The organism is Halodesulfovibrio spirochaetisodalis (genome assembly GCF_001672295.1).
Classification (GTDB): domain Bacteria; phylum Desulfobacterota; class Desulfovibrionia; order Desulfovibrionales; family Desulfovibrionaceae; genus Halodesulfovibrio; species Halodesulfovibrio spirochaetisodalis.
Genome location: NZ_JXMS01000018.1, coordinates 1 through 57671, shown reverse-complemented (window position 1 = coordinate 57671; position 57671 = coordinate 1). Strand labels below are relative to the sequence as shown.

Sequence of the window (57671 nt, the reverse complement as noted above, 5' to 3'; positions counted from 1 at the left end):
GTCAGATTTTTTCAAAAAATTGTAGATGGCCTCGGTTACTGCAACAGAGCGATGCTTCCCACCAGTACAGCCGAAGCCGATGGTGATGCGGTACCGCCCTTCTTTTTCCATTTGCAACAGCGTGAAATGCAACAGGTCTTCAAGCTTTTTCAAATAGGTCTGCCCCATGCTGTGGTTGAGCACAAAATTGACGACAGGCTCGTCCTGACCGCTGAAAGGGCGTAGTTCAGGATTATGATACGGGTTCGGTAAAAAGCGTAAGTCAAAAATCATGTCTGCTTCAGAAGGAGTACTATGCTTAAAGCCAAAACTCATAATATGCACTTTCAGCCCCTTTGCATCACTTTCTTCTGATTGCCAGCGGCGTTGCAGTACGCGGCGAAGGTCATGAATTGAATACTCTGAGGTATCAAAAATAAAATCAGCTTCAGCTCGCGCCGGTGCCATGAGTTCCCGCTCGCGGGTCATGGCTTGCTCAAGACCGGTGCCACAGCCTTCAAACGGATGCGGACGTCTTGTCTCTTTATATCTGCGCAAAATAACATCTGCACGTGATTCAAGGAAAATAACCGTAGGCGAATACCCTGCTGTTGCCAGCTGTTGTATTGTCGCGGCCCACTCATCCCTGAATGTACTCTGGCGTACGTCTACCCCTAATACGATTCCTTTATAGCTTTCCAGTGCACAACCCGTAAGAACCTCGATAAACTGTGATGTCATTGAGACAGGAAGCCCATCGATTGTGTAGTACGCCATATCTTCAAAGACTTTTAACGCACTACTTTTACCGGCACCCGAAAGGCCGGCAACGATAATAACAGGGATTGAACGCTTGGAGGCGGAGATCATAGAGTCTTTACGCTATGCAGCAGATAAAAGGTTCCAGAGGGCTTCTTGTGTATCCGATTCCATAAAGACACGTTTAAAATCTTCATCTTTAAGCAGTCGGGAAATTTGGGCAAGGATGCGTAAGTGTGTTCCTGCTACATTTTCCGGCGCAAGCACCATAAAGAAGATCTTACATGGCTCTTGGTCCAGTGCTTCAAAATCAAGTCCGTCAACACTGCGGCCTGCAACAACGACTATCTTATCCAAAGATGGAAGCTTTCCATGAGGAATAGCAATACCGTTACCAATACCGGTAGTCCCCAGAGCTTCTCGTTCCATGAGCACGTTAAATACTTCATCCGCATTTAGTGACGGATTTTTATCAACAACAGGAGCCAGAAGCTCCGCCAGCGCCTCTTTTTTGGTGCTGGCGGTAAGCTCCGGCAATACAAGTTCTTTTTCCAGGTATTCACCCAGTTTCATTACGTTTCCTAGAGAACAGGGTCGATCAATCCGAAATTGTTATCTTTTCTTCGGTAGATCACGTTTACCCGTTCGGTTTCGGCATTAAGAAAAACAAGGAAGCCATACTCAAGTGCGTCTAGTTGCATAGCAGCTTCATCAAGATCCATAGGTTTTGGAACAAATTTATCCATACCTATAATAGTGCGTTCTGATTCTGCAGCTTCTTCTGGAGGCATGGAGCCTTCAAGAACAAACTTTTCTGCACCGTTTCGTTTAGCTTGCGATTTTTCAGTACGGCGTATGATCTGTGCTTTAAGCTTGTCGCGCACAAGATCAACAGTTGCATACATATCTTCAGACTGTTCGGTTGCAGACAAGTTTAAGTTGTCTGATACCAGAGAAATCTCTGCTTTGTGGCGGAAATTGTCAACAGAAAGTGATACTTGCATTTCCAAGTGTTCAGGGTTCGGTAAGAATCTGCCTAGCTTGCTAAAGCGTCGTTCGGCATAAGCTTTCAGGTGATTGGAAGGCTCAAAGTTCTTGAAAGTGAATGCGATGTTCATAGTGCCTCCTAATTTGGATACTTTTGAAACCCTGTGAGTCAGCTGGTTTCGCTTCTAGAATACCACCTTTCTCTTGGATGATGAAGGGATATTCATTGCAGTGCGGTATTTAGCTACAGTTCTTCGTGCAATGTTAACCTGAAGTTTTTCTTTGAGAATTTCTCCGATTTTTTCATCACTTAACGGTTTTTTAGTATTTTCTTCAGCAATAAGTTTTTTAATAAGCGCCTTAACGCTCTCGGATCCGACCTGACTACCATCATCAAGGCCAATCGCACTGTTGAAGAAGAACTTCAGTTCAAAAATACCGTGTGGGGTCGAAATATACTTATTAGTAGTGATACGGCTAACCGTTGATTCGTGCATGCCAATATCATCTGCAATATCTTTAAGAATAAGCGGCTTTAATGAGGTTACGCCATTCTGGAAGAATTCTTTCTGATACTTAACAATGCTCTCAACTACTTTATATAAAGTTCGTTGACGTTGGTACAGACTTTTTATCAGCCAGGAAGCAGAACGCATCTTGTCTTGATAGTAGTCTTTTTCTTCACTTGAAACTGTTTTTGGGAGTTGCGCAGTTAATTCACTGAGTTGTAATTGAGGCAAGCCGTCTTCGTTGAGGACGATAACGAAGTCCCCTTCATATTCATAAATGTAGACGTCCGGCGCAACGTACTGCGCTTCGCCTCCTCCAAAGCGTGCTCCGGGCATAGGGTCAAGACTTTGAATGATGTCGAGGTATTCCTTGAGATCTTCAAGAGAAATTTTGTATTTACGGGCAAGAGGTTTGTAGCGACGCTTTTCCAAGTCTTCAAGATGATTAGTAATAATATCTACAAGAATAGGATCGCGATCGTAATTCAGAGCCTTGACCTGAACCAACAGGCATTCTTGAGGCGTGCGGGCCGCAACACCCACAGGGTCAAATTGTTGAATGCGCTGAATCATTAAATCGACAGTTTCAACATCGCTTTGCGCAATATTGGCCAGTTCTTCATCAGATACATGGAGGTATCCGTTAGAACTGATGTTGCCGATGATGACTTCCCCTACTCTAAGCTGTTCTTCACTTAAAGGGGAAAGCATTAATTGCCAGTTCAGATGACCATCCAGAGTGGGAGCAGGTGCAAGGCGAGCCTCGAAGGAACTCATTTCCTCCAGTGCTTCGGATTCCCGCATTGAAACCTGTTTGGTCGTACTTGAAAAATCGCCCAGATAGTCTTCCCAGTCAGCGTTGTTTGAAAGCTCTTTGTCATAAGCTTCCTGTTCATCTTTACGCTGTTCTGCAGCAGAAGTTTTATCTGGATTTACGCTTTCTTCCAAGGACTCTTCAAGAAAAGGGTTTTCCAGCAGTTCTTGCTGAACGGTTTCAGCAAGTTCCACGCGGGAAAGTTGCAACAGCTTGATTGCCTGTTGCAATTGAGGAGTCATGACAAGCTGCTGAGCAAGCTTTAATTGTTGGCGAAGTTCAAGAGCCATATATAAGAATGTCCTATGTGGTTCGACTAGCTAAAAAGCTGGAATATAAAGTATGAGTACTGCCTATCAAAAAACATTCCAAATCACATAACTAATCTCTTTTTTGCCACATAGGAACGATATATGCAACAAAGAAAAAAGCCCGTGGTACGGGCTTTTTTTAATTGCAATGCGCAAGTTATATTTTTTATCAGCAAACTAAAGTGTAAAACCTTCTCCAAGGTAGACACTACGGGCTTTCGGGTTTTCGACAATTTCTTGCGGCGTGCCGGAAAGAATTATCTGTCCCTCATAAACAAGGTTCGCCCTGTCACAGATAGTTAATGTTTCTCTAACGTTATGGTCGGAAATGAGTACGCCCATCCCCTTGTCACGCAACGCGCGGATAATATCCTGAATATCATCAACAGCCAGCGGGTCAATCCCTGCAAAAGGTTCATCAAGAAGAATGAATTTCGGGTCACGGATCAATGCGCGGGCAATCTCAAGGCGTCTGCGCTCACCACCGGAAATATGCATAGCGTGTGTATCGCGGATATGGGTAATACCGAACTCTTCCATTAATTCTTCTTCACGCCTTTTTTGATCAGCACGAGAAAGACTGGTCTGTTCCAAAATCAGCTGCAGATTTTGCGACACTGTTAATTTTTTGAAAACAGAACTTTCCTGAGGAAGGTAGCTGAGTCCGATTCTGGCTCTTTCGTGCAGCGGCCAGTCGGTGACCTGCATGTCATCTACACGTACAACACCCGCATTGGGCTTAACGATTCCGATGAGCATGTAGAAGGTTGTAGTCTTACCGGCACCGTTCGGGCCAAGAAGTCCCACAATTTCACCCTGCTCCATCTGGAGGTTGATATTGCGGACAACTTCGCGTTTGCCATAAATTTTACAGAGCCCTTCTGCTTGAATTACAGACATTACTTTTTATCCGCCTTACCAGGAGCTGAGAAAATCGCTTCAACAGGATTGCTTGAAGAACCAAGTACTTCGCTCCGGTTTTCTTTTACCCAGAACTTGATGACGTTACCTGTGATTGTGTTTTTACCTTCACTCAGTTTAGGTGAGCCTGTCATTGTGAGCAGTTCGTTATCCAAAGTATAGGTTGCAGTTTCACAGGTGCCTGTACGGTTTTTTTCCATTTTAATTCGTACATTGCCCTGTGCGACAATTTTTTCAAGCTTTCCAGCATCAACACCGGTGGCTGAATCAGACTTTGGAGCACTGCTGTCGCTTCGCAGATGTACAGTAACTTTATTTGCCCACATATCTGCTTGAGGATGCTTTACAACCACATTTCCCAGAAACACAACGGTCTGACCGTCTGCGCTGTAGGTCATCTTCTCAGAGGTTACTTTAACATCATCCATGGCTGGTGCAGCAAAGGCAGCACCGGTGATACTCACAAAGCATAAGGACAGTATCAGAACTCGAAAAAGAGTTTTCATTATTTTTCTCCACCAGTTACATCTTTCAATTTAGCTGCGCGAAAATTAACGGTTACATTTCCGGTTGCTGTAATCTGGTTATTTTTTAGGTTCCAGTTTGCGTCATCAGCAGAGCCATTAAATCCGTCACCGGAAAAGGTCACACTACCTGTCATGAACAGCATTTTCTTTTTGTCTTCAAAAGAAAGTTCACTGCTTTTGATGGTTCCCTTTTCGTTTGTCACTGTAACATCACCCCATAATCGGGCAATGCCTTCACGTTGGTTAATGGTTCCGTGCGGCGCAACAATGTGTACTCTGTCCCTTTTAGGTTGAACGAAGTACACAATGTCTGGTTCTGCAAGGTCAATAATACTTTCGTCTTTCTGATACCAGCCATTGCTGGCTTTGAGTGTCCACAGCTCCTGGCCGTCTTCACCTTGTTTCAGTTCGATGCCTTGCAACGAGAGGTCTACATTTGTTTTAGCGTCGTTGCCAATGGCGTCGCTGACTTCTTCTGCAATCTGTTGTTCAACAGAAGTTTGCAGATAGTAGAGTCCGCCGCCAAGTAAGGCTAGTGACACACCCCAAATCAACCATTTTCTCATTTATCCACCTATGGAATTAGCAATTCCCTCAAGTTTTCCTTGAGCATTCATAATAAAGTTTAGCGCCTCGCGGACAGCACCATGGCCTCCGCTGGCTTCTGTATGTAGTACGGCAATCTTTTTAACTTCGGGCATGGCGTTTGCCACAGCTATTGGCAGCCCCACTTTGCGCATCGGAGGAATATCAATCCAATCATCACCGACATACGCAATTTGGTGCCAGTCTAGATTGTACTTCTCTTTGATTTCTTCGATGCACGCTACTTTTTTAAGATGCCCTGCGTAATAGTCAACAATGCCCAGATCATTCATTCTTGTTGCGACTGATTTTGCGTCGAGGCCTGTGATAACTCCGACAATAAGATCGCATGCCTGTGCGGCTTTGATGCCTAATCCGTCAAGCACATTAAAACGTTTGGTTACGTTTCCGTCGTGATCATAGTATAGCCCACCATCCGTGAGCACACCATCACAATCAAGGATAATAAGTTTAATGTCCTTGGCAAGAGCATCAGCTTTCATAGTTCATACTCCAGAGCGCGGAAAGATCACGAAGAAGATGTGGTAATTTGTCCAGAGGCCAGCTGTTAGGACCGTCGCAGAGGGCGTTGTCAGGATCTGGATGTGTTTCGATAAACACGCCGTTAACACCTGCGGCCACTGCGGCACGGGAAAGGCGTGGAACAAAGGAGCGGTCCCCGCCGGAACTGCCGCCCTGTCCTCCCGGAAGCTGAACAGAATGAGTAGCGTCAAAAATAACCGGTACGCCGTAAGACTGCATGATCGGGAACGAACGGAAGTCTACAACAAGGTTGTTGTATCCGAATGAAGCTCCGCGCTCAGTCAGCATGATATTTTTGTTTCCGGTTGAAAATAACTTGTCCAGTGCAGGTTTCATATCCCACGGAGCAACAAATTGACCCTTCTTAACATTAATAACGCGTCCGGTTGATGCTGCGGTGATAAGGAGACTGGTCTGGCGGCACAGGAACGCTGGAATCTGTAGAACGTCAGCCACTTCTGCTACTGGTTCAGCCTGCTCCGGCTCATGGATATCAGTAACAACTGGCAGTCCGGCTTCTTCTTTAATTCGAGCGAGCCATTCGATGCCTTTGGCTAATCCCGGGCCACGGAAGCTGGAAAGCGATGTACGGTTCGCTTTGTCGTACGAGCTTTTAAAAATAGCCTTCAGACCAGCTGCTTCTGCTGCTTCTTTTACCGCGTGGGCAGTGTCCAGAGCAAGTTCAAAGCTTTCAAGGGCACAAGGGCCTGCAAAAACGAAAGGTTTTGTTGTCAGTTCTGCATAGAGTGCAGAACCGTTTTCGATATGTTTCATGTTTCGGTAATCCTGTTTGGGAATGTAAAGCGTAAAATTACTCGAATCAAAGGGGGATTGAAAGAGAAAATCGGGACATGCGATGCGCATGCCCCGATTTTTTTAATACATACTAACGAGATACACCTTTGCCATGTCGAGGCTCAGATGGTTCAACGCTTATTTGCTGTTTGCTTTAGAAGCTTTGATAAACTCACGGAATAATGGATGCGGGTTCATCGGTGTGGATTTGAATTCCGGATGGAACTGACAAGCAAGGAACCACGGGTGATCTTTTACTTCGACAATTTCAACAAGAGTTTCATCCGGAGATACACCGGAGAAGTTCATACCGGCTTCTTCAAGTCGTTTGTAGTACGCGTTGTTGAATTCGTAGCGATGACGGTGACGTTCGGAAATCATCTCTTCACCGTATGCGGTAAATGCATTGGTTTTAGAACGAACTTTACATGGGTAGGCGCCAAGACGGAGTGTGCCGCCTTTGTCAGTGTCTTCATCACGCTTTTCAACAGCTTCTTTGCGGAAGTCATACCATTCAGTCATGAGGTAGATGATAGGCTCTTTGGCATTTTCATCAAACTCAACTGAGGTAGCATCTTTAATACCAAGTACGTTGCGGGCATATTCAATAACAGCCAACTGCATACCGAGGCAGATGCCGAAGAATGGAACTTTCTTTTCACGTGCATAGTTGATTGCAAGCATCTTGCCTTCAACACCACGATGGCCGAAGCCACCAGGTACGAGAATCCCGTCCAGACCTTTAAGTTTTGAAGAAACATTCTTAGTAGTAATTTCTTCGGAGTTTACGTACTCAAGCTCAACAGTAACACGGTTAGCCAGGCCGCCGTGTACGAGTGCTTCGTGTAAGCTTTTGTACGCTTCTTTCAGGTCAACGTATTTACCGACGATGCCGATTTTAACGTTGCCTTTAGGGTTATTAAAGTTGTGGAGCAGATTCTGCCAAGGAGCAAGATCCGCATTTTTTGCAGGGAGGCGAAGCATGATTGCAATCTTTTGGTCGAGACCTTCGTCGTAGAAAGCAAGTGGTACTTCGTAAATGTTTTTCACGTCTGCACAGGAGAAAACTGCGTCGCGGTCAACGTTACAGAACAGTGCAATTTTGTGCTTGAGGTGATCGTCGATCGGCTTTTCACAACGACAGATAATCATGTCCGGCTGGATACCGATAGAACGAAGTTCTTTAACACTGTGCTGTGTAGGCTTTGTTTTGTGTTCACCTGCTGCTTTAAGGTATGGAACCAAGGTCAGGTGAATGTACATGCACTGCTCGCGGCCAAGGTCAGTACGGAGCTGACGGATAGCTTCGAGGAATGGAAGACCTTCGATATCACCAACGGTGCCGCCGATCTCGATGATTGCTACGTCAAGGTCGTCACTTGCAAGACTGAGAACGCACTTTTTAATTTCATCAGTAATATGCGGGATAACCTGTACAGTGCCGCCAAGGTAATCGCCACGACGTTCTTTGGTAATTACTTTGTGGTAGATGGAGCCGGAAGTGTAGTTGTTTTTCTGAGAAAGAGGAACGTTGAGGTAACGCTCGTAGTGACCGAGGTCGAGGTCAGTTTCAGCGCCGTCATCCGTTACGTATACCTCACCGTGCTGAAACGGGTTCATGGTGCCCGGGTCAACGTTGATATAAGGGTCGAGTTTTTGGATGGTTACACTTAAACCTCTGGCTTTAAGGAGCACACCGATTGATGCTGCTGAAAGGCCCTTCCCTAAAGAAGATAAAACCCCACCAGTAACGAATATAAACTTAGTTTTCATTCTTTCTCGCCTACGACGTAATTATTAAAAATTAGTTAATGACACAGGTTACGTATATTTGTTTCGAACGTATCTCGTCCGTATACACTTTTTTTAGAGTTACGTCAGCCGTTGACTGTTCTCGATGACATAACTATAACTATCAGTCCCGAATTATTAAAACGGTGACTTTTTTTTTGCTTTCAAAAACCGTGAGTCACTACCCGAACTAAACGGGTAAGTAAAGCGACTTTTTGTAAAGCCCCGTGTTAATCTTTTTTTAGGAGAAACTTGAGCAATGACCCAGGTAAATACTCTGGTAATTACCGGCTATGGGACGAACTGCGAGGTTGAATGCGCACACGCTGCTAAAATTTCTGGAGCAGATCGCGTTGAGATTAAGCATTTTTCAGATCTTATTTCCGGTGACACCAGTTTAACAGATTTCAATTTTTTGATTCTGCCGGGTGGTTTTCTTGATGGTGATGATCTGGGTGCTGCTCAAGCTGCCGCAAACCGATGGCGGCACGCAAAAACAGAGCAAGGCGAACCTCTTCTTGACCAACTTAAAACCTTTTTTACCAATGGCGGCATTATTTTTGGCATTTGCAACGGTTTTCAGCTGCTTGTAAAGCTTGGATTATTGCCTGCAATTGACGAATTGTATTTTGAGCGTCAGGTTTCCTTATCTCATAACGATTCTGCCCGATATGAAGATAGATGGGTGCATCTTGCAGCAAATGCAAAAAGCCCGTGTGTTTTCACAAAAGGTGTTGAAACGTTGTACATTCCTGTGCGTCATGGCGAAGGAAAAATTATCGCCAAAGACGAAGCAACTCTTGCGGCTTTGCAGGAAAATAATTTGATTGCCCTGCAATATATTGATCCGGAATCCGGTGAAGTGACGCAGGAATACCCTATGAACCCGAATGGTTCTCCTTTGGGTATCGCAGGATTGACAGATCCTTCCGGACGTATCCTCGGCATGATGCCGCATCCGGAGGCATATAACCACCCTACTAACCATCCGAGCTGGACAGCCGGTAAGACTGCAGAGCTTGGAACTGTATTGATTAAAAACGGCATAGACTATTTGAAGAGTCTGTAGCAGCTGATTGATAGTATCTAGTTGGCTCCGGCTCTGGTCGGAGCCACTATTTTATTTTCAGGAGTGGATATGATTCCCTGTTTTATTTGTAAGAAAGATTCGATAGGCGGCTTTACCTATGGGCTTCCTACCACTCCGTTGACACAGCATGTGGGTCTGTGTCCTGAACATAACACGCTGGAAAATAAAAAAGCTGCCATCTTACACTGGATTGAAACTACGCAGGCTAGCGTGGCTGCGTTTAATGAATCCAACTTAGCCCGCTATGCAGAGCCAGTTGAATACTCGTTGACCGTGTACTATCAGGCAGGAGGCACAGCAAGCTTCCGCTGCATGAAGTGGAATGTCCCTGATCAGGCTACATTGCAGGTACTGGGCATCGATGGCCAAAGTACTTTTATTCCTTTAACGCATATTGAGCTTTTTGAAGTGATGCCTGTTAACGATCCTAATAAATACACTCCACATACGAACGTCAAAGAACGATACTCTATTGTTCAGGGTGTTCCCACCTTAGACACATAGTTTTTTTGTAACAACCTTCTGAAGGGTTGAATACCAGCAACCTGACTTCGCTGTTGCATCTAGCACTGCAATAATGATTTGTATCTTCTTTGATGATTCCTCCCATATTATTTTAGGTAGACAAAGAATACATTACATTCTCTTTTATGCGTAAGCATTATACCTAAAAACTATCTGCTTAACTTCCATAACAGTATGCACACTCCGTTGTAAATTTTTGGTTATGAATTTTTTTCTCCTAAAAATATTCATAATTCAAAGAACACAGTATGCATGCGCTTAACGCTACTGCGACAATGCGTTTACGTGCACGCATTGCATGCATGTGTGGTAAATGTTAATATTGAACTTCAAAGTAACTCGATTTTTCCGTTGACATAGAAACTCTATATGCTGAATTAGTATGTGTATTATTTAACATATAATTTGTTTATAGAGGTTGTTATGAGTAAGAAATGGCTTTTTCGAGTATGTGCATTATTTTTACTTCTCTTTGGTTTAATTTGCACCCCGAATTTTTCGTTTGCTCAGCCTTCTGGAAAATTAGTTATTTTCCATGCAGGTAGCCTTTCTGTTCCTTTTGCTGCAATGGAAAAAGCTTTTGAGGCAAAATATCCTGATGTTGACATTGAACGTCAGGCAGGTGGCTCCACTAAACTTGCCCGTCTTATTTCTGAACATGGCAAAAAAGCAGACATTATGGCATCTGCCGACTATGTAGTGATTAACAAGAACCTTGTTCCTCAATTCGCGTCATGGAATGTGCGTTTTGCATCTAACCAGATGGTGCTTTGTTATACTGATAAGTCTCGATATGCAGGAAAAATTACTGCTGGGAACTGGTATGACATTTTGCAGAAAAAAGACGTTGCATGGGGACACTCTGACCCTAACCTTGATCCTTGTGGGTACAGAGCGTGCATGGTTCTGCAGCTTGCAGAAAAGTTCTATAAGATTAATGGGCTGAATGCTAAGCTAGTGGCAAATCGTCCAGAAAAAAATGTTCGCCCTAAGGCTGTAGAGCTTATTGCCATGCTTAAATCAGGACAGCTCGATTACGCATGGGAGTATAGATCTGTTGCTGTGCAGCATGGCTTGAAGTTCATCACCCTTGACCCGCATTTGAACCTCGGCGACTACAAGCTTACTCCATTCTATAAAAATGCTGTGGTTGAGGTGACTGGAAAGAAGCCGGGGACGGTTATCAATCGTAAAGGTAAATCCATTACGTACGGCATCACAATGTTAGACGACGCTAAAAACAAAGAAGCTGCAGAATTATTCCTTGCTTTTTTGTTTTCCCCTGAAAATGGGTTAAAGACTCTTAAAGATATGGGGCAGCCACCATTTATTCCAGTTCGCACTACTGCGGACGGTATGAGCAAGCTCCCTCTCTCTTTAAAAAATGTTGTTGAAGTGCGCGAATAAGCTCTCGCATCTGCATGTTCAAGAAGGGGGAAGAACTACTAAACAGGTTCTTTCCCTTTTTTTTACGATTAATGCAGTCAATAATCAGAAGTAGCCAGACAGGATAAAGGTTGTATATTGCTTCCTGTGGTGAACTTTTGTATTTTGATAACAGGATGTTTTATTACGTGACGTAAGCGTTACCCTGAGTATTGAAGGAGATTTTTGAAATGAATATGAACAGCATCTACATTATGTTTATCGCTATTTGTATTGCTGGCGGGTTGTACCAGTTTTATCCTGTTTTTGTGATGCAATACATTGATACAATTGTTGTTGCCTTTGCTGCGTTGGCATATTTGTTATTTGTTAGACCATGGTTAAAAGCAAAATTAACTACGCCTAAAAACGACCAAACGATTCCCCCAAATAACCAATCGGATAATACTGAAAAAAAGGGATAGTGCTATGCACTATCCCTTTTTTATTTTACTAAAATATAAGTAAGTTTTTTTTACAAACAGCTTAGAAAAAAGTCCGTATGGAATAACATTACATTTTTTTCATCTTTCTGTTCGTTTTTTGTTTCGCTTACCTTTCTATCTTGCCCTCCAGCCTCCGCTCGTACAGCGAGGACATAAAATGGAGAATTGGATGGAAAAGAACACCCCGGCGTTTCGACGCTTCACGTATATCTTAGTCTTACTGCTTACCCTACTGCTTCTATATATTATTTGGGTAACGCCCAGACCTGACGTGCAAATAAAAGAAACTCGTTTCATCATTGCTGGCATACCAATCAAAGAGCGATGCATCAGTTGCCATAATCTCCAAAAACATTCTGCCGTATCCGGACATTCGATTACAGGTGAATCCTGCACTGCATGTCATGATGGAATCGGGATCGGAGTAACAAAAGAAATTGCGCATTCTCGTACTGCTCAAGTTTCTGTGCCTAAGACTGTTGCCGGTAAAAACTGGCGTGCGGTTCTACGTACAGGTGACACAGTTCCTGATTTACCGAAAGGTTTTACCGGAGAACATGCACAGCAACTTTTAGCAGGTGGAGATACATCTGCTGCGTGCATCCGATGCCATTCCCCGCTTTCGCTTAACCCAGACTTGCCTGTTGTAAAAGGTTTTACAGCGTTTAGCGAGGCAGGTTGCGCTCAATGCCATGCTATTTCAGGAACATCTTCAGGTGCTACCGGCCCTGCTCTCGACACAATCGGTGATGTTTTGTCGCTACCTACGTTGAAAAAAAGAATCAAAATCCCACAAGCCGTCTTATATAGCAGAATGCCTGTACTCCTGTTAACTGAAGAGAAAATCCACAATATTGCGCTGTTTTTAAAGGGACAATCTAAAAAGTATTTGCGTAAAACGGCATATATAATACCGCAAAAGAGCATGGATACTATTGAGGGAGCAAACTGCCTCAGTTGTCATACCGTAAACGAAACCGGAAATACTGTTGCTCCTGACTTGAGTTTCATTTCATTGCAACGAAGCAGTGAATGGGTGACAAAATTCATTGCCAGACCTTCTCAGATGCGTACAGGCGCTCGCATGCCATCCTTTTTGTTGAGTAATGCATCTCTCTTGCAAAACAATCTTTTTTCAAAAACAGGAACCCTTTCACTACCTTCGTCTCCAGCTCGTCAGTATGCACAATTATGTGCTCCTTGCCATGGAGAGAAAGGAAACGGTTTGGGTGAAGTTGCGCATAACCTTACTTCGTCACCTCGAAGGTTTGAGGGAAATGCTGAATATTTCCGGCTGCAAAAAACAAAAAAACTTCGTGTATCATTAGAACAGGGAATTCAAGGCACATCCATGCCGCCTTTCAACTCTGTTATTACAGAAACAAAGTTGGATGCCCTTCTGCAATACGTGCTGGATACAAAAGTCACTCCCCTGCCGTTTGTGGAAATTACAGATATGCATGTTCCTGTGAAGCAAAAAGCAAGTCGGATTTGGGGAGAAGTGCTTTACATACTGAACTGTAAAAAGTGTCACGGAAGCGATGGAGCAAAAAGCTCACGGTTGATCACAAGGAAGGAGTATCCACTTCCTCGGAATCTGGCTGATACAGAATATATGAAGCAGTTGAGTGATGCAGATCTATTCAAAGCTATTTCCAGAGGGATTCCGGGTACACGTATGAAAGCCTACGGGATTCATCTTGCAGGAACTTCTATCAGGGTAAAGCGTTCATTTTCACCAGTTTCAATATGGTCTCTTGTTGATAAAGTAAGGAATTTTTCAAATGTGCAACACTAAAGAATCCCGACGGAAATTTCTTAAAAAAGCTGTGCAAGTAGCTGGAGTCGCGACAGGGTTAGGGTTAACCGGTACTGTTGCAGGGCAATATATTGCTTTTCCAAATACTATTGTTCCAGTGTTAAAAAAATCGGTAGGAATGCTTGCGGAAATACCTCAGGGGATTTCTACGTATCGTAACTTTCAGGTAGCGATAATTCGCAATAATGATCACGTAACAGCAAAAAGTCTTGTCTGTACCCATTTGGGCTGTATTGTCTCTGCTTCAACCAAAGGCTTTACTTGTCCTTGTCACGGAAGCCGTTTTGATATGCAGGGTAATGTTGTCAGCGGCCCTGCTCCTAAAGCTTTGGTCAGCCTTCCTGTTGAAGTTTCTGCACAGGGAGAAGTTTTTGTCGATATTGGAACAATGTTGAGCTAGGCGGGAGATATTCATGGCAGTTCAATCAAGAGGGTTTTGGGCACATATTCATGCTCCCAAAGTATATTCCCGTTCATTATGTTTTACAGCTACGTTTGGTCTGGGAGTCGGGCTACTTTCCTGCATGCTGCTTCTGTTTTTTACAGGAGCTCTTTTGCTCTTTACGTACATTCCTTCAATGCAAGGCGCTTATAGTTCGCTTCAAGAAATCACTTGGAGTTATCCTTACGGCCATTTTATTCGCACCGTGCACAATATTTCAGGTACTGTGTTTGTTATTCTCCTTGCGCTTCATTTTTTCAGAGTCCTATGGGCAGGTGCATATGGAGGAACGCGATATAAGAACTATGTAATAGGGGTAAGCTTAATGGGGCTTGGGCTTTGTACTTTTGTGACAGGGTATATTTTACCTATGGATCAAGTTGCTTATTGGGCTCTGACCGTTGGACTTACCCTTCTGGAGTATTTTCCTGCCGGAAATTTCCTGAAGCACCTCGTGCTTGGTGGAGCTACCATCGATACTCCAACTGTTGTCAGGCTTTATTTTATGCATGTTGCGGTCTTCCCTTTGCTGCTTGTTCTACTTTCCTTTCTGCATTTGTGGCGTGTCAGGAAAGATAACGGCCTTTATGTTCAATCTAAAAAGCATTCTGTACAAAAGCTTACTGCTGACCCGCATGCGTATATACGTGAAGCAACGCTTTTTATAGTAACAGTCATAGCCATCCTGCTTATTGCTCATTTTTTTCCGGCCAGCTTGGAGCCACGAGCAGCTCCATTATACCCTCCCAACCCTGTTAAGGCCATCTGGCTACTAGTTGGTACACAGGAGTTATTAAGTTTTTCTGTTTTTTGGGGTGGTGTAATTCCAATTGTCCTTTGTAGTATCTTTTTTGTTTTTTACCCGCGCGTTGCCTGTGATCAATATGGACATCCAATCCAGTCACGCCGGTATTTTTTATTCAGCACTGCCATTAGTGTTACGGCTATCTATATTGGATGCACAATAGTTGCTATTTGGTTTAGAGGCCCTAATTGGCTCCTGCTTTATTAGGCATAAAAAAACCGCCATGATCAGGCGGTTTTTTTATGTAGTATCATATTATTCAGGATTCTATTGAGCTGTCTGGGTCACATCCTTATAATCCGGCTTGGTATCCCACATGGGGACTGTTTTTATCTTTTTATCCGGCTGAGTACTAAGGAATTTTTTCAGATCTACAATATTGAAATTTTGATTATTGTACGTTCTGAAGTAGCATTTGAGTGCCTTGAAATCGTAGACCATCGTCCACTGTGTATAGTCAGCTACTGCATCTGTTTTGGGAGCTACAGCCAGCCCTTTTGCTATCGAAATATTGTTGATGAGCATCATGGCCTGATTCACCGCTGCGTCTGCATCAGTCACTTTTTCTGCTGCGTTACTATAGAGAGCTGCGCGAATGAAGCGTGAGGGAGGTGTTAAGTCCCCTGGTAATCCAAGCATACCTGAACCTTCGCCAGTGCCTTCAACTGTGAGTCCATTTATTTTTTGTGATTCAACATTAACAGGGGTCAGGTTGACGTAAGTAGAAAGGTTTTGCAGATGCCATGTGAATTGAGGTGAATTAGTAAATACACCAACTTTATTTTTCATAACTTCAGGAGGGGCTTCTTTGCTTAATGGTTCAATGACGATTGCATTCCCTTTTTGATCGAGCACTATCCAGTGAAGTGGTAAGACCATTTTTAATGGCTTATACTCCACATTAACTATTTTAATTTCTTGTAACTTGTTACGGACATCTTCAATAGTAGCACATGTGCCTAGAATAAGTGCGCTTATCATTTCCGGTGCAACGGATTTGCTCGCCTCAGATTTTGTGAATTCAGGATATTTTGCATTTTCAGGGAACCAGAATGCACCAATATACAATCCTTTTTCATTCATCCCTTCTACAAACATGTTCTGGTCAAATGCATTGGGGCCCAAAAAGGCATAGTTGTTTTCCCATGCATATCCTGTGTCAGGAGTATTACCCGACCACTTTTGCCCTTTGGGAACTAAAAGAATGTTAGATTTCAATGGAGAGCCGAACTCCATTGTACGGGCGAATGTAACTGAACCGTCAGTAGCCTGTACTTTTATACCTGTGCAGGCTTGCACCTGGGCTGAATGAAAAAAGAAGACTGCGCAACATGCTATACTTACAAATAAATTTAATTTTCGCATTGAGCACCTCGTTAGTAAAGTGATAGCCAGTTTTAGCACAATACTGAGGCTAGATTCGATGATATCTGGAAATGGTGAAACTAAAAAAAGAGGAGCACACTGTGCTCCTCTTTTTTTATAGTGCTTCAGCGGGCTGCATTCTTCTTTGTAGTATATGGCACAAGATGTAAACAATTGGGGTGTCCAACAAGGCGATGACCATTTTTACCAACCATTGTCCGAGAATTATCTCGCCAACAGGTAATATTCCCCAGAAAGCAATGCTCACAAATATAGTTGAATCAAAAAGCTGGGAAATGACTGTAGAAAGGTTGTTGCGTAACCATAAGTGCTTCCCGCTTGTTTGTTTCTTGAGGAGATGAAAAAGCCAGATATCATGTTTTTGGCTGACGAGATATGCAATGAGCGAGGCTGTGACAATGCGTGGTGTGCTGCCAATAACCGCGGCAAAGCTATCCTGTCCGCTCCAGAACGGTGCAGAAGGCCATATGACAGCAAGCCAGGCTATGGCAGAAGTCATGACTAATGTGATGAAACCGCATTGAACAATTTCATTGGCACATTCTTTTCCCCATACTTCGCTTACAACGTCTGAGATGAGAAACGTGATTGAGTAAGCCAGAACACCGGCAGGTACGGGAAATCCAGCTACCATAATAATTTTGCTCGAAATGAGTGCCGCAACAACAAGTCCGCCTATAAACAGGCTTATCAGCAAAGCAAGTGCCTTGCGGTCAAAAGAATTCATACTAACTTTCCTTGGATAAACAGTCCAACAGATGGGCAATGCAGCCCTTCGCGATCGGGGAAACAGCCCCGGGCGAATTATTACCAGCGAATCACTTGCCATTTGCCTGCAGTGAAGTCAAACTAACGCCCCGAAATTATGCATAAAGGAGCAAGAGCATGACGATAACAAGAAGTCAGGATAAAACAGATCATTTAAAGGTGCTGGGAAAGGGAGGACAGACTGAGTACCAGCTTGATGGCCCGCATGCTGGAATTTTGGAAACATTTCCTAACAATTACCCGCAACGTCCGTACATCGTCAGCGTTGAGTTTCCGGAGTATACGTCACTTTGCCCTATGACAGGCCAGCCTGACTTCGGGACAATTGTAGTAGAATATATTCCAAAAGACCGTATCGTAGAGTCAAAAAGTATTAAGTTGTACTTTTTTGCGTACCGTAACCATCAGTCCTTTATGGAGACTATTGCGAACACGATGCTTGAGGATTTTGTAGAGGCGCTTGCGCCCCTCTGGTGTCGAGTGAAAGGCCTCTTCAGTCCGCGTGGCGCGACAACTCTCCATGTTTTTGCTGAACAGTTTGATACCAGTTCGGATAATATTGACGAAATTAAAGCTATTGTTTCCGAATGGAAGCAGGAGCAGAATAGGCATTCCTCATAACAGGGAACAGAAAAGGGAGCACGATGCTCCCTTTTTTGTTCCCTGTTTCTAGTAAGTTATTTTTTCTAGACAAAAACATGTAGTGCGCACAATGCATCAGTACGGTGCATTATGGTGACATTCACTGCTATTAATACGCTATCTTAAGGTAGTATTAAAAATACAAATAGTTACATTGTGTGATGAAATTTAATTATATGCTTAGACTTTACATTTTTGCTCTTATTTCATAGATAATTCTTGCTACTAGAATTAGATTCTTATGATTATAATTGCATTTAACTATGTGCAGGTAGTTTTGCGTTTTTGATTAGTTTTCTGTCTTGAAAGGCGTGTTTTCAAAAGATGCTGCCCTTTAGTTACAAAAATGATCAGAGTTCTACTGCCATGTAGACGTATTCGACATAACAAAAGGCACGTTGGGGTGTGTTGTGAAAACAGCAACTTCACTGCACCTGAGTCGTTTATGTAGGTACAAAAAGCATAGTTAAAAACTTGTTATCGTATGCTTTTATTTTGGATTTTTTACGGGGAAGGAGAATTATGAGTGATTCACGTCCAACTGCACTTGTAACAGGTGCTAGTAAAGGAATTGGAGCAGCTATCGCGGTACAGCTTGCACAGGACGGATTTGATATTTTTCTCAATTACCGAAGTGACCACAACCAAGCAGAAAGAGTCGCTGAACAGGTAAAAGCTGCTGGAGCTTCATGTGCCCTCCTTCCTTTTGATGTAACTGATGGTGAGGCTGTTGAAGCGCAATTAGCACCTCTGTTGGATACTCCTCCATTTGTTCTTGTGAATAATGCGGGTTTTGCCGCTGATTCTCTGTTCGGAATGATGGACGACACCAGTTGGACGAGTGTTATTGATGTGCACTTAAATGGTTTCTTCAATGTTACACGCACTCTCCTTCCGCGCATGATGCGTAAGCGCAAAGGCCGGATTATTAATATTGCCTCAACAGCAGGGCAAACAGGTAACCCGGGGCAGGCAAACTATTCTGCCGCTAAAGCTGGGCTTATCGGGGCCACAAAATCATTAGCTGTAGAAGTTGCAAAGCGAAATATTCTTGTAAATGCCGTTGCTCCAGGATTTATTGAGACGGAAATGCTTGAAGGACTTCCTGTAGACGAGATTAAAAAGCGTGTCCCGCTCGGCAGATTCGGCAAACCGGAAGAAGTTGCGTATATGGTTTCTTTTCTTTGCTCAGATAAAGCGCAATACATTACTGGTCAGACGTTCTCTGTTAACGGGGGCATTTTCACATCATGATGCATCGAGTAGCTGTTACAGGCATTGGCATAGTTTCTTGTCTCGGCCTTGATCTGGACACCGTTCAGGAGTCTCTTAAACAAGGGAAAAGCGGTATCCAGGTCGTCAAAGAAAGAGAAGAACTTGGTTTTTTCAGTCCGCTTTCTGGAGTGATTACAGATTTTGATTATGCCGGCTGCGGGTTGACCCGTCGGCAGAAAAAAACAATGCCTAACTTCACCATTCAGGCCTATTCCGCGGTTACTCAGGCACTACAGACTGCTGGACTTACCGCTGAGGATATCCAAAATTCACGAACCGGTTTGATTTTCGGTAACGACTCCACAGCACGCGCTCAGGTTGAGCAGGCTGCGATAACTGAGCAGGACGCCTCCACTTCAGGTATCAGTTCAGGGTATTGTTTTAAAGCCATGACATCGACAATAACACTGAACTTGAATGTATTGCTTGGTGTTCGTGGAGCATCATGGAGTATCAGTTCCGCCTGCTCCAGTGGTGGACACGCCATCGGGCAGGCAGCGGATTTAATCGCGCTGGGTAGACAGGATCGTGTGATCTGCGGTGGAGCTCAAGAGATAAACTGGCAGTCGTTATGCAGCTTTGATGCGCTTGAAGCTTTTTCAAGACGTATTGACGCACCCGAAAAAGCAAGCCGTCCTTTTGATGCAGGCCGAGATGGGCTCGTACCTTCCGGTGGTGCGGCAGCGGTTATTTTAGAAAGATATGATCTGGCCGTTGAACGAGGCGCAACTATTTTGGGTGAACTTGAGGCATATGGCTTTTCTTCAGACGGCTCTGACCTTTGTCGTCCAAATGGCGAAGGCTTGCAGTCTGCGATGGAAGACGCTCTAGAACGCGCTCAGCTTCAGCCGTCAGATATTGACCTTGTAAGCGCTCACGCCACTTCTACCCCTGTAGGCGATAAAGCTGAAGCTTTTGCAATCAGCAATCTCTTTGGCGATCAAGGTGTAAACGTTACCGCATTGAAATCAATGACTGGACATGAACTGTGGATGTCCGGTGCGTCACAGGTTGTCTATACAATCCTACAAGCTCAAGGCGGTTTTACTGCGCGGACAATAAATTTTGAAACATCTGATGAAATGAGCGAGAAGCTACGGTTAGTTGTAGAAAGCAATACGACGGCTCCGGGACGCGTCATGCTTAACTCGGCAGGATTTGGTGGTACAAACGCTTGCCTCATCCTCAATACAAGAGGCGAATAGCATGCGTTGCGTGGTTATCGGTTCAGGATGTGCGGGATTAACATCTGCTCTTATTATGGCGAAAAATGGCTATGACGTAACTGTTGTGGAAAAAAGCCATCGCCCTGCTCCGTTGCTGCAAGGATTCCAACGCAAAGGCTTTTATTTTGATACGGGACTTCATTGCCTGAGCGGATTAAATGACGGAGAGCCGTTGCGGGTGTTGCTGGACTACCTCGGTCTATCGTCATGGCTCACCTATGTTCCCTTCGCAGAAGACTCGAGCTTTACGGTGCATTTCCCAGATAATGTTGTGTGGCAGATGCCGCAAGGCTATGAGGAATTAGAGCGTTCTTTATGTACGCTGTTCCCTAATGAACAGGCAGGTATCAGGAACTTTTTGAAAAAGGTTCGCCCTATCAGTCTAGCGTTTCAATACACTGCAGACTTTCAGGCAATTGCTTCAGCCCCTTTGGCTAACCGGTCTCTTAAAGAGGTTCTTGATGAACATATTTCAGAGCCTAAGGTGAAAACATGTTTGGGAATCCTAAATAACTTATTTTGTGGATTACAAGACTACGAGACCCCGTTTGGCTTTTTTGCAAGCAGCATTGGTACATATTTCAATGGCAGTGGAACGTTTAAGGGTGGTGGCACGGCGTTGTTTGAAGCACTTCGCACCGAGCTTAACGCTGCTGGATGCGAAATAATCTACGACAATGGCGTAACGGAAGTGTTGGTTGATAACAACAGAACAGCCGTGGGCGTCCGATTAACAGACGGAACAGAACTTGCGAGCGATATGCTGATTGCAACCTGTCACCCTGCTTCCTTGCTTGAGATAGTCCCCCAAAATTGCCTGCGAAATATTAGACGTACTTATTATAAAGAACTGGAGTCCACCACGTCGTTGGTTGGGGTGTATGGCTATTCTTCTATTCCTGTAAAAGAATTACAGCACGGTAATGTTGCTCTTGCTACAGAATGCTATGACCCCGACAGCACTTCATCCACGCTGGAGCAGCGGCAGATGCTGGTGACTTCTAACCGGACGGAGTCTGGAGAAACAGGTATTTCTATCCTTGTTCCATCTTCCTACTCAGAATGGGCTCAATTTGAGGGAGAGAAACCTCATCAACGTCAGAAAGGGTACTCTGCTGAAAAAAAGAGTGTCGCCAAACGAATTGTTGCTGCAGCGTCACGGGCATTACCTCAATTAGCTGAAAATTTTACTGTGCTCAGTATTAGTACTCCTTTGACTATTAAGGACTACTGCTGTGCACCTGAGGGCACGGCATACGGAGTAAAGCGTTCTTTACAACAGCTTTCTCCGACAGCTGCGTTTCCTATAAAAAATATGGTGTTATCAGGACAAGCTATTGTTGGTCCGGGAATTTTAGGTGCAATGACCGCAGGATTTGTTTCGTGTGGAGAAATTTTGGGACACACCTATCTTCAAAATGAGATGAAAAAATGCAGTTAAACAGAGTCGTAGTAACAGGTATGGGCGCTGTTTCGCCGTTTGGTGAGGGCGTTGAGTCTCTGCATGATGGTATTGCAGACATGCGCAGTGCGATTACACATATGGAACGAGCACGGGAAGTGCAGGATATGCGTTCCAGTATTGCAGGGCTTGTTCCAGAACTGAATGTTAAAGCCATTCCACGTAAAGACCGTCGCACAATGACTGATATGGGCGTTTTTGCATTGCTTGCGGCTAAAGAAGCCCTCGGAATGGCCGATATTACTGATGAACAGCTGGAGTCTGGACGGTTAGGCATGGCTTTATCATGCACAACTAACTGCGGTGAACTAATTGAAGATTTTTTTGTCCAGTATCTTCCCGAAAAGACATTAGATCACTGCAAATCGACAACTTTTTTTAAGTTTATGGGACATGCTGCGGTTTCCTCAGTTGCTCAAGCACTTGGCATAACAGGCCGTATTCTGGCACCTGCCGCCGCCTGCGCTACCAGTAGTCAGTCCATTGGATTAGGGTATGAAGCTATCCTTCTTGGGCAACAAGACATGATGATTTGCGGTGGTACTGAGGAATTACATCCGTTAAGCATTGCATCTTTTGATTTCATTAATGCAGCTTCAACAGGATTTAATGACTCCCCCAAAGATTCTCCACGGCCATTTGATGCCCAGCGTGACGGCGTTGTTTGTGCCGAAGGTGCGGGATTACTTTTGCTTGAATCGTATGACCATGCGATGAGCCGTGGTGCAAATATCCTTGCAGAAGTTGTAGGGTTTTCAACGCTCTCTTCGCCTAAGAACCCTGCTAACCCTGACAGCCATGCAATTAAACTATGCATGGAAGAAGCTCTGGCACAAGCCGGTCTGTCTCCAGACGATATAGACTATATTAATGCCCATGCCACTGGGACAACTGCAGGAGATATTGCTGAGTCAAAAGCGATTGAAGATCTTTTTGGTTCAACCACTCCTGTATCCAGCTTCAAAGGGCACCTTGGTCATACCCTTGCTGCAAGTGGTGCTCTGGAAATTATTGCGACTATTTCCGGTCTGCAAGGAGGGGCAGTATACCCCACTAGAAACCTGACACATGTTGACCCTGAATGTGGTGCGGTTAATCTGCTAAAAGAAACCTCCAGAGAACCGGTGACATATTTTTTGAAAAACAGTTTTGCCCTTGGTGGCATTAATGCTTCTCTCATTTTAAGGAGACTGTAACGTGACGCTTGCGACGATGACTAAAGAAGAGATTATTGCAATTACCAATAAAGCGATAAGTGATGAATTTGAATTTGAACTGGAGGATATGGTTCCAACAGCCCATCTTTATGAAGATCTCGGGCTCGATAGTCTTGATGCGGTTGACCTTGTTCTTGTTCTAGAAAAAGCCTTTGGCGTGAAGCTGCGAAATCAGCCAGAAGTGAAAGAAGTAAGAACACTTGAAGATATCTATCAGTTGATTATGCAACTGCAACAGACGGCAGAATAACGTTACTGGGTATGCGTATGACTACAAGAAAGTGCTCTTCAAGAATGTACACTCTGTTGCTGCTGTGTTTTCTGTTGATACACACACTCTGTACTTCGTTAGCTGCACTTCTTGCATCACCATATTTCTTTTTTATCAAGAGAATGCCTCTGGATAAAATGATCCGCCATTTTATCTGGCTTTATGGAAAGGGGTATGTGCTCTGCACTCGGTTTTTGATCCCCTCTTCGTTACGTTGGGAGGGTGACTATCCGTTTCCACTTGCAGCTCCGGCGGTTGTTGTCATGAATCATTTTTCGATTCTTGATTTATACTACCTCGGGCTCTTGCATAACGATGGTGATATTGTGTTTGTGACACAACGAAGACCTTTTTTAATTAAGCTATATGCTCCCTTCATGTCACTGGCAAAATACATTGATATGCGCACTGGAGATTTTCCAAGTTGTCTGGAGCAATGCAAAAAACACTTTGAAAATGGTAGCCGGGTCTTATTTTTCCCAGAAGCAGGACGAAGTCGCGACGGATCGTTGCAGCCATTCAAAAGTGCTGCATTCAGGGTGGCGACCGAATGCAAGGTTCCTGTCATCCCTTTTTGTATATCAGGGACTGACATTCTGCTTCCAGCAGGAGCTAAAAATATTACCCCTGCTACAATTTCGCTACGTATTTTACCCCCGGTAAAGCCGGACAACATTACCGGGGATTTTCCTCACAGAGTGCTTAAAAAAATTGTACATACACAGATGAATGATGCGTTGTCAGCGCAAAAAAATTTATAAAGGCACACTGATGAAAGAACAGGCTTCACTCTACGTTCCGCATCAAGGGGCAATGTTACTCGTTGATACTATTGTCGCCCACCACGATGAAAGCGGGACGGTTGAGACAACATTTACACCTGACAGCATGTTTGCAGATGCTGATGGTATCATTCAGCCATTAGTTTTTGTGGAGTTGCTTGCTCAGGGATTTGCAGCCTTGAATGGATATACAAATGTTATTCAGGGTGCAGAAGAACAAAAAGGCTTTCTTGTGGGTGTAAAAGACATCCGCTTTTATGACACACATCCGGTTACCGTAGGCATGAAACTCACAGCAAAATTAAAGGTTGATGTAAGATTTGACGATTTTGCTATGGTACACGGCTCTCTTTCGCACGGCGTAACATTGCTCATGGATGGAACTCTTAAACTTTATATTCCGGACAGTATGTAATGCGAACACTGTTAATGAGTTTTTTGGTGCTAATGATGACAATTGCACCTGCGTCATCCTTTAGTAAAGAACTTACTCTTTTTGAACGAATTAAAATTGCAAATGAAGATGTGCACTCACTGAAAGCAACATTTACACAATCTTCAAAACTTGCATTATTTAATGACCCACTTGTGGTTTCCGGTGAGTTAACACTGCAAAAGCCTGAGTTTTTGCGTTGGGAATACACCAAGCCAAGCGTGTCAGGTTTTATTCTGAATGATGGAGATGGACTTCAATGGACAAGTACGGGCAGAAACTATTCTGTAGTACGCACTGAGCTTTCTACGTTTTTGCGAACCATGGCAAGCCAGATGCTTTTGTGGGTCAATATTGATGAAGAAGCTCTCTCTGAAGATTTTCGAGTTACCATTTTATCAACTGAGCCGCCGGTCATTAAACTTGAATCTAAAGACAAGGAAATGGCAAAGTTTATTAAAAGCATTGTCATTGAACTTCCAGTGTCGTTACGAGGTATCAGTCGGATTATTGTTACAGAAGGTAATGACAGTATTATTACTCTTACTTTCAGTAATATTGAAATTAACCCTGTGTTATCCGAAACAACGTTTGTAAAGCCATGATTCGAATTGTTTCCAATGCATATAGCTACTTTGCTCAGCGCAGATTGCTTTTGATACTTTGCATCTGCGGTATCGTGCTTTGTAGTGCTTTGTCATTATATACAATGACGTTGGAAGAAAATATCGGATATATGCTGCCCGACACTGAATCCAGATTAAATTCAGATCTTGATATCATTCAGTCTGCTCCTCTACAGCGCAAAGTCATTATTACGCTTAAGGCGGAAGATGATGATCTTTCAGGAAGCGTTCTGGCAAAGACAACGGCACTCATTGCCGAAGCCATGAATCCAGAGTTTTTTACGGATGTCATGTATAAGCCTGAGTCGTTGAATCCTAAGTTTTTTATTGCGTTGCGGGATATGTTGCCAAGTTTGTTCTCTAAAGAGATTGAGCAGCACGTTGGACAAATGATTACTGAAGAGGAAATTGCAACGACGCTTCGGAAGCAGAAGCAACGACTGGGGACTATGGAAGGCCTTGTCCTTTCGTCCACAATTGCAGCTGACCCGTTGAACTTGCATCAAAATGCTCTCAAAAACCTTGCGGCGCTTGCATACATGCGTAACATTCGTGTGCTGCATGGTGTCTATATGACGGAAGACGGCAAGCATAGCTTGATAATGGCTTCCACTCCGGTGAAAGTAACTGATTCAAAAGCAGCAGTAGCCTTAGAGGATGAGTTTCACAGACTGTTTAAAATGCTTCCGACCGGAATCACCCCGATTGCGATAAGTGCACAGCGGTATACAGCGGCTAATGTACTCACCATTAAAGATGATATTGAGATAACCTCAATTTTTGCATGTATCCTGCTCTTCCTCATAGCAATTATCTTTTTACGAACTAAGCAGCTGTTCTTTTTACTTTTACTTCCTTGCCTGTCTTATTGTGCTGGTGCCGCAGCTGTTGCCATTGGCTGGAGACCAGCTTCAGCAATGACATTTGGATTTGGGCCTGTTCTTGTCGGGATGACAATAGATTTCGGATTACATCTTTACTATATCCTTGGCTCAAATACAGAATCAAAATCAGAACTGCTTAAAAAGGCTTCAGTTCCGATTGTTATTAGTGGTGTCACGACAATTGCAGCTTTTGCACTTTTAATGCTCTCACCTGTCCCCGGGTTACGACAGCTTTCTGCCTTTATTACTGTTGGCCTCACCACAGCACTTATTCTTACCCTTTTTGTTTTCCCGCACTTTATTACTGGTTGCGAAAGGCCAGTTGCTTCGCGTCCCCTTTCGCCCTCTTCTCCACTTCGTCGAGTGGTTATTCTGGCTGTTGCTGTATGGTTTTTAGTAATTGGCTGTTTCGGCATTAGTGATTTGCACTTTCAAGATCATATCAGGTCACTGGGAGTACGTCCGGACTACTTGGTTGATGGTGAAAAAATGGTGCGGAAAATCTGGGGAACACCTGAAAATGAAGCATTGCTTTTTGCTTCAGGCGATTCTGTAGATACAGTTGTCCATAACACACATGAGAGTCTGGCATTGCTTCCCAAAGAAGATGCTACATCTGTTATTGGTCTTACTCCATTGCTTCCATGTTTAGATGTGCAGAAGGTAAACCAAGAAAATTGGATGAACTTCTGGGCGATGCATCCAGATGTTGCAACGCAAGTCCAAGAACAAGGGCGAACATTGGGCTTTGCCAAACATGCGTTTTCACCTTTTTATGATTTCTTGAAGACGCAACCGCACGATATTTCATTACAAAATTTACGAAAATTAGGTGTCGGATCATTAGTTGATACTCTCCTTGTTGAAAGGGTGCCGTCAAGAACAACAGTAACAGACGGTACTGATATTTCCCGGGCTGTAACGCTTATTTCCTATTTACCAGATACTATCACTGTAAATGCTGCTTTTTCCCCGAAAGTAGAAGAGGAATATGGTGTTCGTCTCATATCAGGGTCCCGATTAGGTAATGAGCTTGCAAAGGTGCTGACGAGTACATTTGCACAATTTATCATCTATGCCTTTTTCCTGATTATCGTCTGCATTGCAGTAATACATCGCTCGTTAAAACAATGTGTGAGTGCATTACTGCCTGCTTGTTTTGGGCTACTTATGATGGGCGGCGTGTTCGGGCTACTAGACAGACCGCTCAGCTTATTCAGCATTGCCGGAGCCTTGCTTGTTCTTGGGCATGGTGTGGATTATGGCGTATACGCTACGCATGCCATCAAGAATAATAGTCTTGGAACGTCGAAGGCTATTCTTGTTTCCGGTTTAACCAGCCTTGCAGGATTTGGCTCCCTACTCTTAGCAGATCACCCCGCTCTGTATGACATGGGACTCAGCGTTTTTTCCGGCTTGCTTGGAGCTATGCCGTGCGCGCTTTTTGTTCTTCCTGCTCTATTTACAAAGGACTCGATCAGCTCATGAAACATTTTCTGTGCATACTCATCATCCTTCTAGCGGGATGTGCGAAGCAATTACCCCCCCCGTTGCCAGCTATGCCTGAGATTCAACCAACTTTACTTGAGCATACTTGGCCAGCCAACGAAGGAACATTTCAGGTAAGCGGTTCACTATGTATTTTTTCTATTACAATTCCGGTTCAAGGTATTGTTTCTATGGAAAAAGGTGGTAAGTCCGTTTCCATTGCTCTTCTCACACAACTTGGCACTTCTATTTTTGAGGCAAAACTTACTCAGGATGACTACACAATGGTCACCGTTTCCCCAACCCTGAAAAAGTATCCCAGCCTTGAACCAATCTTAATCCGCATGGCGCGTGCACTTTATCTTCCAGAGCCGTTATCCGCTGTCTGCACCGCAGAAGGAAAAGAGAATATGGCACAACTGCGTTGTGAGGATAAGAAGATATTATACAGCTACTCTTTGTCGCCAAAACGGTCTGATGTTATTCAACTTCGTCGGCGCATAAATGCTGAGAAAGAAACAATGGTGTATTTGCAAAAATGGAAAGAGCAACATGGGGTCTCCTACCCTACACGCCTTTTCTATAAGGACGGCAGTTTGGGCTTTATAGGAAAACTGACACAGAAGCCGATCTCTTGCCCCCATAATATGACAGCTGAGATAAAGAATGACGTCGATTGAAACAAGCATGAATAACGCGCTGGTTGGAACGATAGACCACGCTGGTGAGCATGCAGAAGCACGATTTAATTTTCCTGTAGACTTTAAAGGATTTGATGGTCATTTCCCCGGTCATCCAATTCTTCCTGCAGTTCTTCAAATCATGCTTGGTAAACTTGTGTGTAATGTTGTTGCAGGCGAGCAGCTACGCGTGACATCTATCAGTCGTGCAAAGTTTTCACAGGAGATTCCACCAGCTACAGATATTCATGTTGCTGTTGATCGAAAAGAACATTCTGCTGAAAACACACATAGATTTTCTGTAAAATTATCAGTTGATACTATGACAGCTGCTACGTTTACCCTGTTTTGTGAGATTGAGCGGACAAATGCGTAAGGACTATTTTAAAATTGATCTAGATGCTCCTGAACCGCTTGTCGCTGAGGTAAAGCGTACCGTTCGCTTTCAGGAAGTGGATATGCTGGGCATTGTCTGGCATGGGCACTATGCAAGTTTCTTTGAAGATGCCCGAATGGCTCTGGGGAGAAGATACGGTGTTTCCTACCTCGATTTTTATCGGGAAAAAGTGGCTGCACCTATCAGAAAGCTTCATGCAGATTACTTTCGACCACTCTATTTTGATAAAGAATATTCAATTAAAGCAAGGTTGCACTACACAGACGCGGCCAAAATTAATTACGACTTTTTTATATATAATGAAACCGGAGAACTGTGTACATCAGGTTATTCGGTACAGATGTTAGTATGTCCTGAAAGTCAGGAACTATTGCTTGCTCCACCGCCTTTTTATCAAGATTTTCTTGATAATTGGCGCGACGGCACACTTGCTGACAAAGAGCGCTGTGAGTTTAGCTGAACAGTAATAACGCGTTATGGTCATGTTTCCAAGGTAACACCATCAGTCATTAACTCAATTTCCAACATATTCTGAAGAGCTGCTATGAAAATTCGCTTAATCTACCCGTACTGGCAGAAACTGGCTCGTCAAACTGAATTTCATCTTCCACCGTATGGACCTGTTTCCTTTGCTGCAACGGTTCCGGATGATGTTGAAATTGAATTCATTGATGACAACCTTGAAACCTGGGACTATGAGACGGACGCTGATATTGTGGCGTTATCCATAATGCTGACGTGTCAGATACCGAAGGCAATGGAGATAGCTGCTGAATACCGGAAACGCGGTGTGCCTGTAATGTGCGGTGGAATTGCCGCCATGTTGCATGCAGATGAAGTTGCACCTCAAGTGGATTCTATCTTCCTTGGCGAAGCTGAGGGACGAACAGAAAAAGTGCTCGAAGATTTTAGAAAAGGGAAAATGAAGCGTGTATATGACTACATGGGACAACTTCCTGACATAAATCTCGTCGGACATGCTCGCCGTGATATTCTTAATCGCGATAACTACAACTATCGTGGTGTACAGATGCTGGATCTCATCAGCGCATCCAGAGGGTGCAAATTTAACTGTTTCCCTTGCTGTACCAGTTACTTGGGAGGCAGGCAGTTCCGTCCACGTCCTATCGACACCGTTATTTCTGAGCTTGATGCAATTCAGAATAACCGGGTGTTTATGGTGGACAACTCTCTTTCACAGGATAAAGAGTGGTTGATTGATCTTTTCACTGAAATGATCCCGTTAAAGAAAAAATGGGTGAGCCATCCAGTTATGTATGACGAGAAGGTGATGGATTTAGCTGCACAAGCTGGCTGCTGGTATGTTTATCAAGCAATTTTTGATACTTCTGACGTTATTCGTGACCGAATAAAAATGTTAAAAGATCATGGCATTGGTATTGAAGGAACAATTTTGCTTGGTACAGATGACCATGATGAAGATTACATAAAGCGTCTGGTGGACTTCTTGTTGGAAATGGAGCTGGATATCGCAGAATTTACTATTATGACTCCATTCCCGCATACTCCACTGCGTGCAAAATTAGAGAAAGAAAAACGCATCTTGCACAATGACTGGAGCAAGTACACAACCGACCAAGTTGTTTATCAGCCAAAGGAAATGTCTGTAGAAAGTTTGCAGAATATGTATGACTACTGCTGGGACACTTTTTACGCAGAAAACGGTCATCAGGTTCATATGGGTGAGCTTTTTAAACAAGTTATACGTAAAGAAATGGATGACGGGACATACCGCCGCTATGATCCTAAACGTAAAACGGGCTTCTCAGCTGCACAGAAGGCCAGCTAATGGCACGGATTCTTCTTATTGGTTGTAATCAGGCTACGTCACCCTACCACGTGTTTCCGTTAGGACTTGCGCAGGTTGCAGGTGCGTTAAACTCACAAGGGCACGAAGTACGGCAAATTGATATTTTGAGCAGTGAGCTGTCCATAGCTGAGTTGCTGGCAAAGCATGCTTCTTTTGAACCGCATGCAATTGGAGTTTCTGTCCGTAATATTGATGATGTAGATTCGCACAATATTGAAGCCAACTGGTATCTTGCGCAAACACGCAATGTGATCGTGGAGATAAAGAAACAGTACGCTGTTCCGGTTATTTTAGGCGGAGCGGGGTTTTCTCTTATGGCTGAGAAAATTCTCGAATTCACAGGTGCTGATGTAGGCGTTATCGGAGAAGGTGAAACAGCAATGCCTGAGCTGATAAAAAAATTATCAGCGTCAAACTGGCAAGCGACTGCGCTACCACGCGTTTTTTCAGCCCCCCTACTGACGGGCGACAAAATCCCTGCGCCGCTTATTGACCATGATATGGGAAAATTTTACGCACAGAAAACAGGGATAATGGGAATTCAAAGTAAGCGTGGTTGCCCTTATGGCTGTGCCTATTGCTCGTATCCGCTTATAGAAGGAGCAAAATTACGATGCCGTGAACCGGAAAGTGTTGCAGAACAAATGGAGCGTGCTCATAAGGACTTTGGCGTCTCACATTTTGTTTTCTGTGACTCGGTGTTTAATGATAAGCAAGGCCACTTTTTACAGGTTGCGGAAGCGATTAAAAAGCGGTCACTACCAGTTCATTGGTCCGGCTATTTCCGCCCTTCACATATGACAAAAGATGAATTGGAATTTTTACAGTCTGCGGGGCTAAATGCGCTAGAGATCGGCACAGACAGTGCATCTGATGCAACTTTGGAAGGCATGAACAAGCCATTCACCTTTGATGATGTTCATCATTTCAATTCTCTCTGTACTGAGCTGGAACTGGCGGCTGCACATTTTATTATTATGGGTGGCCCCAAAGAAGATCGCTCTACCGTAAAGACTGGGTTGCGGAATATAAAAGCACTCACCCGCAGCGTTGTTTTTGTCTATCAGGGAGCACGCGTTCTTCCAGGGACACGTATAGAGAAAATTGCACGGGACGAAGGTGTGATTGCACCTCAGGATTCTTTGCTGAGGCCAGTGTATTACCACTCTCCTCTGATTTCAGAGGAAGAAGTTAAAGTGATGCTTGAAGCTGATTTTGCGGGGGACATTACCCGTCTTTTCCCGCCATCAAAAGCAGATAAAATGGATAAGGCACTTAGAAGTATGGGACATAAAGGTATTTTATGGGACAAGCTGCTTGCGCGCCCTACCGGACGTACACGACAACGTAGCTCACGTGCTTCTGCAGACAGGGGATGTAATGGCTAATACCCAGCGTCCGCTTATTGTTATCCCGGTGTATAATCACCGCGAAGGACTTTCTGCTGTTGCGATCGAGGCACTCTCTTACGGTGATGTTCTTATTGTAAATGATGGCTCAACTGACAATGTTGACCTTGATATTGCGGCACTTCCGGTTGCCTCTATTAAGCATGATGTCAATAAAGGCAAAGGGGCAGCTATCTTGTCTGCAGCTCGTTTTGCCCAAGAACAAGGGTATACCCACATCATCACTATAGATGCAGACGGACAGCATCTGGCTTCAGATCTTCCCAAATTTTTTGCGGAAATTGAAGCAGCTCCTCAGTCTGTCGTTGTCGGTGTTCGTGATTTTTCCAATGCAAAAAAACGCAATATTCCCGGGTCTGCAACATTTGGGCGTGCGTTTTCCAATTTTTGGTTTCGTGTGCAAACCGGTGAGAAAGGCTTTGATACACAAAGCGGCTTCCGAGCGTATCCTGTAATGATGCTTCAGGAGCTTACTTTTAGTGAATCACGATATTCATTTGAAATTGAGGTGTTGGTAAAAGCTGCATGGGCAGGCTTATCCATTAATTGGATTCCGATTGATGTTCATTACCCGGAACCTGATAAACGAGTAAGTCATCTGCATCGTATAAAAGATAATGTTCTTCTCTCGTGGCTGAATACTCGTCTGACTATTCGTGCGATGCTTCCTCTACCACACCGCAAGCTTGTGCGGGTTGAGAATCAGACCACAGATGACTCAGAGCAATTCTACCTGACACGACCAGTTGATTCTTTGCGCGATATGGTGCGGCAAGGCGCAAGCCCTGAGTACGTCGGGTACTCTGCAGCGCTCGGCGTATTGCTGGGTACATGGCCGTTGTTTGGTATTCATACAGTTGCAACTTTATTCGCGGCAAGTTTCTTGCGGCTGTCGAAAGTTATTTCTGTTGGCACCAGTCAGTTCTGCATGCCACCTCTTGTTCCTGCACTGTGCATTGAAGTTGGGTATTACATCCGCAATGGCGAATGGCTGACGGATGTTTCATGGCAGACATTAGGTGTGGAATTTTTAGATAGAGCCTGGGAATGGATATTAGGGTCGCTGATTGTCGCCCCAGTTTTAGCAGCAGGCACCGGAATAGTTTTTTATATTTTGACCAGATCCATAGGTAGATTGAGACAGGAAATATGACCCGAAAGGCAACCTCAAACCAGTCGGCACAAACATGGAGCAGTAAAAGCCTCGCGAGCCACTGGCAGCATGAATTTTTTTATTTACTTATCCAGTTTTGCGGGCGCTGGCCTGCATATATTTTTTCGTACATTGTTGTGCTTTGCTATGTCCTGTTTGTACCGGAAGTACACAGGCGTTCTTCATACTACATTGGTAAACGGTTTCCAAAAGCAAACAAACTTGCCCGCTGGTATCACGTTTGGCGTTTGTGCCAGAATATGGCTATCGCATTAATCGATAAAGCGGCTATTGGAATTCGTGGCACTGAGGAGTTTACCTACTCCCTCAAAGGGTTAGAGGAGCTAAAAGAGTTACAGGCACAGGGAAACGGCTTGATACTGCTCACAGCGCATGCCGGTTCATGGCAGGCCTCTTTGGGCGGGCTTGATCTTCTTGAAACGCCTGTGCATGTAATGATGTATCGGGGTGAAGGCGATGTAGATATCCCCTATTTTGAATTCACTGCACGCCACAACATCAATGTAATCCCTGCTGAAGATACCATGGGCAGCGTAATCGCTGTTGCAGCTGCATTACGGAAAAATGAACTTGTGGCCATTATGGGGGATAGAATTTTTCCTCCGACTGCGTATACAGCCAGCGTCGATTTTCTGGGAGATTCAGCATTATTTCCCACTGCTGCTTATAAAATTGCCCAAAGTACCCAAGCCCCTGTGGCTTTACTGTTAACCCGTAAGATCGGTGCATCACAAATGGAACTTTCTGTGGCGCACATTCTTACTGTACCTAAATCGGCGAAAAATAATTTTACACCGTATGCGCAAGAAGTTGCGCATGCGTTAGAAGACTACGTTCAAACTACCCCGTATCAATTCTATAACTTCTTCGACCTCTGGAGCACGACCAATGAGTGATATGCATCAAAAACTGAAAGAACTTTTCATTACAGAACTGAACCTTGAAGATATTACTATTGAAGATTGGGAAAATGATACGCCTCTTTTTGGCGATGGAATCGGTCTCGATTCTCTGGATGCTGTAGAAATTGTAGTTCTTATTGAAAAATATTTCGGCATTGCCATTGCTAGCGCTGATGAAGGTAAAACAGCGATGCTGTCAGTTAACACGTTAGTTGATTTTATCAAGGAAAAACAGGCAAATGCCTAAGGCTTTTATTTCTGGAACCGGATGTATTACCGGCTCCGGCACAACTGCACAGAGCACTCTTGAGGCCATGTATGCTGGTACCGCCTCTCCTGCTCCTTTTACCCGCCATACAATGGATTGGGGGAAAGACGCTCTTGTATTTGCAGTTGATGATGCTGTACTTCAAGCATCATGGGGAAGTGCGGAAAAATATGGACGTACAACCCGTTTGGGAATTGGCGCTGCGTTACAGGCACTTGCAGCTGCAGGTCTTACTCCTGAAGAAATTTCCAATAAGCGAATCGGCGTTGTCATGGGGACTACAGTCGGATGCTCGATGAACAGTATTCCATTTTATGAAGAATACCGTACGTACAGCATAAACCCTGATGCAGAAAAACCGTCCATGCTTCCTATTCGTCGTTTTTTACGTAGCAACCCTGCTGAAGCGATTGCGCATGAGCTATTTTTAACAGGCCCGACACAAGCCATTGTAAATGCGTGTGCATCTGGAACTGACGCTATCGGCATCGGGCTCCAATGGATTGAGTCCGGTATCTGTGACATGGTTCTTGCCGGTGGCTGTGATGCCTTAACACGCGTGACCCTAAATGGATTTAACTCACTCATGGTCATGGATAGTGAACATTGCAGACCATTTGATGAAACCCGAAAAGGATTAAATCTGGGGGAAGGGGCAGGAGTACTGCTTCTGGAGTCTGAAGATTCTGCTCTTGCACGCGGTGCCAAGCCTAAGGCACAGCTTTCCGGCTATGCAACCGCTTGTGATGCACACCATCTTACTGCACCGCATCCGCAAGGACGCGGGTTGATCCGAGCAATAACACAACTTACTGCTAATGGTAGCATCAGACCAGATGAAGTAGGATTTGTTAATGTTCATGGGACAGGCACAAAAGATAATGATGCTGTTGAAGGGTATGTTATGCATACCCTGCTACCGCACGTTCCTTTTTTTTCTTCTAAAGGTGCCACTGGGCATACTCTTGGTGCAGCGGGCGGTATTGAGGCCGCGTTATGTGTTCAATGTCTGGAGCAAGGTTCTATTCCTCCTACAACAGGACTTTCAACTTCTGATCCAAGCATTCCTGCTTCGCCAGTTACCGTCGCAACAACTTTTGCTGGCACAACGGCGCTTTCTACATCATTAGCATTTGGCGGCATTGCATCAGTGCTCGCTATCTCTCACATTTAAGACACACAATGAGCTATGCGTATGAATTGTAATAAACTCTCTTTCTCTAAGCCGGACGTTATTCCAGTACTCGACTTTGAACTTTCGGAGATTATGCAGGCTCGTGATAATGGAAATATTTTATCCCTTGATCTGGAAATAACAGAAGCTTGCAACTGTGCTTGCGTTTATTGCTACCGTTATGAAAGTGAAGGAGCCCAGCCCCCTGCTCCCGATGAACTGACCGCACAGGAAATAGAAGCTCTGCTGACGGAAGCAAAAGAAAAACATGATTTACGTCGAATTTGTATTCTCGGCGGTGAACCATTGATTCCTTTGATCAGAGAAAAGTATATCTCGACACTAGAGTGCTGTAACAGGCTGGGTATTGAGCATGTTACGTTTACAAACGGAGTTGCACTGGATCGCGATACTGCAAAATTGCTGCATGATCTGCGAGCGTCTGTTTCTTTAAAGTTAAATGGAATGGATGCCCTGACGCACGATACTCTTGTCGCACGCTCCGGTGCCTTTGAAAAAAGCATGACAGCGTTTAATTACCTGTTTGAACTTGGCTACGGTAAAGAACGAAGTATTTCTTTTGAGACTGTTGTCACCCAAAGCAACTACAATCAAATTCCTGAAATGTGGCGCTGGGCACGTGAACGTAATGTGGTTCCATATGTGGAAACGCTGACCGTGCAGGGGCGCAGTCAAACACACACAGACAACCTCGTTGTCTCCAATGAAAAATTGCAGCGTCTTTTTACACAGTTACAGCATATTGACTCAACTGAATACGGACTTGAGTGGGAAGTTTTGCCACCGATTGCCGGCGGTCACAGATGTTTACGCTACTACATGAGCATGTATGTGCGCGCTAACGGTGTTGTCTGCCCATGTGTAGGGGTTGATCTGGAAATGGGGTCAGTACGAACCAATTCAATTAAAGAAATCCTCAGCTCCGATGTTGCTTGCCAGACTCGGTATATTAATGAGCACATCACTGGTAAATGCAAGTCATGTGACCTCGCCCAAACCTGTTATGGTTGTCGTGGCGCAGCGTATCAGCAAGGGGATCTTTTTGGAGAAGATCCGGTTTGTTGGCGAGAGCAAAAGAACAGGTAGCTGCTTTTATGGATCCGATACTTTCTATTAATGATATCAGCAACATCATCGTAAGTATTTGTCGCTCTGCGGTGCAGGAACAAACAGCCATTCCGTTACATGAAGCTGAAAAGGATTCTTCCTGCTCTGTGACTCATGTTTTGCAATATTCGGGCGTAATTCCACAACAAATTGCTGCCTATATAACGACCATGTTCCAGTGTACTGGTCTTGCGACTACGTTATCGGGCGAAGACTCCATTATGAGCTGGGCTCAGGCTGTCTTTGATGCATGGTTACCTCATAGCAGTACAATTACCTTTATTACTTCAGGGTCTACCGGCGAACCAACGCATCAAAAGCTCGAAACGGTTCTACTCTGGCAGGAAGCAGAAGAGCTTGCCCAAGCGTTGCTGCAAAAACGGAAACGTATTGTAGCTACGGTTCCTTGTCATCATCTGTATGGTTTTTTATTTACGGTGCTGCTTCCCAAGGTCTCTGCTCTTCCATGCGTTGCGCCCCTTCCCTTTCCTTCACGTGCCTTTGTAAACGGCTTGCACTTAGGAGACTTTGTTGTTTCTTTCCCTTTATTTTGGGAAGGGTTACTCAAGCAGGAAATCGTTTTTCCGGATGATGTACATGGCTCAACATCCACTGCACCCTGCCCTCCGGCAACAATGCACTCTTTACTCGCTTCAGGCTTGGCACGATTGACTAATATTTACGGAAGCTCTGAAACTGGCGGTCTTGGCTATCAGCACCATCCCGAAGCCCCCCTGACTCTCTTTGCTTTCTGGCGCCGTGTGCATCTTGATGACCCCGACGAATCCTGGATTGAACGTATTCATCCTTCAGGAACCTCACAGCAGCCTGTAGCTATGCCGGATCATGTGGAATGGTTTTCCAGCAGATGTTTTTCTGTCAGAGGTCGTAAAGATAAAATTGTTCAGGTGGGTGGCCTTAATGTTTCTTTGTCCAGAACTGTCGAGTGCATGCGGAGTCACCCGGATATTCTCGATTGTGCCGTCAGATTAATGCGCCCGGAGGAAGGAAATAGATTGAAAGCCTTTGTTATTCCAAAAACATCTGAAGTTGATATGCAAGCTTTACGTTCTGACCTTTACAGCTGGTGCAGAAGTCAACTTAGACCGGCTGAGCGTCCTAAGAAAATTACATTTGGTTCTCGATTCCCTGTGACTTCCATGGGAAAAAATAAAGATTGGAACTAAGATGCAGCAACGTGAAATATATATACTCGGCACCGGAATTGTAACGCCACACGGAGAGCAACAGGACGCACTTCCAGATGGTGCTTCTGCAAGCCAAATTGTTGGTTCGTCTCCCCTCACAGATACGGATGGCCTCACACGATTTGTGCCGAAACGTGCATTACGCCGTATTGATCATTTTTCTCGTCTTGCACTGTACGCTGCTTTTCTGGCGCTTGAAGATGCTGGACTCATGGAAAATGATCTTACTGAAACAGGTATTTCTCTGGCCAGTGGATTCGGTGCTGCCCAAACAACGTTCAATTTCTTAGATTCTTTTTTAGACGATGGTGACAGACTTGCGTCTCCTACTCATTTTTCCAGTGGGTTGCACAATGCGGCAGCAGCCTACATTGCGATGCAGACAAAAGCACAAGGGCCAAGTGTCTGTACCAGTAATGTTGGTCTTGGGCCTGCGTATGCCCTTTCTACAGCAGTGTACTGGTTGCAGCATGGTATGGCTGACTACGTGCTGGTGGGCGGAGTTGATGAACATTGTCAGGTGCTGGAACATTGCGTTAACCACTTTCAATCGTCAGCAGAACAGGCATGTTTGCTTTCAGACGCTGTAGCAGGTGAAGGTGCAGCGTTTATGGTACTTTCAACACGTGCTGAATCTGTTCCTATCTGTAAATTGACAGATATTACTATGCTGCCCTTTGCTGAACAGCAAATTGGCAGTACAGCCCCGCTGATACTTTCCTCGCTGGGAAGTGTTGAGCAACACCACCTTTTCGCTCAATATAGTGATGCTGCTAATGTAACAGATGTGTTACCTGTTCTGGGTATTCATCCTTCAGCACTTGCCTTTTCAACAGTGCAGGCCGCTCGAAACATTGCTTCAAATAAGTATACACGGGCACAGACGCTTGGAGCGGATGCATTACAGCACAGTGCACTGATTACTCTTGAGCGATAACTCCTATGAATAAGACTAAGCGATGCTATTGATATAATAGCATCGCTTTTTTACATAACAATCATAAATAAAAAAACATATCCTCAATATCCCCAGCTGAATGAAGTACTGTGAAAGATATTCTTTTAAGGAGAATCTATGCTCAGGAAAAAATTCAGTTTCTGGATTGCAGTTCTTTGCTTCCAGCATCTTATAGGCTGTAGTGCGTTGCACTCAATGCCACAGAAAGTCCATTGTTCTTCGAATTGTCTTCAGTCTGCTGATAACTTGTTATTAAAAAATGGACTAGTGTGTAAGCCGGATTCGGGCAACAATGCATTTCCTGTTACCTCACGAATTATAACTGATTTAACATACCCTCTATTCTCAGTTAAACGCAAAAACACAGGGGTGGATGCTCCTGCTGATTTTTGGAATAGCGGCTATGGTGGATTATACCAAATCACAGGAAATTCTGAACAACTCATTATAATCTATATTAACGGATATAAAGGACGTCCAACAGGTTGGAAACGTATTTATGCATCGTTACAGTCGTTAGGTGTAACTCATGTATTTTTCAATTACCCCACAGGAGAGTCCTTACACACAACAACTGACATCTTAGTGAGTCTGCTGGAAAGTAACGCAGAGCAATTGCAGCATTCCCGCATTGTTCTCATCGGTCACTCTCAGGGAGGGCTCATAGCAGTAAGAACCGCTCAATTACTCTATGAGCATAGATCAAATATCCCTGTTCATCACATTGTCACAATCGCAACCCCTTGGGACGGCTGCAATCTGGCCGGGTATGCGAAGCTGGTTAATCCTTTCAGCCCCAAAGTATTTGATGATCTGGACTCAGGAAGTGATTTTATCCATGCAATGAAACAATGTCCTCTCTCTCCCAAGACGGCCTACACGCTTATTTATGGTGCTACGATGGAAAGCAGTCAGACACCGTATCCCAATGACAACTTGTTTTCCACGACAAACCAGCTTGCTACGGGCCGTGTGGTTACCCCTTCCGCAACCCATTGCGCAATAACAACTCATGAAGATTCAATACGCAATTCAACTGTTGTTGAATTTGTCACAGCCTGTATTAAACAGTGTATTTCAGACAAAGAATGTCTCCCTCACCGATAATCCGTCTACTGAGCGCTGTTTAGTATTGTTCCCCCCCATGCATTGGGTTTTAATCTCACTTTTCTAAAAGTCCCTTACTGTGTATTGTTACAAAACTTTCTGACAAGATTGTAATCAAATTTTCTTTCCTGAATTTGGCTAAATCGTGTACAGATAAAGTTCACAATTTTTTTGCACTGGCAAGACACTATAATGATTTTTGATAATGTTGAGAGTCTGCGTCTTTGCTGGTGCGCAATGACAGGACAATGTATATGCCGACAAATGCAACAAAAATTCTGCTGGTTGAAGATCAGGAAACCGCAGCTACATATATTGCCAAAGGGTTACGTGAAGAAGGTTTTGTGGTTGATGTGGCTCACAATGGGCCAGATGGATTACATTATTTGCTGACAGAAGAATATTCACTGGCAATTCTGGATATCATGCTGCCTGGAATTGATGGATTAACCATTTTAGAAACAGCTAAAAAAGCAAATAACGGTGCTGCAGTACTCTTCCTTACAGCTCGCGACGGTGTTGAGGACAGAGTTCGTGGTTTGGAACTCGGTGCTGATGACTATCTGGTTAAACCATTTGCATTTGCAGAGCTTTTAGCACGAATACGGGCATTGCTGCGCCGCTGCTCACCTGTTGTGACTGCTGACACAGAACTGACCGCCAGCGATTTAACGTTAAATCTCTTAACGCATCAGGCTAAACGTGCCGGGAAGATTATTGAGCTGACACCTAAAGAATTTGCCCTGTTACAACTTTTTATGCGCAGAAAGGGCGAAGTACTTACCCGTACAGTATTAGCAGAACAGCTCTGGGGGATCAGCTTTGACTGTGACACTAACGTGGTGGATGTTGCTGTAAGCAGGTTGCGTATTAAAATTGATGCTGATGCTGAACAAAAGCTTATTCATACGCAGCGGGGAGTCGGATATGTCCTTAAAACGGAAGAATAAGCTGGGAATATTGCACAACGGTTCTTTACAGGCCCGGCTTGCAATTTCTTTTGCGATTATTACTACCGTTATCGTTTTTGCAACCTCTGTACTTCTCTACTCTGGTCTTAAAGATCAGATTAAGAATGAAGACAAAATGGAGTTTATTGAATCAACTTCCTTCATACGCAGAGCAGTAAAAACTCTTTCCATCACGACAAACTCTGAAAGCTGGCAGCTTATCTGGGAGTATGCTGTTAATGCGCACGGAAGGCTTGGGATACGGGTCTTTTCTACCAACAACGAGCTTTATCTTTCTACTCCCAACATGCATATTCCACCGGAAGTTTTTACTCCATCAGATCCACTCCACTACAGAGACTGGAAAGACCAAGAAAGCAACATAGAGTACCTGGTGACGTCGTTCCAGATTGACACTGGTCCCGGGCACACATGGCGTGTTGACGCTTCATATGATTTGAGCCCCAGTACCACACTTCTGCGCGGGTACAGAATCAATCTGGCAATCTTGTTGGTGTCAGGGATACTTCTTTCCATTGCCATCAGCTGGTTTGTCAGTGGCTATGGGCTACGCCCTCTCAAGCACGTTGCTGAAGCAATGCAAGGCATTTCTTCCGAGCATCTTTCACAGCGGATAGGAAACCAACCGTGGCCAAATGAACTTACAGGGCTTGCCCGTTCTTTTGATTCAATGCTTGAACGGTTGGAAGAAGCATTTACTCAACTCAGTCAATTTTCAACAGATATCGCTCACGAAGTTCGTACTCCCGTTAACAACATGCTTTCCGCTGCAAGTGTGACACTAAATCGCGACAGATCAGTTGAAGAGTACAAACAAACTCTTGAAACTATTGAGATTGAAGCTACGCACTTATCCAAGCTTGTGGACAATATGCTGTTTCTTACTCGAACAGAACATATGAAAAGTCCCCTTAAGGTCGAGCAGTGTTCTATTGAAGAAGAATTTCGACTGCAGACTACATTGCTGGAAGCACTTGCTGATGAAAAAAGTATTCGTATTTCTTGGTCGGGTTCAGGCTATGTGACCGCAAACAAAGATTTATTACGCCGTGCGCTCCTTAACCTAATCGGGAATGCAATCCAGTATACTCCTGAAGGCGGGCAAATAACCCTTAGCACCGAACATCTTAAGCGATTTGTCAAAATATCAGTCACAGATACCGGCAAAGGGATTGAGGAACAGCACCTTCCTCATATATTCAGCCGTTTTTATCGTGCTGACACAGCACGTGCTGACAGATCAAACACCGGGTTGGGGCTTGCTTTTGTTCAGACCATTATGTCTGCCCATAATGGAAGCGTTTCTGTTCAAACTGAAGTCGACAAGGGAACGACCTTCACCCTGCTCTTTCCCACTATAACAACTCTGTAATCTGTTTGTTTGAGATTTGAAGAGCTCTTCTCTGTAGTGTGCCTCCAAGATCTACGGCACCAGACTGCAATGCAGGACGGGTATTTTATAAAACTGTGATGGAGAAGTTTATGAAATTAACTCCCAAACTTATTGTGTTCATCCTCACTTTTTGTCTCAGCATAAGTTCTGTCATGACCGCATATGCCGGTAAGGATGATCATTGGCCTAAAGTTAAAGGGAAAATTGTAGGAATCGATGTACCTCATTCATCAGTAACCATAAAAAATGTGTCAGGCCACAATATGACCTTTCAGATTATCTCAGAGTCAGAGATAGAAAAAAAAGGTCATGGATTACTCGAATGGGATAGCGAAATCACATTATCTGATCTTGCAGTAGGCCAATTTGTATCTGTAAAATATTATGGTGCTGGCGAAGATAAAGTTGTTCGTGATATGAAGGTAGTTTTGGACTCTTCCAAGGATAGCTCCACTCACTAGTAAAGCGCCTTTTGACGGTATCATCGTCATATATAGACAGTACATCCTCACTGAAAGCTGGTAGATATTTCTGCCGGCTTTTTTGTTTCTAACAACTTTGTAATGTTTCAGTTGGTAAAATGTTAAAACTTGTTGTGTAAGTACTCAATCAAAGACAGCTTGCCGAACATAAGCTTACTTTTTTGCTGAGAAATATACTCGCAGAGGGTCTCAGTACTTCATTATTACTTGTAATGAATAAAGTAAGGAATGAAAGTGCATAGTGAATACTTTACTGTTACAGCTTGTATGGACGCACTGTACTTCGGGTGCAGCTCCGAAGTTCTCCATTATATAATGCAGTATGTAAAAACATAGCGCCTACACGGTAGGCTATTTTTCAGTACGTTTCAGCTATTGTTTTCTACTGAGCATTAAAAGCAATGTTTTCAGCAAAGTTCATAAAAAGTGTAGTTATCAGTCTCGATATAGCTATTTCTTTGAAATAAACTATGCACCACTGGCTACGGCGGAGCGTTTCAACAGTGTATTGAAACATAATATGTAAATACGATGCTGACTCCTCAGAAGTCTGTATTCACGTAGGGTTTCAATTGGCAACGTTCCGCCGTATGCCTACCCCGACTGCAATGTGCAGGTTCTTTAGAATTTTTCCAACCTGTATGCCTACCCTACCTACGTAGAGTACGAACAACACTCTGCACTTCCTGCTCACAAGCAGGCTATCCTACCAGCCTGTATCACATACTTCTTTTCCCCCTGTAGCAGCTAAGGGTTCCGGCATCCCCTTTCCGGGATCCTTAGCTATTTTAATGCCGCATAGTTATTATGTATCTATAATTACTATCATCTATAACTGTGATCAAAAGTTTCTTGTGATAACAGGAGGTAGTTTCGTTTCCACATTTTCTCAGGCGGTACTATGGAAGCAGAGAACCCTCCTCACCATACAGACTCTTTCCAAACTCTATTAGGAAAATGGCTCGTTGCTGTTTTGCTTGTGTTTGGCTGTTCAACTCAGGCGATTGCAGGAGGTGTCTGGCTATATGAGATCGGCACGCCAGATCTTGGAGTAGCCGCTGCTGGACGTGGAGCTACAGCACTGGACGCTTCAGTAGCAATTACCAATCCTGCTGCAATGACTAATTTAAACCGCTCAGAGCTGCTATTTGGAATTCAGGGCATATTCATAGATACGCAATTCTCTGCTCAAGAAAACACCTTCTCTGGAGGAAACGGAGGAAATGCTGGAGGTGTATTGCCTGCAGGCAGCTTTAGCTACGTAGGTCGATTGGAGGAAAACCTTTGGTTCGGTTTTGGTACTGGTTCTTATTTTGGGTTGGGGCTTAACTATGATGATGACTGGAGTGGAAGGTATTATGTTCAAGAGGCATCATTGTTTACTGCCGGAGCTACTGTAAGCCTCGGTACCAAACTTACTGAGAAACTGTCTGCTGGGTTCGGTGTAGACATGCTTGTCGCAAAGCTTTTTATGAAGTCTGCTGTTAATAATCCGCCGTTAGCAGAATCAAACAATGATGGACAGCTTAAAGTTGATGCCACCACTGTTGGTGTAGGCTGCAATGCTGGTTTGTTTTATACCATAACACCTAAGATGCGCACTGGCCTTACCTACCGTTCACCTGTTCAAGTTAAATTTAATGACGCTGTGTCCGTATCAGGTCTGGAGCCTGCTCTTACCGCGTTGTTGACACAAAGCGGACTACTGGGAAGCGATATTGATTTGAAATTTACGATACCTCAAGCTGTGGGGTTTAGTCTCCACTACGATATCACTCCGTTATGGGCAGTGATGGGGACTGTATCGTGGCAGAATTGGAGGCAATTCGGAGAACTTGAAGTCTCAATTTCGAACACAGCCATTTCTGATGCCACAGTCAATCTAGATTATGACGACACGTGGCATGTCGCAGTCGGCATACAAGGACGTATAGCAGATGACTGGATATGGTCAGTTGGCGCAGCTTACGATACTTCCCCATGCTCTGAGAGCAACCGTTCTCCAGTACTTCCTTTGGACAGGCAGATCCGACTTGCCACAGGCCTTCAATATGAGTGGGGTGAGGATATAACACTGGGCATTGCTTACCAGTACCTCGATGCAGGTAAAGGAAAAATAGATAGAAAAGGCGGCCCGCTTACAGGCAGGTTAAAAGGCGAATATGGTACAAACCACCTGCAATATCTGGCACTCAACATTCAATGGAAATTTTAGCATCTTCGTGTTTTCCTCGTTGTTTCCTGTGACCTTTGAGCCTCGTTAGCCCTATTGTAACAATTCAAAATTAAAGACTTTAATCTACACATATGAGCTCTTGTATAGTACTGTGGGGATTCCGTGCAGGCAGTTGTATCCATGCACTATTGATGCCTCAACAGGAGCCCCTATGCACAGAACCTTTCGTGACATCCTCATTTATGTAGTTTTCTTTTTATTGGTGTTTTTTGCAGCCCCGACACAAGCTAAAGTTGTTGAATATCATCTTAGCATTGCAGAGCAACCGGTAAATATCACAGGCACATCAGTTCCTGCTGTCACAGTCAACGGACAGATTCCCGCACCAACGTTAGTTTTTACAGAAGGCGATTGTGCACGAATCCACGTGCATAACACTATGGATGTTCCAACATCTGTACACTGGCACGGCATGCTTGTTCCACCCAATATGGATGGAGTGCCGTATGTAAGCTTCCCGCCTATCAAACCCCATACAACATTTACATATGAATACCCTATCCGTCAGCACGGTACATATTGGTACCACTCTCATACCGGATTTCAAGAGCAGCGCGGGTTATATGGCTCAATCGTAGTACACCCGAAATGTGATGACATTGTAACAAACCGTGATGAGGTAATTGTCCTCTCTGACTGGACTGATACCTCTCCCGACTTTGTGTACAGGTGGCTTAAGCGAGGGAGTGACGCCCCATCCCTTCAAAAAGGTGCATCGCAAAGTATTGTTGGAGCTGCGCGCATTGGCATGCTTGGTGATTATCTGATGCGTGAACTGCGGAGAATGCCGGATATTGATATAGCAGACATTGCGTACGATCGTTTTCTTGCCAATGGAAAGCCTCAATCACGGTTGCCTGCCAAACCATGCGAAACGATTCGCCTGCGTATTATTAACGGCTCAGCAAGCACGTTCTTTTTAGTAGAATTTGCTGGTGGCCCTATGACTATCATCTCTGCAGACGGACAACGCGTGGAACCTGTTGATGAAAATAGATTTTTGATCAGTGTTGCTGAAACATATGATGTCATCATTACCGTCCCTCCAGATGGCACATATGAATTTCGAGCAACAGCACAAGACGGCTCAGCACATGCCTCTGTCTGGATAGGTGAAGGTCCTTTGCACGCAGCACCGGATATCCCCAAGCCGAATTTGTATCACCAGATGGGAAAACTCACGTTAGGACAGCTTACAGCCCTTACGCCAAACGACGTGATGGGATTAACGGATGCCCGTGTAGCGACTGGAATTTTTGATACTCCGGGGCGTCTTATGCATTCAAAAAAAATGGGGAGCATGAAGTCGCATGCAGATGATGTACAGAAAAAAACATTTGCCGGTGTGCCAGCAAGTATTCCCTGCCCGCACCCGCAACGCATTCAATCCGAGTGTATTTCGCAGCCGCCATGTGAAAAGAAAGAGCTGACATACCCTATTCCTGACTCTCCGAGTGGAAAAAAATATACATGGAATTTCAAACCGCTTGCCTCAGATGTCGCGTCTTCAACACCGCTAGTTATTGACGGAAGCTCTTCACAACGTCCGTGGCCTCCATATAATAAATTGCGAGCACTGCATAATACCAATTTCTCACCGCATAAAACGGCTCGAAATATCCGAATGACGCTGGATGGAGACATGGAGCGGTATGTCTGGATGATTAATGGTAAAGTGCTCTCTGAAAGTGATTCAATCAGGATACATCAAGGGGAGAAAGTTCGTTTTACTATGATCAACAGAACCATGATGCATCACCCGATGCATTTGCATGGACATTTTTTCAGGGTAATTAACGGACAAGGTGATTATTCCCCATTGAAACATACTGTTGATGTTGCTCCATTGAGTACGACTGTTATTGAATTTGATGCAAATGAATTTGGGGACTGGTTTTTCCACTGCCACCTGCTCTATCATCTTGAGGCGGGTATGGCGCGTGTTGTTCATTATGAAGGTTTTCAAATGGATCCGGCTCTCGCCGCAGTCCGTCCCAATTTGTACGACGAACATTGGACTGCCTTCGGCGAAGCAAATATTCTCAGCAATACGACTGAAGGTTTTGTTCAGGCAAGTTCTACCCGCCATATCTTTATGGTTACATGGGAAATTGGCTGGCAGATTATTGACTATGTCGAGTCAGAATTTATCGGTACATATGATTACTATGTAAACCGCTTTTTCTCCCCGTTTATTGGTGGGGATATGTTTATGAATAATACTGATACTGAAGTCGGACGTGGCGTTATCGGTATCAGATATCTTTTGCCGTTCAACATAGATTCACGAACATGGGTAGATACTGAAGGTGGTGCGCGTTGTACTCTAGAAAAAACGTTCCAACTTACTCCGCGCCTTGCCATAAAAGGGGAAGCACAATTTGATACGCACGACTATTGGGAAGGTATTATCGGTGCGTACTATATTATTTCTGATCAATTCTCCCTTATGGCGCAGTGGCATTCGGACTACGGATGGGGTGGCGGCTTTCAAGTCCAGTTTTAATCGACTTTACTGTAAAAAAGGCTCCGTATGGAGCCTTTTTTTATTGCTATAGTGAGCCTGCAATCTCTCTTGCCTGCACAAGCGCTTCAGCCATATTGGCTTCCTTTACTTCCGGTGAGCCTAATGTTGCATCAAGCGTGATGCTTTGAATGTCACTGAATCCGATAAATGACAGTAAGAATTGAAAGTATGTTTTCTGGTAATCCAGAGAGGCGGTTTCTTTACTTGCATACTCCCCGCCCCGTGCGTAAATGACCGTACATTGTTTCCCTGTAATGAGCCCCTGGTATCCTGTTTCAGGAGAAAAGGTAAACGCAAGTCCAGGTTGTGTTATGATGTCTATAAAGTGTTTAAGCTTATACGGGATGGAAAAATTCCACATTGGCAGGCTAAATAGATAATAATCTGCTGCGGCAAAACCTTCCACAAAATGCGCAATCTCATCCCACGCTTCTTTTTCTTCTGGTGTATGGGGCTGACCATGCAGTACTTTGTATTTTGCATTGATTCGTTCATCCGTAAATTCCGGCATCTTGAGTTCCCACAAGTCTAATGTGGTAATATTGCAATCTTCATTTTTGGTACGAAATACTTGTAAATATTCTTTTGCAATCTCAATGGATTTAGAACGCTCCTTGCGGGGAGATGCTTCAATATATAATAAGCTGCTCATATCCTCTCCTGTTTAAACCAGTGTGTTTTCATAAGGCAAAAATGGCCTTTATATTGTAGAGTAGCCTTTTCTATTACTGAGTCATTTATATAATCCGCCGCATTAAAAAAATACTGCACTCCTACCTTATTTAACTTTCTGACAATCAGGCCATACGAGACAAAAATGATTTGTAAACGGATAGCCGTTCCCTGTGTTTCGGGGTACAGTCATATTTGGTTTTTCTGCCTTGCAGATTGATCTTTTCGAGTGAAGAAATTAATTAACATTCTTTTCTGCCTGCACATACATTCATACATTACAGGTAGGAATAATGGTACGCAGTTGAACCAAGATTGAACCTGCTCTCAATTTTCATGTAAATAATTTTAGTCGTTATACATAAGAGGCTTGTATGAACTGGAAGATGTTGTTTTCAACAAGACCAAGAAAGTATGCCACAGTTACAGCGATAACCCTTGCTTCTCTTTTTATTATCTATGTAATTGTAGGGTTTCTGGTAATAGCACCTGTCGCAAAATGGCAGTTGGAAAAGCAACTCCCCCCCCTGCTGCAACGAAAAGTTTCAATAGGCGATATTAGCCTTAATCCGCTGACACTATGCGTTCAGTTTGAAAATCTTTCTATCATCAAAAAAGATGACGATGGCAGTTTGTTTTCAGTTGCTATGTTGGAAGCCAAGCTATCGGGTAAATCCATTCTGGCTATGGCCCCGATTGTTCAGTACGTAAAAATTGTTAAGCCTTCTATCAACATCACCCGTTACAAGGATGACCGTCTTTCAATTGACGATATTATTGAGCACCAGGCACAGTTGGCAAAAGAGGCAGATAAACAAACTGACACTACAGAAAAAAAAGACGGAAGAATCTTTCCGTTTAAACTTCTGAATTTTATTCTTGAAGACGGAACCATTGTCTTTAATGACAAAAAGATGAATACCGTTCAGACAATTAGTAAATTGTCGCTGGCAGTGCCGTTAACGTCTTCCTTCCCCGGTGATCATAAAGAAGCTGTGCAGCCAAAACTTTCTATGTTGATTAACGGGGCTCCTTTTGACCTTGATGGCTCCACCTATCCGTTTTCCGAAAACTACCTGACCAAGTTCTCTTTCTCCATGGAGAATGTACCGCTGGCGCGCTACTGGCGCTATATTCCTCTTTCTTCACCGGTTGCCATTACATCAGGGACAATGAAAATCGATGTGCACCTTGCATTCAGCAGACCTGAAGGCAAGCCAATGGATCTTGATGTTAAAGGCGGAGTTGAACTGGTTGATTTAGGGATGACCAAAGATGATAAGTCGCCTGTACTCACTATTCCGCGCATCAAGCTTATTGTTAAAGACTTTTCTCTTGCGAAGAAAATGCTCACCGTTGAACAAGTCGCAATTGATAATCCTTTCATTGAAGTTCATCGAGATAAAGACAGTTCAATCAACTGGGCAACGTATTTTGCAGTTGATGCTTCTGATGAAGCCAAAGAAGAGACAAAAGATAAGGTTGTCGTATCATCCACCACTCAGAAAACTGAGAAAACCTCTACCAAGCAAGAACCGGCTCCCCCAAAAGCTACTCCCACTACCGCATCAAAAAAGACAGAAAAAGAAAAGCCTACAGCAAAAGATCGTCCTTTTACTGTTGTCGTTGAATCGCTTGTAATCAAAAAAGGTAAGATTGCTTTTAAGGACAGTGCGGTTCAAGGAACCTTTGCAACCATCTTCGAACCTGTTGATCTGGAAATTAAAAACTTCTCTACTGCTGACGGCAGCAAAGCAACAGTTGCATTGGACGTTGGCGAAAAGAAAATGATTTCTGTTCAGGGAGATGTCTCTGTTTCACCGGTAGCAGCTAACATAAAAGCAAAAATTACTGACCTGTCCCTGAAGCAATTCACACCGTACATTGCTGCAGCAACACCGGCGCAGATTAGCAGCGGTGCCCTTTCTGCGGGCGCAACACTCAAGGTTTCCTCAGATTCTGCACAAGAAATCGGAATTACGATTGCTGATGGAAGCATCCGTCTGCAAAAACTTACAGTTACAGGAAAGGGATACCCCAAAGCCCCGATCACTTTGGGAGCCTTAACGGTAGATGGGGCTGCCGTTGACGTAAAAAAACAGTCTGTATCCATTGCGAAAATAAGCTTAGCTGACCCGGACATCACTTTAACACGTGATAAAGAGGGAATTGATCTGGCAACACTCTTTGCAGGTGAGGCAAAAAAAGAGCCTGCAAAAAAATCCGCAGATTCCGGTAAGAAGTCATCCGAATCCCCATGGAAGCTGCAGATTCAATCTGTTGGCGTTACAAACGGTAAAATTACGTTTAATGACACAGCACTGAAGCGCAAAGTAATTACTCATCTAAAAAATGTTGCCATTACTGCAGACAATATTTCCCTTGCGAATACTCCGTCTAAGTTTTCTGTTTCAACTGGAGTTAATGACAAAAGCACTATCAAGGCAGATGGAACGTTCACTCACTCGCCACTTGCTGTTGATGGCAAAATTGACGTTTCAAACCTGAACATTCCTGATTTTGCCGGATATATTCAAGAGTATTCAGAAGTTAATATTGCAACAGGAACAGTTAGTACTTCAGCAAAAACTCAATTATCTGTTCCTGATAACGGAGAAACTAAGTACAACATTAATGCGGATGTCACGGTGAATAACGTCTCTGCAGCCAATAAAAGCACTAATGAAAAAATTGGTTCTGTTGGGCAGATCGCTATAAAAAGTATGGTGTTGGATTCTGACAAAAATAGTGTAGATATAGGATCAGTCTCCATTGCAAAGCCAGCAACCAATATCACTAGAGAAGCCAATGGCTCGTTAAGCATTGTTCGCGCAGTTCAAGGCAATCAGCCAGCGCAGACCAGAGCACCTTCTGCTAACTCTGCCGCTGTTGTCGCCACAACAAAACCGTTTGGCGTTTCCATAGGATCGATTGCAATTAAAGACGGTTCTGTCACGTTTCAAGATGCATCCATCAATCCGAGAGTTATTCTTGATTTTGAAAATATTTCAGCTTCATACAAAAAGTTTGATCTGAGTAGAGCAAATAGCTCCCCTGTCAACTTTTCTGCAACATTACAGGGAAGAAGAATCTCTGCGTCAGGAGCAGTCAACCCAATGGCAAAGCCATTTGCTCTCGATATTACGGCGAAAATTGAGGATGTAGGGTTGAAAAAATTCAGTCCGTACACAGTGAAGTATATTGCCTACCCCGTGAATACAGGGGCACTTAAAGCCAACATCAAACTTAAAATTCAGCAGAACAAGCTTAATGCTCAAAACTCGTTTTTGTTCGAAAACTTTACGCTTGGTAATAAAAATCCAAATTCAAAAGCCCCTTCTGTTCCTATTAAACTAGGCCTTTCACTTATGCGGCAGCCAGACGGCAACATCTCACTGGATTTACCTGTTACAGGTGATTTAAATGATCCTAATTTCCATCTCAGCCAGCTTATTACAAAAACACTTGTGAACGTTATTGTTAAAGCAGCGGTCTCACCTTTTACGGTAGTAAGTTCACTCCTTGGAGATGTGAAGCCGGAGGATGCCAAATACGTCGGATTTACTCCCGGGTATGCCGGTCTCTCCAAAAAGGAACAGGATACGCTTAACCGTATTGCTTCCATTCTCCGGACTAAAAAAAATGTTAAGTTGGAGTGTCTTGGTTTTTACAACACAGATGCGGACATGAAAGGTCTGAAGGAACGAGCAGTTAAAACAGCAGTCATTGAAAAGTGGTACAGGACACTCTCAAAAGCTACGCGTAAAAATATTGATATAAGTACGGTTGATGTGCCTAAATACAAGTACGCAGAGTACTTAACCGAAGCGTATGAGGATGCTCCAGACATGCCGAATAACCCTCGCCCGAGCGGGCTGCTAGGGTACAAAGACAGGTCGGTAAAGCAGATGGAAGATTATTTACGGAGCACGGCAGACACCTCCCAAGAAGCTTTACGCAAGCTTGCTCTGGAACGGGCAAATGCGGTTCGGGATTTCATTGTCAAAAAGTTTCCGGAACTCAAATCCCGTGTAAAGGCTGTACAGGCCGGTAATAGCGAAAATGGTAAATATGCTACTGCTGTGCAGTTAAAAATTACACAGTAGTCTATTTTGAAATAAAAAAGGTACGGCCGGAATATACTCCGACCGTACCTTTTTTATTGTATTATTTCTTCACACACAATGTTTTGAAATACGTCTTTCCGCAATCTTGAACGCGCTCTACCCCGTGAATATCGCTCTCATATCCGGGGAAGGTATTTTCGAATGCTTCTCTACGCTGCAAGTATTTCAAAATTTGTTTTGCTGCTCCATCCACTTTTTCCCCACCCATAAGAATTGGAATTCCCGGAGGGTATGGCACGAGCATAACCGCAGGTACTCGACCCTGTAATTCGTTCAACCGCACATACTCAACATTCTTCTTAACAACTTCCTGATACGCGTCTGACGGCTTCATAGCCTGATGGGGAATCACTTCGAAGGCGTCATGCATTATGCCCAGCATGTCATACTTTTTATAGTACACATGGATAGCATCACAATGATCTCTCAAGCCTTTATCACTGTAATGATCAGGATACTCTTTGACTAAATCAGGGAAGATTTCTTGCAGTGAGGTATTTGCATCATAATGCTCCTTGAATTTCAGGAGAGCTGTAAGCAACGTGCCCTGTTTCGCTTTCGTCGTCCCGATAGAATTCAAAAGTAAAAATGAATAATAATCCGTTTTCTCACACACAATACCATGGTTGATCAGATAGTCTGTGACGAGCATGGCAGGAATACCATTTGCTTGGTAGGTACCGTCCTGATCTAGCCCTGGTGTTGTGATAGTCAGCTTAATCGGGTCAAGCATTACAAAATTATCTTCTATATTTTCAAATCCGTGCCAGTTATTATTGGCGTCAAGTACCCACGGCTGCTGAGTAGAACTTAAGAATGTTGCTGGTACTCTGGTGAAGTCTACCATCTTGTTTTCAAATGTAACCTTCTTAGGCTGCCACATAGAGAAGAACCAGCTGCCTTTTTCACGCAGCTCTTCTGCCATGGAGGCAATTTTTTGTCTGAGCAAAACAGCATCATGCAGGCAGTCTGACAACAGCACTTCCCCACTATCTTCAACAATTTTTGTAGCCACATCCAAGGAAGCGATCATGCTGTACTGTGGTGATGTCGAACCGTGCATCATGTATGACTCATTCATTTCTGTTGGATCAACAGATACATGGCTGCCATTTTTAACATGAAGCATGGATGCCTGAGAAAACGCTGTCAGCAACTTATGGGTTGATTGTGAGCAGAAAATAGGCGGATATTTTTTGTGTGTTGTCTCAGCCATTCCAAAATGATTTTTGTATATCGGATGAAATTTGGCATATGCATACCATGCTTCGTCAAAATGCATATTTTTCACACTGTGCTTCAGCTTTTCTTTAATGGTTGCAATATTGTAGCACAGACCATCGTATGTTGAGTTTGTTAATGCCGACATCACAGGGACGACACCCTGTTTTTCCGCAGGAATAATAGTACTGTCTGCAATATGCTGCTGAATCGTTTCATGTGTGAATTCAGAAAGTGAGCATGGGCCGATGATTCCCAACTGATTTCTTCGCGGCTTCATATACACAGGGTAGATGTCTGTAATGACCATCGCATAGTTAAGTGACTTATGACAATTGCGGTCTACGACAGCTATATCGTTCCGAACGGCCTGAGAGCGCCAGATGATTTGGTTTGCATTAGATGTCCCGTTCAAAACATAGAACGTAAAGTCTGCGCCGAAGGTCTTAGCTGAATTTTTCTCCGCATCACCGGTGACCCCGCTATGGTCGAGCAAAGAGCCAAGTTCAGGGACAGAAATTGAAAGGTCGGATCGAAATACATTTTCGCCATAAAATTTATGCATGCCCACACCTGCAGGGCTTTTTAAAAAGCCTTCGCCGCCCATGTGCCCAGGTGTATGCCATGCATATTTATATGCTTCAGCATATTGAACCAGCGCAGAAAAAAATACCGGATTAATACGTCGTATATATTCCAGTAACAATGTTTCAATTCTTCCAGCTAAAAACTCCACAGTATCCATGTGCTTCAGCAGTAACTCATCAAGCATGGACAGGAGCTCTGTTGACAGATTTTCTTTACGATCATCATCCATAAGTAAACATACTGGAATTTGCTTGTTCCGCTTACGTATTTCTTGAAGTAACACTTCAGGGTTGCCGCACTCCCCTTTTGATTCATGCCGGATATCCCAGTCTATAACGATAACACCGACGTCCGCTCTGCTGTGTACAATATTAGCTGCATCCTTGTAGCAGTAAGCACGGAGAACAGAACAGTGCTGCTCTAAGGTTAACTCTTGCTCTAAGTCCCGAACTCGTTCTCCTGCATCATTCTTTAGATCGAACAAGCCGGAAACGATCAAGACCGGCCAGTCTGCTTTTGTAAGTTTCATGCTGTTCTCCTGCTATTTTTTCTGGCTTGCAAAAAGCAATGCATAGCCGGCCAGAGCAACCATTACGCAAACAATGACCAGCCATAGTTCTGCAAAATCTGCTGACATAAATGCTGAAATTAAAAAGACAGATGACAATGAAGCAATTGTGATATCAAAATACGAGTGTTTTCCTGTCTCAAAACCTTTTTTGATGAGCGCTATTCCTGACCAAAAATATGGGAACAGCACTAATAGGATTGAAATTGTCACAGTAAGATTGAATGCCACAGCAATATCACTGCCCAAAAACATCAGGCCAAGTTCAATACATGTCATGATGAAGGCATTAAGCAACAACCCGCGGCTGCCCACTTTGTATTTATTGGTGTAAGAATATATTTTAGGAAGAAAGCCGTGATCTGCACTGGTTTTTGCAGCACTGACTACAGAAATATTCCATGCAAGAAAGCTTGATAGGCAAGCAATGGCCATCACAAGTGAAGATATCTGCCCTAATATTTTGGAGCCAAAAATATGCTCAATCGATAATGAAAACGTAGCTGGTTGATTTTGAATTACTTTGGCTGTGAACATGCCTTCGAGAACGGTTGTCGAAACAATGTACAGAACTGCTACCACGATGAACCCTGCGATTGTAGCAATGGGCACATTTCGTTTAGGATTATTAACAAGTTCATAGTTGTTTGCTACGGCTTCAACACCAACATATGAGAATAATAAGACGGCAAAGCCTGAAAGGATTGCTTTACCTTGGGGTAAATTGGCTACATCCCAATTTTGCTTGAATAATGATATATCAAACGAGAACCAGCCAAATATTGCGGTAAGCACTACTGATAACAGTAATGCAGTTACTGAGCATGAAACAACCATGGTTACAAATTTGGCGCCACGCAAAGCGAGCAATGTAAATACCCAGATAAGCGCTATGACTACGCAGCCTAGAATTATTGGCTGGTTTAACGATGGGACAAAATATGTCAGGTAGCCAAGTCCGGCTATCAGGATTGAAACGTTGGAAATCAGATTTGAATATACATAAAACAGCCCGCTCTTTGCACCAAGAAGCGGGTTTACGTACGCTGCAAGAGCTGTCGGACTTGGATTGTCAAATAAGGCACCAGCCCGAACATAAACAAGCGTAAGACACAGGGCTCCAGCGGTTACAAGCAGGAAGGATAACAATGTAATTGAACCTATAGCAGCCAGCTGTTGTGGCAACGCAATTACCCCGCTACCTGCTAGACTGCCTATAATAAAGAACGTGGCTCCAATAAGTCCAAGCTTATGTTTTGATGTATCCATAGTATTTCCTAGGCTATAAAACTGAAAAACAGTTTTAAGAATATCGTACTATGAAGACAATCTCAGTGATTTCTAGATTTCCTTTTTGAGTAATGGCTTTATCTTTTTCAACATTTAATCTTTTTTTCTGTATCGCTCACTTTCAGTCTTATTACTCAAAATAATTAAAGATATCATAACGAGTGAACACAGTATGGAAATCTTTTCCAATGATTACAGAAAAAAGCTGCTTGACAGATCAATCTAATGCCTTTTACAAAGCTCATCAGATTGATAACGAATTTCATTTTCGCAATGCACGAATATTTTTATTCGCATGAAGTCACATCTACCCACTCTACTCGCCATAGAGCTGGTTTGAATTACGAGATGGTATGCTCCATCTCAATTTTTTGAATGTTGATTGAAAATGAATTTCCTTATCGAAATACTGTCTTTGGAATACAAGAATTAAGAAGGTAACATCCCATGAAACGCTTCATTGTATCAGCTCTCGCTGCTTGCATGATGTTTGGCGCTACTACTGGCGCTTTTGCTGCTGAAATCAAAGCTTCCGGCTCCATGTGGGTTGGATATGACTACGTGAACCTTGACGGTTCCAGCGACGATACAAACAATTTTATCCAGCGTATGGATACACAGATTGACATCATCGCTTCCGAAAACCTTTCCGCAACTACCCTCTTCCGTATTGAACAGACGTGGGGACAGGCAAACAACAAAGTTGGTGCCGGTTCCGGTGGTTCCCTTGGTGCTGATGGTGTTAACGTGAGCACTCTGCGTGCGTATGTTGATTTCCTCATTCCATCAACTGAAATGAAAGTTCGTGCGGGTATTCAGGGCTTCGGTCTGCCAGGCGCTGTTACTGCTTCTCCTGTACTTGATAATGATGTTGCAGCTATTGCTGTTTCTCAGTCATTTGACAACATCGGCGTAACAGCATTTTTTGCTCGTCCGTACGACACCGAAAAATCAGGCTCTGCGAAAGCTTCTACCATGGATCTCTTTGGTGGCGTTGTTTCCGCTGAACTTGGGAACGTGGTTGTTTCCCCGTACTTTATGTTTGCAAACGTAAGCAACAAAGTAGATGTGGAAGGCGAAATTTTTAAAAACAACCTTTACTGGGTTGGTACTTCTGTTGAAGCAAACCCAATGCCTAACCTTGCTCTCGCCTTTGACGGTATTTACGGCAAAGAGCACACTAAAGATGGTGGCTACGCTGTAGCAGGTAAAGCAGCGTACACGACCGACATGGTTGTTCCTGCTCTTGTAGGTTGGTACGCTTCCGGTAATGACAGCGACGGCGAAGGCCGCATGCGCAGCATTGACGATGACGACTTCAGCATGACCACTCTCATTGGTGCAGGTGCGATGGGGCCGGATTCTGACAACATCTTCGGCAGTGCTCTTGGCAAATGGGGTATCGGTCTGCATCTGGAAGAAATCAGCTTTACTGAAAAACTCAGCCACACAGTACGTGTAACTTACGTACGCGGTACCAACGACAAATCCAGCAGCATCACAAGCTGGGGCGAAGACGACAGCGCAACTGAGTTTGACCTCTCCTCTGTTTATAGCATCTATGACAACCTGAACCTGCTTGTTGACTTTGCATACGCTGTCACTGACTTCGATGCAGGCTCTGCAAAAGATGTAGACAACGTATTTAAAGCTGCTGCTCTCGTTGAGTACAATTTCTAACTAAACTTTCGTATTCCAAAATTGACAGTACGTAAAAAGGCCACCCTATGGGTGGCCTTTTTTTATGCACAAATATTCGAGGGAGTCGGCATTTACAGCTTTTCAAAAAAATAAGCAAAAAAGTATTAATTTTAAGCATTATTTTGC

52 protein-coding genes (1 of these 52 running past the window's edge) are annotated in these 57671 nt (G+C 43.9%); 37 read left to right on the top strand and 15 right to left on the bottom strand.

Annotated elements, in window-relative coordinates:
- The 10 genes from rapZ to SP90_RS10790 form a co-directional block, all read right to left on the bottom strand.
- Positions 1 to 849 carry the 5' portion of an RNase adapter RapZ gene (gene rapZ, locus SP90_RS10835; protein WP_066855812.1) on the bottom strand. It extends 42 nt beyond the left edge of the window, so 849 of the gene's 891 nt are visible here — the first part of the coding sequence; the start codon lies at positions 847 to 849; its stop codon lies beyond the left edge, outside the window.
- 12 nt (positions 850 to 861) lie between these two features.
- Positions 862 to 1311 carry a PTS sugar transporter subunit IIA gene (locus tag SP90_RS10830; protein ID WP_066855809.1) on the bottom strand — a complete coding sequence of 150 codons (450 nt, stop codon included), beginning with the start codon at positions 1309 to 1311 and terminating at the stop codon, positions 862 to 864.
- Positions 1312 to 1319: 8 nt separating this feature from the next.
- Entirely contained in the window at positions 1320 to 1856 is a 537-nt protein-coding gene (hpf, locus tag SP90_RS10825; RefSeq protein ID WP_066855806.1) for a ribosome hibernation-promoting factor, HPF/YfiA family, read from the bottom strand.
- Positions 1857 to 1910: 54 nt separating this feature from the next.
- Positions 1911 to 3338, bottom strand: a complete 1428-nt coding sequence (gene rpoN, locus SP90_RS10820; RefSeq protein WP_066855803.1) for an RNA polymerase factor sigma-54 — start codon at positions 3336 to 3338, stop codon at positions 1911 to 1913.
- A gap of 198 nt (positions 3339 to 3536) precedes the next feature.
- Positions 3537 to 4259: an LPS export ABC transporter ATP-binding protein gene (gene lptB, locus SP90_RS10815; protein ID WP_066855801.1), complete on the bottom strand. Its 723-nt coding sequence runs from the start codon at positions 4257 to 4259 to the stop codon at positions 3537 to 3539.
- Positions 4259 to 4786 (bottom strand): LptA/OstA family protein, encoded by a 528-nt coding sequence (locus tag SP90_RS10810; RefSeq protein ID WP_082936400.1) that lies wholly within the window; start codon positions 4784 to 4786, stop codon positions 4259 to 4261. The genes lptB and SP90_RS10810 overlap by 1 nt, the downstream gene beginning before the upstream one ends.
- Positions 4786 to 5373: an LPS export ABC transporter periplasmic protein LptC gene (lptC, locus tag SP90_RS10805; RefSeq protein WP_066855798.1), complete on the bottom strand. Its 588-nt coding sequence runs from the start codon at positions 5371 to 5373 to the stop codon at positions 4786 to 4788. The genes SP90_RS10810 and lptC overlap by 1 nt, the downstream gene beginning before the upstream one ends.
- Positions 5374 to 5895, bottom strand: a complete 522-nt coding sequence (locus tag SP90_RS10800; protein ID WP_066855795.1) for a KdsC family phosphatase — start codon at positions 5893 to 5895, stop codon at positions 5374 to 5376.
- Positions 5885 to 6709: a 3-deoxy-8-phosphooctulonate synthase gene (kdsA, locus tag SP90_RS10795; protein ID WP_066855792.1), complete on the bottom strand. Its 825-nt coding sequence runs from the start codon at positions 6707 to 6709 to the stop codon at positions 5885 to 5887. The genes SP90_RS10800 and kdsA overlap by 11 nt, the downstream gene beginning before the upstream one ends.
- Before the next feature lie 159 nt (positions 6710 to 6868).
- Positions 6869 to 8503, bottom strand: a complete 1635-nt coding sequence (locus tag SP90_RS10790; RefSeq protein WP_066855789.1) for a CTP synthase — start codon at positions 8501 to 8503, stop codon at positions 6869 to 6871.
- Between the two features lie 277 nt (positions 8504 to 8780).
- On the opposite strand from SP90_RS10790, the gene SP90_RS10785 reads away from it, so the two are divergent.
- The 7 genes from SP90_RS10785 to SP90_RS10755 all read left to right on the top strand — a co-directional run bounded on the left by SP90_RS10785 (position 8781) and on the right by SP90_RS10755 (position 15280).
- Complete coding sequence (locus SP90_RS10785; RefSeq protein ID WP_066855786.1) at positions 8781 to 9590, top strand: phosphoribosylformylglycinamidine synthase subunit PurQ; 810 nt, start codon at positions 8781 to 8783, stop codon at positions 9588 to 9590.
- Positions 9591 to 9659: 69 nt separating this feature from the next.
- Entirely contained in the window at positions 9660 to 10115 is a 456-nt protein-coding gene (locus tag SP90_RS10780; protein ID WP_066855783.1) for a hypothetical protein, read from the top strand.
- A 444-nt stretch (positions 10116 to 10559) separates the two neighbouring features.
- Positions 10560 to 11543, top strand: coding sequence for a tungstate ABC transporter substrate-binding protein WtpA (gene wtpA, locus SP90_RS10775; protein WP_066855780.1), 984 nt, complete (start codon positions 10560 to 10562; stop codon positions 11541 to 11543).
- A 209-nt stretch (positions 11544 to 11752) separates the two neighbouring features.
- Positions 11753 to 11986: a hypothetical protein gene (locus SP90_RS10770; protein WP_066855777.1), complete on the top strand. Its 234-nt coding sequence runs from the start codon at positions 11753 to 11755 to the stop codon at positions 11984 to 11986.
- Between the two features lie 190 nt (positions 11987 to 12176).
- Entirely contained in the window at positions 12177 to 13805 is a 1629-nt protein-coding gene (locus SP90_RS10765) for a c-type cytochrome (protein WP_066855774.1), read from the top strand.
- Positions 13792 to 14226 carry a QcrA and Rieske domain-containing protein gene (locus SP90_RS10760; RefSeq protein WP_082936398.1) on the top strand — a complete coding sequence of 145 codons (435 nt, stop codon included), beginning with the start codon at positions 13792 to 13794 and terminating at the stop codon, positions 14224 to 14226. Before SP90_RS10765 ends, SP90_RS10760 begins: the two co-directional genes overlap by 14 nt.
- A 13-nt stretch (positions 14227 to 14239) precedes the next feature.
- Entirely contained in the window at positions 14240 to 15280 is a 1041-nt protein-coding gene (locus SP90_RS10755; RefSeq protein ID WP_066855770.1) for a cytochrome b N-terminal domain-containing protein, read from the top strand.
- A gap of 60 nt (positions 15281 to 15340) precedes the next feature.
- On the opposite strand, the gene SP90_RS10750 is transcribed toward SP90_RS10755, so the two are convergent.
- A complete protein-coding gene (locus SP90_RS10750; RefSeq protein WP_082936397.1) occupies positions 15341 to 16438 on the bottom strand; it encodes a linear amide C-N hydrolase in 1098 nt (365 codons plus the stop codon).
- Between the two features lie 115 nt (positions 16439 to 16553).
- A complete protein-coding gene (locus tag SP90_RS10745) occupies positions 16554 to 17186 on the bottom strand; it encodes a queuosine precursor transporter (RefSeq protein ID WP_066855767.1) in 633 nt (210 codons plus the stop codon).
- Positions 17187 to 17344: 158 nt separating this feature from the next.
- On the opposite strand from SP90_RS10745, the gene queF reads away from it, so the two are divergent.
- The 28 genes from queF (at position 17345) to SP90_RS10605 (ending at position 47357) form a co-directional block, all read left to right on the top strand.
- Positions 17345 to 17848 carry a preQ(1) synthase gene (queF, locus tag SP90_RS10740; protein WP_066855764.1) on the top strand — a complete coding sequence of 168 codons (504 nt, stop codon included), beginning with the start codon at positions 17345 to 17347 and terminating at the stop codon, positions 17846 to 17848.
- A 543-nt stretch (positions 17849 to 18391) separates the two neighbouring features.
- Positions 18392 to 19123, top strand: coding sequence for a 3-oxoacyl-ACP reductase FabG (fabG, locus tag SP90_RS10735; protein WP_066855761.1), 732 nt, complete (start codon positions 18392 to 18394; stop codon positions 19121 to 19123).
- Positions 19120 to 20349 (top strand): beta-ketoacyl-[acyl-carrier-protein] synthase family protein, encoded by a 1230-nt coding sequence (locus tag SP90_RS10730; RefSeq protein ID WP_197498790.1) that lies wholly within the window; start codon positions 19120 to 19122, stop codon positions 20347 to 20349. Before fabG ends, SP90_RS10730 begins: the two co-directional genes overlap by 4 nt.
- A gap of 1 nt (position 20350) precedes the next feature.
- Complete coding sequence (locus SP90_RS10725; protein WP_066855758.1) at positions 20351 to 21811, top strand: phytoene desaturase family protein; 1461 nt, start codon at positions 20351 to 20353, stop codon at positions 21809 to 21811.
- A complete protein-coding gene (locus SP90_RS10720) occupies positions 21802 to 23028 on the top strand; it encodes a beta-ketoacyl-[acyl-carrier-protein] synthase family protein (protein WP_066855755.1) in 1227 nt (408 codons plus the stop codon). The genes SP90_RS10725 and SP90_RS10720 overlap by 10 nt, the downstream gene beginning before the upstream one ends.
- 1 nt (position 23029) lies before the next feature.
- Positions 23030 to 23299 (top strand): acyl carrier protein, encoded by a 270-nt coding sequence (locus SP90_RS10715; protein WP_231895556.1) that lies wholly within the window; start codon positions 23030 to 23032, stop codon positions 23297 to 23299.
- A gap of 143 nt (positions 23300 to 23442) precedes the next feature.
- Entirely contained in the window at positions 23443 to 24081 is a 639-nt protein-coding gene (locus tag SP90_RS10710) for a lysophospholipid acyltransferase family protein (protein WP_066855752.1), read from the top strand.
- 10 nt (positions 24082 to 24091) lie between these two features.
- On the top strand, positions 24092 to 24517 hold the full coding sequence (locus tag SP90_RS10705; protein ID WP_066855847.1) for a hypothetical protein: 426 nt from the start codon (positions 24092 to 24094) through the stop codon (positions 24515 to 24517).
- A gap of 35 nt (positions 24518 to 24552) precedes the next feature.
- Positions 24553 to 25140, top strand: coding sequence for a LolA family protein (locus tag SP90_RS10700; protein WP_066855749.1), 588 nt, complete (start codon positions 24553 to 24555; stop codon positions 25138 to 25140).
- A gap of 131 nt (positions 25141 to 25271) precedes the next feature.
- A complete protein-coding gene (locus SP90_RS10695; RefSeq protein WP_197498789.1) occupies positions 25272 to 27533 on the top strand; it encodes an MMPL family transporter in 2262 nt (753 codons plus the stop codon).
- On the top strand, positions 27530 to 28213 hold the full coding sequence (locus SP90_RS10690; RefSeq protein ID WP_157471247.1) for a hypothetical protein: 684 nt from the start codon (positions 27530 to 27532) through the stop codon (positions 28211 to 28213). The genes SP90_RS10695 and SP90_RS10690 overlap by 4 nt, the downstream gene beginning before the upstream one ends.
- Positions 28200 to 28589 carry a 3-hydroxyacyl-ACP dehydratase FabZ family protein gene (locus tag SP90_RS10685; RefSeq protein WP_066855741.1) on the top strand — a complete coding sequence of 130 codons (390 nt, stop codon included), beginning with the start codon at positions 28200 to 28202 and terminating at the stop codon, positions 28587 to 28589. The genes SP90_RS10690 and SP90_RS10685 overlap by 14 nt, the downstream gene beginning before the upstream one ends.
- Complete coding sequence (locus tag SP90_RS10680; protein WP_066855738.1) at positions 28582 to 29070, top strand: acyl-CoA thioesterase; 489 nt, start codon at positions 28582 to 28584, stop codon at positions 29068 to 29070. Before SP90_RS10685 ends, SP90_RS10680 begins: the two co-directional genes overlap by 8 nt.
- An 84-nt stretch (positions 29071 to 29154) precedes the next feature.
- Complete coding sequence (locus SP90_RS10675; RefSeq protein ID WP_066855735.1) at positions 29155 to 30420, top strand: B12-binding domain-containing radical SAM protein; 1266 nt, start codon at positions 29155 to 29157, stop codon at positions 30418 to 30420.
- Complete coding sequence (locus SP90_RS10670; RefSeq protein ID WP_066855732.1) at positions 30420 to 31829, top strand: lipid biosynthesis B12-binding/radical SAM protein; 1410 nt, start codon at positions 30420 to 30422, stop codon at positions 31827 to 31829. The genes SP90_RS10675 and SP90_RS10670 overlap by 1 nt, the downstream gene beginning before the upstream one ends.
- Complete coding sequence (locus SP90_RS10665; protein WP_066855730.1) at positions 31822 to 33003, top strand: DUF2062 domain-containing protein; 1182 nt, start codon at positions 31822 to 31824, stop codon at positions 33001 to 33003. Before SP90_RS10670 ends, SP90_RS10665 begins: the two co-directional genes overlap by 8 nt.
- Positions 33000 to 33920 (top strand): lysophospholipid acyltransferase family protein, encoded by a 921-nt coding sequence (locus tag SP90_RS10660; protein ID WP_066855727.1) that lies wholly within the window; start codon positions 33000 to 33002, stop codon positions 33918 to 33920. The genes SP90_RS10665 and SP90_RS10660 overlap by 4 nt, the downstream gene beginning before the upstream one ends.
- A complete protein-coding gene (locus tag SP90_RS10655; protein ID WP_066855724.1) occupies positions 33913 to 34173 on the top strand; it encodes a phosphopantetheine-binding protein in 261 nt (86 codons plus the stop codon). Before SP90_RS10660 ends, SP90_RS10655 begins: the two co-directional genes overlap by 8 nt.
- Positions 34166 to 35368, top strand: a complete 1203-nt coding sequence (locus SP90_RS10650) for a beta-ketoacyl-[acyl-carrier-protein] synthase family protein (protein ID WP_066855721.1) — start codon at positions 34166 to 34168, stop codon at positions 35366 to 35368. The genes SP90_RS10655 and SP90_RS10650 overlap by 8 nt, the downstream gene beginning before the upstream one ends.
- Before the next feature lie 21 nt (positions 35369 to 35389).
- Positions 35390 to 36475: a radical SAM protein gene (locus SP90_RS10645; RefSeq protein ID WP_066855718.1), complete on the top strand. Its 1086-nt coding sequence runs from the start codon at positions 35390 to 35392 to the stop codon at positions 36473 to 36475.
- A gap of 8 nt (positions 36476 to 36483) precedes the next feature.
- Positions 36484 to 37683, top strand: a complete 1200-nt coding sequence (locus SP90_RS10640) for an AMP-binding enzyme (protein WP_157471245.1) — start codon at positions 36484 to 36486, stop codon at positions 37681 to 37683.
- A gap of 1 nt (position 37684) precedes the next feature.
- The gene (locus tag SP90_RS10635; RefSeq protein ID WP_066855712.1) at positions 37685 to 38641 is read left to right on the top strand and encodes a beta-ketoacyl synthase N-terminal-like domain-containing protein; all 957 of its coding nucleotides are present in this window, start codon (positions 37685 to 37687) and stop codon (positions 38639 to 38641) included.
- A 138-nt stretch (positions 38642 to 38779) separates the two neighbouring features.
- Positions 38780 to 39769 carry a lipase family alpha/beta hydrolase gene (locus SP90_RS10630; RefSeq protein ID WP_066855709.1) on the top strand — a complete coding sequence of 330 codons (990 nt, stop codon included), beginning with the start codon at positions 38780 to 38782 and terminating at the stop codon, positions 39767 to 39769.
- Positions 39770 to 40023: 254 nt separating this feature from the next.
- Positions 40024 to 40719, top strand: coding sequence for a heavy metal response regulator transcription factor (locus SP90_RS10625; protein ID WP_066855706.1), 696 nt, complete (start codon positions 40024 to 40026; stop codon positions 40717 to 40719).
- Positions 40697 to 42112, top strand: coding sequence for a heavy metal sensor histidine kinase (locus SP90_RS10620; protein WP_066855703.1), 1416 nt, complete (start codon positions 40697 to 40699; stop codon positions 42110 to 42112). The genes SP90_RS10625 and SP90_RS10620 overlap by 23 nt, the downstream gene beginning before the upstream one ends.
- 110 nt (positions 42113 to 42222) lie before the next feature.
- Positions 42223 to 42594, top strand: coding sequence for a hypothetical protein (locus tag SP90_RS10615; protein WP_066855700.1), 372 nt, complete (start codon positions 42223 to 42225; stop codon positions 42592 to 42594).
- 922 nt (positions 42595 to 43516) lie between these two features.
- Positions 43517 to 44830 (top strand): OmpP1/FadL family transporter, encoded by a 1314-nt coding sequence (locus SP90_RS10610; protein WP_066855698.1) that lies wholly within the window; start codon positions 43517 to 43519, stop codon positions 44828 to 44830.
- A gap of 172 nt (positions 44831 to 45002) precedes the next feature.
- The gene (locus SP90_RS10605; RefSeq protein WP_066855695.1) at positions 45003 to 47357 is read left to right on the top strand and encodes a multicopper oxidase domain-containing protein; all 2355 of its coding nucleotides are present in this window, start codon (positions 45003 to 45005) and stop codon (positions 47355 to 47357) included.
- A 46-nt stretch (positions 47358 to 47403) separates the two neighbouring features.
- On the opposite strand, the gene SP90_RS10600 is transcribed toward SP90_RS10605, so the two are convergent.
- The gene (locus SP90_RS10600) at positions 47404 to 48030 is read right to left on the bottom strand and encodes an FMN-dependent NADH-azoreductase (RefSeq protein WP_066855692.1); all 627 of its coding nucleotides are present in this window, start codon (positions 48028 to 48030) and stop codon (positions 47404 to 47406) included.
- Between the two features lie 394 nt (positions 48031 to 48424).
- On the opposite strand from SP90_RS10600, the gene SP90_RS10595 reads away from it, so the two are divergent.
- Complete coding sequence (locus tag SP90_RS10595; RefSeq protein ID WP_066855689.1) at positions 48425 to 52156, top strand: DUF748 domain-containing protein; 3732 nt, start codon at positions 48425 to 48427, stop codon at positions 52154 to 52156.
- 61 nt (positions 52157 to 52217) lie between these two features.
- Here SP90_RS10595 and SP90_RS10590 read toward each other — a convergent pair whose 3' ends face one another.
- Together SP90_RS10590 and SP90_RS10585 are read right to left on the bottom strand one after the other, a co-directional pair.
- On the bottom strand, positions 52218 to 54515 hold the full coding sequence (locus tag SP90_RS10590; RefSeq protein WP_066855686.1) for an Orn/Lys/Arg family decarboxylase: 2298 nt from the start codon (positions 54513 to 54515) through the stop codon (positions 52218 to 52220).
- A 12-nt stretch (positions 54516 to 54527) separates the two neighbouring features.
- Positions 54528 to 55823 carry an amino acid permease gene (locus SP90_RS10585; protein ID WP_066855683.1) on the bottom strand — a complete coding sequence of 432 codons (1296 nt, stop codon included), beginning with the start codon at positions 55821 to 55823 and terminating at the stop codon, positions 54528 to 54530.
- A 468-nt stretch (positions 55824 to 56291) separates the two neighbouring features.
- On the opposite strand from SP90_RS10585, the gene SP90_RS10580 reads away from it, so the two are divergent.
- Entirely contained in the window at positions 56292 to 57524 is a 1233-nt protein-coding gene (locus tag SP90_RS10580) for an outer membrane homotrimeric porin (protein WP_066855680.1), read from the top strand.
- Positions 57525 to 57671 lie beyond the last annotated feature (147 nt).

Bases quoted from the DNA above. Each gene is read 5' to 3' on its own strand.
- SP90_RS10830 (WP_066855809.1), bottom strand. From the start codon at position 1,311: ATGAAACTGGGTGAATACCTGGAAAAAGAACTTGTATTGCCGGAGCTT.
- hpf (WP_066855806.1), bottom strand. From the start codon at position 1,856: ATGAACATCGCATTCACTTTCAAGAACTTTGAGCCTTCCAATCACCTG.
- rpoN (WP_066855803.1), bottom strand. From the start codon at position 3,338: ATGGCTCTTGAACTTCGCCAACAATTAAAGCTTGCTCAGCAGCTTGTC.
- lptB (WP_066855801.1), bottom strand. From the start codon at position 4,259: ATGTCTGTAATTCAAGCAGAAGGGCTCTGTAAAATTTATGGCAAACGC.
- SP90_RS10810 (WP_082936400.1), bottom strand. From the start codon at position 4,786: ATGAAAACTCTTTTTCGAGTTCTGATACTGTCCTTATGCTTTGTGAGT.
- lptC (WP_066855798.1), bottom strand. From the start codon at position 5,373: ATGAGAAAATGGTTGATTTGGGGTGTGTCACTAGCCTTACTTGGCGGC.
- SP90_RS10800 (WP_066855795.1), bottom strand. From the start codon at position 5,895: ATGAAAGCTGATGCTCTTGCCAAGGACATTAAACTTATTATCCTTGAT.
- kdsA (WP_066855792.1), bottom strand. From the start codon at position 6,709: ATGAAACATATCGAAAACGGTTCTGCACTCTATGCAGAACTGACAACA.
- SP90_RS10790 (WP_066855789.1), bottom strand. From the start codon at position 8,503: ATGAAAACTAAGTTTATATTCGTTACTGGTGGGGTTTTATCTTCTTTA.
- SP90_RS10785 (WP_066855786.1), top strand. From the start codon at position 8,781: ATGACCCAGGTAAATACTCTGGTAATTACCGGCTATGGGACGAACTGC.
- SP90_RS10780 (WP_066855783.1), top strand. From the start codon at position 9,660: ATGATTCCCTGTTTTATTTGTAAGAAAGATTCGATAGGCGGCTTTACC.
- wtpA (WP_066855780.1), top strand. From the start codon at position 10,560: ATGAGTAAGAAATGGCTTTTTCGAGTATGTGCATTATTTTTACTTCTC.
- SP90_RS10770 (WP_066855777.1), top strand. From the start codon at position 11,753: ATGAATATGAACAGCATCTACATTATGTTTATCGCTATTTGTATTGCT.
- SP90_RS10765 (WP_066855774.1), top strand. From the start codon at position 12,177: ATGGAAAAGAACACCCCGGCGTTTCGACGCTTCACGTATATCTTAGTC.
- SP90_RS10760 (WP_082936398.1), top strand. From the start codon at position 13,792: ATGTGCAACACTAAAGAATCCCGACGGAAATTTCTTAAAAAAGCTGTG.
- SP90_RS10755 (WP_066855770.1), top strand. From the start codon at position 14,240: ATGGCAGTTCAATCAAGAGGGTTTTGGGCACATATTCATGCTCCCAAA.
- SP90_RS10750 (WP_082936397.1), bottom strand. From the start codon at position 16,438: ATGCGAAAATTAAATTTATTTGTAAGTATAGCATGTTGCGCAGTCTTC.
- SP90_RS10745 (WP_066855767.1), bottom strand. From the start codon at position 17,186: ATGAATTCTTTTGACCGCAAGGCACTTGCTTTGCTGATAAGCCTGTTT.
- queF (WP_066855764.1), top strand. From the start codon at position 17,345: ATGACGATAACAAGAAGTCAGGATAAAACAGATCATTTAAAGGTGCTG.
- fabG (WP_066855761.1), top strand. From the start codon at position 18,392: ATGAGTGATTCACGTCCAACTGCACTTGTAACAGGTGCTAGTAAAGGA.
- SP90_RS10730 (WP_197498790.1), top strand. From the start codon at position 19,120: ATGATGCATCGAGTAGCTGTTACAGGCATTGGCATAGTTTCTTGTCTC.
- SP90_RS10725 (WP_066855758.1), top strand. From the start codon at position 20,351: ATGCGTTGCGTGGTTATCGGTTCAGGATGTGCGGGATTAACATCTGCT.
- SP90_RS10720 (WP_066855755.1), top strand. From the start codon at position 21,802: ATGCAGTTAAACAGAGTCGTAGTAACAGGTATGGGCGCTGTTTCGCCG.
- SP90_RS10710 (WP_066855752.1), top strand. From the start codon at position 23,443: ATGCCTCTGGATAAAATGATCCGCCATTTTATCTGGCTTTATGGAAAG.
- SP90_RS10705 (WP_066855847.1), top strand. From the start codon at position 24,092: ATGAAAGAACAGGCTTCACTCTACGTTCCGCATCAAGGGGCAATGTTA.
- SP90_RS10700 (WP_066855749.1), top strand. From the start codon at position 24,553: ATGACAATTGCACCTGCGTCATCCTTTAGTAAAGAACTTACTCTTTTT.
- SP90_RS10695 (WP_197498789.1), top strand. From the start codon at position 25,272: ATGCTGCCCGACACTGAATCCAGATTAAATTCAGATCTTGATATCATT.
- SP90_RS10690 (WP_157471247.1), top strand. From the start codon at position 27,530: ATGAAACATTTTCTGTGCATACTCATCATCCTTCTAGCGGGATGTGCG.
- SP90_RS10685 (WP_066855741.1), top strand. From the start codon at position 28,200: ATGACGTCGATTGAAACAAGCATGAATAACGCGCTGGTTGGAACGATA.
- SP90_RS10680 (WP_066855738.1), top strand. From the start codon at position 28,582: ATGCGTAAGGACTATTTTAAAATTGATCTAGATGCTCCTGAACCGCTT.
- SP90_RS10675 (WP_066855735.1), top strand. From the start codon at position 29,155: ATGAAAATTCGCTTAATCTACCCGTACTGGCAGAAACTGGCTCGTCAA.
- SP90_RS10670 (WP_066855732.1), top strand. From the start codon at position 30,420: ATGGCACGGATTCTTCTTATTGGTTGTAATCAGGCTACGTCACCCTAC.
- SP90_RS10665 (WP_066855730.1), top strand. From the start codon at position 31,822: ATGGCTAATACCCAGCGTCCGCTTATTGTTATCCCGGTGTATAATCAC.
- SP90_RS10660 (WP_066855727.1), top strand. From the start codon at position 33,000: ATGACCCGAAAGGCAACCTCAAACCAGTCGGCACAAACATGGAGCAGT.
- SP90_RS10655 (WP_066855724.1), top strand. From the start codon at position 33,913: ATGAGTGATATGCATCAAAAACTGAAAGAACTTTTCATTACAGAACTG.
- SP90_RS10650 (WP_066855721.1), top strand. From the start codon at position 34,166: ATGCCTAAGGCTTTTATTTCTGGAACCGGATGTATTACCGGCTCCGGC.
- SP90_RS10645 (WP_066855718.1), top strand. From the start codon at position 35,390: ATGAATTGTAATAAACTCTCTTTCTCTAAGCCGGACGTTATTCCAGTA.
- SP90_RS10640 (WP_157471245.1), top strand. From the start codon at position 36,484: ATGGATCCGATACTTTCTATTAATGATATCAGCAACATCATCGTAAGT.
- SP90_RS10635 (WP_066855712.1), top strand. From the start codon at position 37,685: ATGCAGCAACGTGAAATATATATACTCGGCACCGGAATTGTAACGCCA.
- SP90_RS10630 (WP_066855709.1), top strand. From the start codon at position 38,780: ATGCTCAGGAAAAAATTCAGTTTCTGGATTGCAGTTCTTTGCTTCCAG.
- SP90_RS10625 (WP_066855706.1), top strand. From the start codon at position 40,024: ATGCCGACAAATGCAACAAAAATTCTGCTGGTTGAAGATCAGGAAACC.
- SP90_RS10620 (WP_066855703.1), top strand. From the start codon at position 40,697: ATGTCCTTAAAACGGAAGAATAAGCTGGGAATATTGCACAACGGTTCT.
- SP90_RS10615 (WP_066855700.1), top strand. From the start codon at position 42,223: ATGAAATTAACTCCCAAACTTATTGTGTTCATCCTCACTTTTTGTCTC.
- SP90_RS10610 (WP_066855698.1), top strand. From the start codon at position 43,517: ATGGAAGCAGAGAACCCTCCTCACCATACAGACTCTTTCCAAACTCTA.
- SP90_RS10605 (WP_066855695.1), top strand. From the start codon at position 45,003: ATGCACAGAACCTTTCGTGACATCCTCATTTATGTAGTTTTCTTTTTA.
- SP90_RS10600 (WP_066855692.1), bottom strand. From the start codon at position 48,030: ATGAGCAGCTTATTATATATTGAAGCATCTCCCCGCAAGGAGCGTTCT.
- SP90_RS10595 (WP_066855689.1), top strand. From the start codon at position 48,425: ATGAACTGGAAGATGTTGTTTTCAACAAGACCAAGAAAGTATGCCACA.
- SP90_RS10590 (WP_066855686.1), bottom strand. From the start codon at position 54,515: ATGAAACTTACAAAAGCAGACTGGCCGGTCTTGATCGTTTCCGGCTTG.
- SP90_RS10585 (WP_066855683.1), bottom strand. From the start codon at position 55,823: ATGGATACATCAAAACATAAGCTTGGACTTATTGGAGCCACGTTCTTT.
- SP90_RS10580 (WP_066855680.1), top strand. From the start codon at position 56,292: ATGAAACGCTTCATTGTATCAGCTCTCGCTGCTTGCATGATGTTTGGC.